Source organism: Bacteroidota bacterium (assembly GCA_039821555.1).
In the GTDB taxonomy this organism is placed as follows: Bacteria; Bacteroidota; Rhodothermia; order Rhodothermales; family Rubricoccaceae; genus JBCBEX01.
In genome coordinates this window covers 140,616-198,286 of record JBCBNX010000004.1, presented here as the reverse complement: position 1 = coordinate 198,286, position 57,671 = coordinate 140,616, and the positions used below count along the sequence as shown (strand labels likewise).

33 protein-coding genes and 1 tRNA gene (1 of these 34 only partly in view) are annotated in these 57,671 nt (G+C 68.7%); 17 read left to right on the top strand and 17 right to left on the bottom strand.

Features of this window, described 5'->3' with window-relative positions:
• On the top strand, window positions 1-199 hold the 3' end of the coding sequence (locus tag AAFU51_06790) for a prolyl oligopeptidase family serine peptidase (protein ID MEO1570959.1). 539 nt of this gene lie to the left of the window's left edge; only the last 199 of its 738 coding nucleotides appear in the window; its start codon lies beyond the left edge, outside the window; its stop codon occupies window positions 197-199.
• Between the two features lie 10 nt (window positions 200-209).
• On the opposite strand, the gene AAFU51_06785 is transcribed toward AAFU51_06790, so the two are convergent.
• Window positions 210-1,532, bottom strand: a complete 1,323-nt coding sequence (locus AAFU51_06785; protein MEO1570958.1) for a trehalase family glycosidase — start codon at window positions 1,530-1,532, stop codon at window positions 210-212.
• 364 nt (window positions 1,533-1,896) lie between these two features.
• Between AAFU51_06785 and AAFU51_06780 the strand changes: the two genes are divergently transcribed.
• From AAFU51_06780 to AAFU51_06730, 11 genes are all read left to right on the top strand, one after another.
• Window positions 1,897-2,577 carry an ABC transporter ATP-binding protein gene (locus AAFU51_06780; GenBank protein ID MEO1570957.1) on the top strand — a complete coding sequence of 227 codons (681 nt, stop codon included), beginning with the start codon at window positions 1,897-1,899 and terminating at the stop codon, window positions 2,575-2,577.
• A 78-nt stretch (window positions 2,578-2,655) separates the two neighbouring features.
• Window positions 2,656-5,052 carry an ABC transporter permease gene (locus AAFU51_06775; protein MEO1570956.1) on the top strand — a complete coding sequence of 799 codons (2,397 nt, stop codon included), beginning with the start codon at window positions 2,656-2,658 and terminating at the stop codon, window positions 5,050-5,052.
• Window positions 5,053-5,139: 87 nt separating this feature from the next.
• Window positions 5,140-7,542 carry an ABC transporter permease gene (locus AAFU51_06770; GenBank protein ID MEO1570955.1) on the top strand — a complete coding sequence of 801 codons (2,403 nt, stop codon included), beginning with the start codon at window positions 5,140-5,142 and terminating at the stop codon, window positions 7,540-7,542.
• Window positions 7,543-7,564: 22 nt separating this feature from the next.
• Window positions 7,565-9,970, top strand: a complete 2,406-nt coding sequence (locus AAFU51_06765; GenBank protein MEO1570954.1) for an FtsX-like permease family protein — start codon at window positions 7,565-7,567, stop codon at window positions 9,968-9,970.
• A 25-nt stretch (window positions 9,971-9,995) separates the two neighbouring features.
• Window positions 9,996-10,127 carry a hypothetical protein gene (locus tag AAFU51_06760; GenBank protein MEO1570953.1) on the top strand — a complete coding sequence of 44 codons (132 nt, stop codon included), beginning with the start codon at window positions 9,996-9,998 and terminating at the stop codon, window positions 10,125-10,127.
• A gap of 66 nt (window positions 10,128-10,193) precedes the next feature.
• Entirely contained in the window at window positions 10,194-10,634 is a 441-nt protein-coding gene (locus AAFU51_06755; GenBank protein ID MEO1570952.1) for a nuclear transport factor 2 family protein, read from the top strand.
• A gap of 62 nt (window positions 10,635-10,696) precedes the next feature.
• Window positions 10,697-13,156, top strand: coding sequence for an ABC transporter permease (locus tag AAFU51_06750; GenBank protein ID MEO1570951.1), 2,460 nt, complete (start codon window positions 10,697-10,699; stop codon window positions 13,154-13,156).
• Window positions 13,157-13,242: 86 nt separating this feature from the next.
• Window positions 13,243-15,012 carry a gamma-glutamyltransferase gene (ggt, locus tag AAFU51_06745; GenBank protein MEO1570950.1) on the top strand — a complete coding sequence of 590 codons (1,770 nt, stop codon included), beginning with the start codon at window positions 13,243-13,245 and terminating at the stop codon, window positions 15,010-15,012.
• 68 nt (window positions 15,013-15,080) lie between these two features.
• A complete protein-coding gene (locus AAFU51_06740) occupies window positions 15,081-15,929 on the top strand; it encodes a helix-turn-helix domain-containing protein (GenBank protein ID MEO1570949.1) in 849 nt (282 codons plus the stop codon).
• A 66-nt stretch (window positions 15,930-15,995) separates the two neighbouring features.
• Complete coding sequence (locus AAFU51_06735) at window positions 15,996-16,925, top strand: ABC transporter ATP-binding protein (protein MEO1570948.1); 930 nt, start codon at window positions 15,996-15,998, stop codon at window positions 16,923-16,925.
• A gap of 8 nt (window positions 16,926-16,933) precedes the next feature.
• Window positions 16,934-20,521 carry a M1 family aminopeptidase gene (locus tag AAFU51_06730; protein MEO1570947.1) on the top strand — a complete coding sequence of 1,196 codons (3,588 nt, stop codon included), beginning with the start codon at window positions 16,934-16,936 and terminating at the stop codon, window positions 20,519-20,521.
• Window positions 20,522-20,538: 17 nt separating this feature from the next.
• Here the strand turns inward: AAFU51_06730 and AAFU51_06725 are convergent, their stop codons facing one another.
• The 4 genes from AAFU51_06725 to AAFU51_06710 all read right to left on the bottom strand — a co-directional run bounded on the left by AAFU51_06725 (window position 20,539) and on the right by AAFU51_06710 (window position 27,003).
• Complete coding sequence (locus tag AAFU51_06725) at window positions 20,539-21,504, bottom strand: Pycsar system effector family protein (protein ID MEO1570946.1); 966 nt, start codon at window positions 21,502-21,504, stop codon at window positions 20,539-20,541.
• Window positions 21,505-21,566: 62 nt separating this feature from the next.
• Window positions 21,567-24,005, bottom strand: a complete 2,439-nt coding sequence (locus AAFU51_06720) for a DUF305 domain-containing protein (protein MEO1570945.1) — start codon at window positions 24,003-24,005, stop codon at window positions 21,567-21,569.
• Between the two features lie 147 nt (window positions 24,006-24,152).
• Window positions 24,153-26,135, bottom strand: a complete 1,983-nt coding sequence (locus AAFU51_06715; GenBank protein ID MEO1570944.1) for a serine hydrolase — start codon at window positions 26,133-26,135, stop codon at window positions 24,153-24,155.
• Window positions 26,136-26,226: 91 nt separating this feature from the next.
• Window positions 26,227-27,003, bottom strand: coding sequence for an outer membrane lipoprotein-sorting protein (locus AAFU51_06710; GenBank protein MEO1570943.1), 777 nt, complete (start codon window positions 27,001-27,003; stop codon window positions 26,227-26,229).
• Window positions 27,004-27,328: 325 nt separating this feature from the next.
• Between AAFU51_06710 and AAFU51_06705 the strand changes: the two genes are divergently transcribed.
• On the top strand, window positions 27,329-28,543 hold the full coding sequence (locus AAFU51_06705; protein MEO1570942.1) for a family 43 glycosylhydrolase: 1,215 nt from the start codon (window positions 27,329-27,331) through the stop codon (window positions 28,541-28,543).
• A 7-nt stretch (window positions 28,544-28,550) separates the two neighbouring features.
• Here AAFU51_06705 and AAFU51_06700 read toward each other — a convergent pair whose 3' ends face one another.
• From AAFU51_06700 to AAFU51_06690, 3 genes are all read right to left on the bottom strand, one after another.
• Window positions 28,551-29,546, bottom strand: a complete 996-nt coding sequence (locus tag AAFU51_06700) for a zinc-binding dehydrogenase (protein ID MEO1570941.1) — start codon at window positions 29,544-29,546, stop codon at window positions 28,551-28,553.
• Window positions 29,547-29,618: 72 nt separating this feature from the next.
• A complete protein-coding gene (locus tag AAFU51_06695; GenBank protein MEO1570940.1) occupies window positions 29,619-32,696 on the bottom strand; it encodes a serine/threonine-protein kinase in 3,078 nt (1,025 codons plus the stop codon).
• 129 nt (window positions 32,697-32,825) lie between these two features.
• Window positions 32,826-33,404: a sigma-70 family RNA polymerase sigma factor gene (locus AAFU51_06690; GenBank protein MEO1570939.1), complete on the bottom strand. Its 579-nt coding sequence runs from the start codon at window positions 33,402-33,404 to the stop codon at window positions 32,826-32,828.
• A gap of 193 nt (window positions 33,405-33,597) precedes the next feature.
• On the opposite strand from AAFU51_06690, the gene AAFU51_06685 reads away from it, so the two are divergent.
• The gene (locus tag AAFU51_06685) at window positions 33,598-34,812 is read left to right on the top strand and encodes a carboxypeptidase regulatory-like domain-containing protein (protein ID MEO1570938.1); all 1,215 of its coding nucleotides are present in this window, start codon (window positions 33,598-33,600) and stop codon (window positions 34,810-34,812) included.
• Between the two features lie 79 nt (window positions 34,813-34,891).
• Here the strand turns inward: AAFU51_06685 and AAFU51_06680 are convergent, their stop codons facing one another.
• From AAFU51_06680 to AAFU51_06665, 4 genes are all read right to left on the bottom strand, one after another.
• Window positions 34,892-35,260, bottom strand: a complete 369-nt coding sequence (locus tag AAFU51_06680) for a DUF2237 domain-containing protein (GenBank protein ID MEO1570937.1) — start codon at window positions 35,258-35,260, stop codon at window positions 34,892-34,894.
• A 154-nt stretch (window positions 35,261-35,414) separates the two neighbouring features.
• Window positions 35,415-37,880 carry an alpha-amylase family glycosyl hydrolase gene (locus AAFU51_06675; protein ID MEO1570936.1) on the bottom strand — a complete coding sequence of 822 codons (2,466 nt, stop codon included), beginning with the start codon at window positions 37,878-37,880 and terminating at the stop codon, window positions 35,415-35,417.
• Window positions 37,881-37,986: 106 nt separating this feature from the next.
• Window positions 37,987-41,589, bottom strand: coding sequence for a chromosome segregation protein SMC (smc, locus tag AAFU51_06670; GenBank protein MEO1570935.1), 3,603 nt, complete (start codon window positions 41,587-41,589; stop codon window positions 37,987-37,989).
• A 195-nt stretch (window positions 41,590-41,784) separates the two neighbouring features.
• Window positions 41,785-41,855, bottom strand: a tRNA-Cys gene (locus AAFU51_06665).
• Window positions 41,856-42,023: 168 nt separating this feature from the next.
• On the opposite strand from AAFU51_06665, the gene AAFU51_06660 reads away from it, so the two are divergent.
• Both AAFU51_06660 and AAFU51_06655 read left to right on the top strand, forming a co-directional pair.
• Complete coding sequence (locus AAFU51_06660; GenBank protein ID MEO1570934.1) at window positions 42,024-44,294, top strand: amino acid permease; 2,271 nt, start codon at window positions 42,024-42,026, stop codon at window positions 44,292-44,294.
• A gap of 184 nt (window positions 44,295-44,478) precedes the next feature.
• On the top strand, window positions 44,479-44,835 hold the full coding sequence (locus AAFU51_06655; protein MEO1570933.1) for a hypothetical protein: 357 nt from the start codon (window positions 44,479-44,481) through the stop codon (window positions 44,833-44,835).
• 313 nt (window positions 44,836-45,148) lie between these two features.
• On the opposite strand, the gene AAFU51_06650 is transcribed toward AAFU51_06655, so the two are convergent.
• The 5 genes from AAFU51_06650 to AAFU51_06630 form a co-directional block, all read right to left on the bottom strand.
• Window positions 45,149-45,385: a hypothetical protein gene (locus AAFU51_06650; GenBank protein ID MEO1570932.1), complete on the bottom strand. Its 237-nt coding sequence runs from the start codon at window positions 45,383-45,385 to the stop codon at window positions 45,149-45,151.
• An 82-nt stretch (window positions 45,386-45,467) separates the two neighbouring features.
• Entirely contained in the window at window positions 45,468-48,749 is a 3,282-nt protein-coding gene (locus tag AAFU51_06645; GenBank protein ID MEO1570931.1) for a PQQ-dependent sugar dehydrogenase, read from the bottom strand.
• Between the two features lie 336 nt (window positions 48,750-49,085).
• The gene (locus AAFU51_06640; GenBank protein MEO1570930.1) at window positions 49,086-51,059 is read right to left on the bottom strand and encodes an LruC domain-containing protein; all 1,974 of its coding nucleotides are present in this window, start codon (window positions 51,057-51,059) and stop codon (window positions 49,086-49,088) included.
• Window positions 51,060-51,403: 344 nt separating this feature from the next.
• A complete protein-coding gene (locus tag AAFU51_06635) occupies window positions 51,404-53,368 on the bottom strand; it encodes an LruC domain-containing protein (protein MEO1570929.1) in 1,965 nt (654 codons plus the stop codon).
• Between the two features lie 280 nt (window positions 53,369-53,648).
• The gene (locus AAFU51_06630; GenBank protein ID MEO1570928.1) at window positions 53,649-56,027 is read right to left on the bottom strand and encodes an acyl-CoA dehydrogenase; all 2,379 of its coding nucleotides are present in this window, start codon (window positions 56,025-56,027) and stop codon (window positions 53,649-53,651) included.
• A gap of 261 nt (window positions 56,028-56,288) precedes the next feature.
• Between AAFU51_06630 and AAFU51_06625 the strand changes: the two genes are divergently transcribed.
• Entirely contained in the window at window positions 56,289-57,590 is a 1,302-nt protein-coding gene (locus AAFU51_06625; GenBank protein ID MEO1570927.1) for an alpha/beta fold hydrolase, read from the top strand.
• Window positions 57,591-57,671: the final 81 nt, after the last annotated feature.

Sequence of the window (57,671 nt, the reverse complement as noted above, 5' to 3'; positions counted from 1 at the left end):
CGGCGCGCTTGACCCCATCGTACCGCTGGAGCGCTCCGCTGAAATGGCCCGGGCCGTCAACGCCATGGGCGGCGAGGTGAAGCTGACCGTCTACCCCGAGGCCACCCACGACGCCTGGACGGCGACGTACGCCGACCCCGCGTTCTACGCATGGATGCTAGACCACCGCCGCGAGGGTGCGACCTCTGAGAGCGAGTAGACGTCTCTGGCTAGCCCGCGCGCAACAGATCGAGCGTGCAGGCGGCCGTCCACGAAAAGTCGCCACCGCCGTAGCCCGTGCTCAGCGTCGCGGCGACGGACTTCTGCGGCTCGAAGTATTCGTAGAACCCCAGTGTGCTCACCAGGTCGATCAGGTCGTCCCGGACGAGCTGGGCCGTGTCGAGGAAGCCGTAGCGCTTCAGGCCGGCATGCACGAGCCAGTTCATCTGCGGCCAGATCGGACCGCGCCAGTAGCGCTTCGAGTCGAACAGCGGGCTATCCACGTCGAAGCTCGGGCAGAGATAGTGCCCTCGGTCGTGTAGGTCCAGCAGGTACGCGTTGAGGTGCTGCGCCTGCTCCGCCGAGGGAACGCCCGCGTAGAGCGCCGTCAGGCCGCCGATCTCGTTGTGGGCGATGGGGTGGCAGCCGCGCACGTCGTAGGAGGTGAACGTCTTTAGGGTCGGATTCCACAGCTTCTCTCGGAAGCGCGGCAGGGCCTGCTGCTGCCACTCCTCCACCTCGCCCACGTCCAGCCCCAGCCGCTTCCCGAGGGCGATGAGGCTCTGGTTCGACCGGATGAGCACCGCGTTCATCAGCGTGTCCTGCACCAGGAACGGGCTCTCCTTGAAGATGCCCGCCTCGTCGTAGCGGTGCCGCTTGCCGAGCAGCAAGAGGTAGACAAACCGGTCGTACTGGGCCGACGTGGGGCGCTCTTCAGAGGCGGCGTGGCTCGTGTCCCGCCGCTCGTACGTCGGCAGCATGCCCGCTTCGATCGTGATGCGGTCGAGGGAGGCGTCCCACAGGGGCGAGTTGTCGCGGCCCGACTCCCACGGGTGGAAAATGAAGGCGAGCCCCTCGCGCTCCGGGTCGCGGTGCGTGTAGAAGAAGCGGTGGCTGCGGACGATCTTCGGGACGAGCGCTTTCGCAAACGCGATCAGGTCCTCGTCGTTCGGGTGCTTCTCCAGCAGGTGCTCCAGGACGAAGCCGTGCACGGCGGGCTGCGTGATCCCCGACGTCTTCGGCCGCTGCGGCGCGCCTGCGTTTACGTGCGCGTCCCAGAAGTCGTGGTTGGGGAAGTAGGTGTCCTCGGTTTCGCTGTGGAAGAGGATGTGCGGCACCATACCGTTCTCCCACTGGCCGGAGAATAGCGACGCCAGCTCTCGGATCGCGTAGTCGAGCCGGACATGGCTGTGGCCGAGGCTCGTGAACCCGGAATCCCAGTTCCACTGGAAGGGATAGAGCCGGGCCGTGGGGATGGTGAATCCGTCTTTCCAGTTCCCCTGGAGAACGCGCTCGGCGTCGTTGGCGAGACGTTCGACTTCGGCGGGCGACATGGCACGGGTGGTGAAGGACGAGGCACAGCGATACGGCTCCGGCTCGGCGTCCTCTGATGTATGGATACAACCTCAGATGTGTGGACACAGCGAGGCCGTGGGCTCTTGCTGGGGCACGCAGCCAGAGCGGAGCTACTTGCAAGCTACTCGCGCCCTCGAAAACGATGGGGACGATACGGTGGAGCACGCGCGGGCGCGGGCGTGGGTCGAAACGATGCCCCCAGAAGCGCGCAGGCGGTGTGCGCTGGCGCACAGTCGAACGAGACGCTTCGGGCGAAACGGGGGGATTTGGCCCCCGCCGGGGGCTTGGTGTGCCGGTTGCGAAGCGGGACGTGAGTCCCAACAACCCACTGCAGCCCCAACCATGATCCAGCTTCGCGGCATCGAGCGCTACTACTCCTCCGGCTTCGTCAAGACCTACGTCCTCCGCCACGTCGACCTCGACATCGCCGAGGGCGAGTTCGTCACCATCATGGGGCCGTCCGGCTCCGGCAAGTCGACGCTCCTCTACATCCTCGGCATGCTCGACGGCGCCACAGACGGCACCTACGAGTTCACGGGCGAGCGCGTCGACAAGATGAACGAGCGCAAGCGCACCGACCTTCACAAGCGCCACATCGGCTTCGTCTTCCAGAACTACCAGCTCATCGACGAGCTCACGGTCTACGAAAACATCGAGACCCCGCTGCTCTACCAGGGCGTCAAGGGCGGCGAGCGCAAGGCGCGCGTGGCGGCCATGCTCGACAAGTTCGGTATCGTCGCCAAGCAGAAGCTCTTCCCGCACCAGCTCTCGGGCGGCCAGCAGCAGCTCGTCGGCATCGCGCGCGCCGTGGTGGCCCGCCCCTCGCTCATCCTCGCCGACGAGCCGACGGGCAACCTCAACTCGGCGCAGGGCGAACAGATCATGGAAACGTTTGCGCAGCTCAACGCCGAGGGCACGACGATCATCCAGGTGACCCACTCCGAGCGCAACGCGGAGTATGGCAACCGCACCATCCACCTGCTCGACGGCAAGGTGGTCCCCGAGACGCAAGCGCAGCTGTAGGGGTCGGGAGTCTAGGGTCATGTGTCGAGGATCTGCCTTGCACACGACCCCAGATCCACGACTCGTGACCCACGACCTATGATCCAGAACTACCTCCTCATCGCGCTGCGGACGTTGCGACGGCGGCGCGGGTATGCTTTCATCAACATCGCCGGGCTGGCGGTGGGGATGGCGTGCTGCGTGCTCATCCTGCTCTTCGTCCGCGACGAGCTCGGCTACGACCGCCACCTCCCCGACGCCGAGCGGCTGGTCCGCCTCCAGACCGCGTGGGGCGGCTTCTCTCTCCCGTCGACCAACCTGCCGATGCTGCGCGCGGTTGAGGACGCCTACCCCGACCTCCTCGTGGCGCCGCTTCTCAACTGGGGCGGACGCGTGGGCTATGAACCGGCCGACGGCACGCCCGTGCAGTTCCAGGAGGACGACCTCTTCATGGCCGAGCCCTCGTTCTTCGAGTTGTTCGGCTTTGAGATGGTTGAGGGCACCGCCGACGTGCTCGCCGAGCCCTACCAGGTCATTATGAGCGAGGGCGCCGCGCGGCGCTACTTCGGCGACGCCGACCCGCTGGGCAAAACCATCCGGCTCTACAACCAGATCGACGCGACTGTGGCGGGCATCGCCGCCGACACGCCCGCGCAGACGCACTTCAACGCCGAGGTCATCGCCTCGTGGTCGACGCTCCAAGCGGCAACGCAGTGGGAGGACGCGCCCACGACCAACAACAACGGCGTCTACGTGTACCTCCGGCTGCCCGATGGCACCGCGCCGGCCGACTTCGACGCGCAGCTCGCCACGCTGATCGACGAGCGCTTCCCCGGCGACGAGTGGAACGGGTCGACGCTGACGGCGCAGCCGGTCGTGGACATCCACCTCCACTCGACGCACAACATGGAGCTGGCGGCCAATAGCGACGCCGCCTACGTGACGCTCTTCCTCGTGATCGCGGGCTTCATCCTGCTCGTGGCGTGCGTCAACTTCATGAACCTGGCGACGGCGCGCAGCGCCGACCGGGCGCGGGAGGTCGGCGTGCGCAAGGCCATCGGCGCACGGCGCAGTCAACTGGTCGGGCAGTTCCTCGCCGAGTCGGTGGTGCTCACCGTGGTGGCGCTCGTGATCGCAGTGGCGCTCGTGGCGGCGGTGCTGCCCGCGTTCGAAGTCTTCGCCGGGCGACCGCTCGACGTGAGCTTGCTCGACCTCCCCGTGATCGGCGGCATCCTCGGCGTCGCGCTCGTGACGGGCGTGCTGGCAGGGAGTTACCCGGCTGTGTTCCTGGCTGGCTTCCGCCCTGCCCAGGTCCTGCGCGGGGCGTTCCGGTCGAGTCGCCAGGGCGCGACCCTGCGCAAGGGCCTCGTCGTCTTCCAGTTCGTCGTGTCGGCGGGGCTCATCCTCGCCACGCTCGTCGTCTACAACCAGCTTCAGTTCCTCCAGTCGACGAGCCTCGGCTTCGACCAGGAGCGCGTGGTGGTGGTGCCCGCGGGCACGCCGGGCGAGCTGTCGCTGACCTCGTTCATCGACGCGCTGGAGAGCCAGCCCGGCGTGGCGCACGCTGCGGCGTCCTCGGAGCCCTTCCCGAGCGAGCTGCTGGACGGCACCGGCACCTTCTTCGAGGTGGCCGACCCCGATGCCGTGGACCGCTGGGTGCCCACGCGCACGATCTCCGTCGGACATGGCTTCTTTGAGACGGTCGGCGTCGAGATGCTGCATGGGCGCGCGTTCGACCGGGCGCGGCCCGCAGACTCGTCGGGCTTCGTGCTCAACGAGACCGCAGCGCAGCAACTCGTCGAGCTTTCGGAAGGACGCGCCTCCACGATGGCCGACCTCATCGGCATGCGCATCGGGAGCAACGGCGTCGGGCCGCTGCTCGGCATCGTCAAGGACTTCAACATGTCGACGCTGCACGAGGCGATCGAGCCGATGGTGTTCTCCATCGACCCGAGCGACTACAACCACGTGGTCGTGCGCCTGGACGCGGGCGACCCGGACGCGGCGCTGGCGTCACTCCGGGAGACGTGGCCGCAGTTCTTCCCCGACCACCTCCTGGAGGTGACGTTTGCCGACCAGGGCTTCGCGGCGCAATACGCTGCCGAGGCGCGGCTGGGGCGGCTCTTTCTTGCCTTCTCGCTGCTGGCGGTGCTCGTAGCGTGCCTGGGCCTCTTCGGGCTCGCAAGCTTCACCGCAGAGCAGCGGCGCAAGGAGATCGGCGTGCGCAAGGTGCTCGGTGCACGCGTGCCTGGCCTCGTCGCGCTGCTCTCGCGCGAGACGGCGCTGCTCGTTGCCGTCGGCTTCGCGTTGGCCGTGCCGCTGGCCTGGCTTGGCATGAGCCGCTGGCTCGACGGCTTTGCCTACCGCACCGAGATCGGCGTGAGCACAGTCGCGCTCGCTGGCCTCGTCGCGGTCACGGTTGCCCTCGCCACCGTCAGCGTCCAGGCGCTGCGCGCCGCCACTGCCAACCCCGTCGATTCGCTGCGCTCCGAGTAGCCCGCTGGCGCAGCGTTGCAGGTCGTAGGTCCTGGGTCACAGGCCTGAGACGACCCGATACCCACGACTCTTGACACCCGACCCGAGATGATCAAGAACTACCTCCTCGTCGCTTTCCGCCGCCTGCGCCGCCGGCCCGGCACAACGGCGCTGCATGTCGGCGGCCTCGCGGTGGGACTGCTGTGCTGCCTCCTCGCGCTGCTCTATGTCCAGGACGAGCGTTCCTTCGACCGCCACCACGAGCATGCCGAGCGCATCGTGCAACTCGCGCAGGCGCGGCAACTCGGCGACATGACCATCAACTTGATGAGCATGGACGAGGACATGGTGGCCGCGCTGCGCAGTGAGGTGCCGACCGCCGAGGCCGTGACCGTGCTCGACGACGAGTCCGGTATCGCGCGGCGCCCCGGGGGCGAGGGCGTGACGGTGGAAGAGCTTGCCTTCGCCGACAGCGCCTACTTCGACGTGTTCACGCTCCCGCTCGTGCGCGGCGATGCGACGGAGGCCTTCCGCGCGCCCAACGAAGTCATTCTCACGGAGTCGATGGCGGTGCGGATCTTCGGCGACCCCGACGCTGGGGGGGCAGATCCGATGGGCCAGCCGCTGGAGGTGCTTCGCACGGGCTTCCGCATCAAGGACGACACCCCGCTGGCGCTCACGGTGGTTGGCGTCGCAGCAGACCCGCCTGCGACTTCAACGCTCGCTTACGACCTGCTCATCTCGGGCCTCACGCCGGTGACCTACCGCAGCGGCGGAAGCGGGGCCCGACTCGCCGGCGGTGGTCCCACCTTCGTGCGGATGCGCGCCGAGGCCGACTCCGCAGCGCTTCGGACGGGCGTTGCAGCGTTGCTCGACACCGACAAAGGTGGCTTCGGCACCTTCGCTGGGGCGCGGGCGATCGCGCTCCTCGACCTTCACCGCACGGGGCGCGCAGGCGGCGTGCGCTTCGTGGTCCTCTTCGCCACCATCGCGGCGCTGGTGCTGCTGCTGGCGTGCATCAACTACGCCAACCTCGCAACGGCACTCTCGCTGCGCCGCGCCACCGAGGTGGGCGTACGCAAGGTGCTTGGCGCAGGGCGTCGCCAACTCGCGGGGCAGTTCTTCGCCGAGGCGCTGCTGCTGGCTGGCGCGGCGGCCCTCGTTGCGCTCGCCGCGCTCTCGGTGGTGCTCCCTGGCTTCAACGCCTTTCTCGGCAAGGCCATCGGCCTGGGCGCCTTCCAGCCGTGGCTGCTGGCGACCTTTGCGGGGGTCGTGCTCGGCGCCGGGCTACTCGCTGGAGCCTACCCGGCCCTCACGCTCGCGCGCTTCCGCCCCGCCTCGGTGCTCAAGGGCGACACGGTCCGGGGGCGCGGTGGCCAGCGCATCCGCCAGGGCCTCGTGGTCGTGCAGTTTGCCACGACAGCGGTGCTTCTCGGCGGGACAGCCATTGTCGCAGAGCAACTGCGGTATGCGCAGACGCGCGACCTCGGCTTCGCGGGCGACCAGACGGTCCTCTTTGACCTCAACGCGCTCGGGCTCGCCGCCGACCGTGAGGCGCTGCGCACCCAGCTCGACGCGCTCAGCGCCACGACGGTGACGAGCCTCACCTCGGGCGTGCCGGGCCTCGTCAACACGATGACCACCTTCGCCCCGACCGGGCAGGAGCACGGCTCGCCGGACGACATCCAGACGTGGATGATCGAGGCCGACGAGGGGCTCGCCGACGCCTTGGACCTGCACCTCGTCGCCGGGCGCTGGCTGCGGCCCGACGAGGCGGAGGGCTCCGTGGTGCTCAACGAGACAGCCGCGCGCGACCTGGGGCTCATGACCGACGACCCCGAGGCTGCCCTCGGGCAGGCGCTGGACGGCCGTGCGTCCCACACCGTCGTGGGCGTGCTCTCCGACTTCCACTTTGCCGACCTGCGCGACGACATCGAGCCGCTGGCCGTCTTTGCCGAAGACGAAGTCGGCTACCACAACCTGCTCGCCGTGCGGTTGGCTTCCGACGACCTCCGCAGCCACCTGGACGCCCTCGAAGCCGCGTGGGCCGAGATCGCCCCTGGTACGCCGTTCGCCCCGCAGTTCCTCGACGACCGCTTCGCCGAGCAGCTCGCCGACGACCGCACGCTGGCCGGGCTCGTCGGCGGCGTGGCGAGCGTGGCCGTGCTGCTCGCGCTCTTCGGGCTGCTGGGCCTCTCCGCCTATGCCGCCGAGCAGCGCACGAAGGAGATCGGCGTGCGCAAAGTGCTCGGCGCGCGCGTCGGCCACCTCGTCGGCCTGCTCGCGAAGGACTTCGTGGCGCTCGTCGGCATCGCGCTCGTGGTGGCCGTGCCCGTCGTGGTCTTGCTCGCCCGCCGCTGGCTCGACGACTTCGCCTACCCGGCTCCGGTGCGCGCGGAGGTCTTCGTAGCCCTTGCCATCGCCATGCTCTTCATCGCTGCGGCGACGGTGAGCGTCCACGCGCTCCGCGCCGCCACCGCTGACCCGGTCCGCACACTCCGTCACGAGTGACCACTTCGGTCTCCGAAGGCCCATGCTCCAGAACTACTTCCTCGTAGCGCTCCGCCGTCTTCGCCGGCGTCCGGGCACCACGGCCCTCCACGTCGGCGGCCTGGCCATCGGGCTGCTCTGCTGCTTCCTGGCGTTGCTCTACGTACTCGACGAACGGGCCTATGACCGCCACCACGAGCACGCCGAGCAGGTGGTCCGCCTAGGCGAGCAGGTTCGCGTCGGCGACATGACGATCAACGCGACCAACACTGACACGGCAACCTTGGACGCCATCCGCCTGGACCTTCCCGGTGTCGAGGCCGCGACCGTGTGGGAATGGGACGGGACCGCCCTCGCCCGGCGCACCGGCGCAGAGGCTGTCGAGATCGAGCACCTTGTCTTCGCGGACGCGTCGCTCTTCGACGTGCTGACCGTCCCGGTTGCCCGAGGGGTTCCGGCCCTGGCTGAGCCGGGAGCGGCGCTCATCACCGAGTCGCTCGCGGCAACGCTTTTCGGCACGGCAGACCCGATCGGGCAAACGATCGACGTGACGCGGACAGGGTACATGACCCGACAGCTCGACGAGGTGACGCCCCTCTCCGTCACCATCTCGGGCCTCCTCGCCGATCCGCCTGCAACCTCGTCCCTCAGCTACGAGCTCATCGTGGCGGGGACAACGCCCATCGAGACGCACGACGGCGTGGTGGCAGCCCTGGGCGAGGGTGGCGAAACCTACCTGCGCCTGTCTGCCATGGCTGATACGACGGCCCTAGTCGCCCTCTTGGAGCAGCGCGCCGAGACGGAGCCGCGCCCGTTTGGAGAGTTCGTGGGCGTGTTTCTGACTCCGCTCCTCCAGCTGCACTACGGCAGCCAGCTCGGCGGCGTCGAGGCGCTTAGCCTCTTTGCGACGCTGGCGGCCCTTGTGGTCCTGCTGGCGTGCATCAATTACGCCAACCTCGCCACGGCCTTGGCCGTCCGACGAGCCACCGAGGTCGGCGTCCGCAAGGTGCTCGGCGCCGGACGACGGCAGCTTGCCGGGCACTTCTATGCCGAGTCGCTCCTCCTCGCCGCGACGGCCGGGGTGGTCGCGCTCGCCCTGGCAGCGGCGGTTCTTCCCCTCTTCAATGCCTTTACAGGCAAAGCCATCACCCTGGGCAGCCTCGGGCTAACGGGTGCTGGCATATTGGGCGGCGTCGTGGTCGGGACGGGCCTGATCGCGGGGGCCTACCCGGCGGCCACGCTGGCTCGCTTCCGCGCGGCGGCTGTGCTCAAGGGCGAGCGTCTGCACGGACGCGGGGGGCGCCGCCTCCGCCAGGCGCTCGTCGTGGTGCAGTTCGCCACGACGGCCGTGCTCCTCGCAGGGGCTGTGCTGGTCGCCGAGCAACTCCGCTACGCGCAGACGCGCGACCTCGGCTTCCGCGGCGACCAGACCGTCGTGTTTGACTTGGACGCGCTCGGGATAGCCAGGCAGCGCAACGTGCTGCGCGACGCGATGACCCCGTTGACCTCCGTCCAGGCCGTAAGCGTGGCCTCCGGCCTCCCCGGCGACGTGGCCGCGCTGGCACTCTTCTCGCCCCTCGACACCGCCGGGGATCGCTCGGACGACGCGCAAGCCTGGACCATCTCGACGGACGCGGCCTACCTCGACGCCACAGGCTTGAGCCTGAGCGCAGGCCGCTGGCTGCGCCCCGGCGAGGAGGGCAGCGTGACTATCCTCAACGAGCGGGCCGCGCGCGATCTCGGGCTGATGACCGACGACCCCGCCACCGCGATCGGCCAGCAGATCAGCCGCTCCCACGCCAAGGACACCGGCATCGAGGTGATCGGCGTAGTGTCGGACTTCCACTTCGCGAGCCTACGCCGCGAGATCTCGGCGCTCAGCTTCATTCCGCTCGGCGACGGCATTCCCTTCAAGTCGCTCCTCGCTGTGCGCCTCGACGCTGACGACCTTCCGGGCGGCCTCGCTGCCGTGGAGGCTGTCTGGGACGAAGCCTCGGGCGGAGTCCCCTTCGTGCCTCAGTTTCTCGACGCCGCGTTTGCCGAGGAATATGCCGAGGACCGCACGCTCGCTGGGCTCGTCGGGGGCATTGCTCTCGTGACGGTGCTGCTTGCGCTCTTCGGGCTGCTGGGGCTGAGCGCGTATGCCGCCGAGCAACGGCGCAAAGAGGTCGGGGTGCGCAAGGTGCTCGGCGCGCGCGTGAGCCACCTCGTCGGGCTGCTCGCGCGCGACTTCGTCGTGCTCGTTGGGCTTGCGCTCGTCGTGGCCGTGCCCGTTGTGGTCGTGCTGGCGCAGCGCTGGCTCGAAGACTTCGCCTATCCCGCCCCCATCCGCCCTGAGGTCTTCGCCAGCCTAGCCCTCGGGATGCTGGCGTTCACGGCGGCGCTGGTCAGTCTACACGCGCTGCGCGCGGCCGCCGCCGACCCCGTCCACACGCTGCGCCACGAGTAGGCGATCCGCGACACCCAGCGAACCCATGCCCACAAACCACCTCCCCGTCACGCTCGGTAGCCTCCGCCGCCAGCCTGCCTACACGGCCATCAACACACTGGGGCTGGCAACATACTGGGGCTGGCGATCGGTCGAGCGCGCCGACGATCCCGTCTAAGTGCGTTCGTTTCGCTATGATTCCTCCCGTGCCCTCCGTTTTTCTCCACTGCCCTTGATTTCTGCCATGCGCCCTTTCCTCCTACTCTCGCTGCTCCTCGCTCCGCTGGTGTTCGCTCCGCCGTCGTCCGCTCAGGACATGGTCGCCCAGGCCGACTTCGACGGGGTGCGCGCCGCGCTCGACCTCTACCTTCAAGGCCATGCCACGGGCAACGGCGACTTCATGCGCGAGGCGTTCCACGAGGATGCCAAGCTGTTCTGGATCGTCGACGGCGAGGTGCGCCAGCGCACCGCGACCGAGTTCGCCGCCGCCTTTCGAGGCGAGCCCGCCCCCGACGAGGCCGAGCGCGAGCGCCGCATTGTGAGCATCGAGGTCACCGGCAACGCGGCCATTGGCGTGATCGAGCTCGACTACCCGACCGTCAAGTTCGTCGACTACATGTCGCTGCTGCGCGTCGGCGACCGCTGGCTGATCGTGAACAAATCGTTTCAGCGGATTTCGAAGTGAGGTCGCACGTCGGAGGCGCTGCCTCCGCTGACCTTCAACCTCCGGCCTAGAACTCGTGACCCATGCTTAAGAACCTCCTGACCATCGCCCTGCGCGCCTTCGCCAAGGAGCGTACGACGTCGCTGCTCAACGCCGGAGGGCTTGCCCTCGGGCTGGGGTGCGTGTTCCTGATCGCGCTCTTCGTGCGGCACGAGCAGAGCTACGACCGCTTTCACGAGCAGGCCGATCAGATCTACCGCGTGACGGAGTTCTACGAGGAGAATGGGGTGATGCAGGAGCAGTCGGCTGCCGTGCAGTGGCCAGTCGGCCCGACCATGCAGGCCGACATCGCGGGTGTGACGGCAGTGCGGTTCTACCAGACGTGGCAGAAGACGCCGCTGCTGGCCTACGAGCCGGATGCGCCCGGCCAGCCGGATGCGCCCGGCCAGGCTCCACGCCGGTTCTACGAGGAGCAGCTCTTCTTCACCGACCCGACGGTCTTCGAGGTCTTCGACGGCTTCACCCTGCTGCGCGGCGATCCCGACCGGGCGCTCGCCGAGCCCCAGACCATCGTGCTCTCGGAGGCGACCGCGCGGAAATACTTCGACGAAGCGGACCCTCTCGGACGCACCCTCGTCTTCGAGGATACGCTCGCCTTTACCGTTACCGGCATTCTCGCGGACACGCCTGCGAACGCCCACTTCCAGATCGATGCGCTCGCCTCGGTTCTGCAGACTGGGGCTATCTTTGCTGCGACAGGCAACCAACTGAGCTTCGAGGGCTGGTACTGGAACCCCGTTCACACCTACGTCCGCTTCGACGAGGGCGTGGACGCTGCGGCGATCGAGCGCGATGTGCTCCCTGGGTTCGTGGACCAGTACTTCCCCGAGGTGCTGCTGGGTGGCCTCACGTTGAGCCTGCAGCCGCTCACCGACCTCCGGCTCCGCCGCGACCCGCGCTTCCGCGAGCTCTACCAGGAGATCGGCCCCGTCGGCAGTTCTGAGACCGTGCGGCTCTTCGGTTGGATCGCCGTGTTTGTGCTACTGCTCGCGGTGGTGAACTACACCAACCTCGCCACCGCCCGCTCGATGCTGCGGGCCAAGGAAGTGGGCGTGCGCCGCACGCTTGGGGCGGGCCGTAAGGCGCTCACGGGGCAGTTTCTCGCGGAGGCCCTCCTGGCAAGCGCGGTGGCTGGCGGCATTGGCCTCTTGCTCGCGACCATCGCGCGGCCCGGCTTCGAGCGGATCGTTGGCGCGCCCGTACCGCTGGTTGGCTTGCTTGATCCGGTGTTCCTGGCGTTCGCCGCCGCGCTGGTCATCGGGACTGGGTTGCTGGCGGGGCTGTATCCTGCGTTCGTGCTGAGCAGCTTCCGCCCTGCCGACGTGCTGCTCGGCAAGGGCAGCCGAGGCGCGGGGGGCGCGGCGTGGCTGCGGCGCGGGCTCGTCGTCGGGCAGTTTATCGTCACCATTGCGCTCCTCGCCGGAGCCGCCGTGGTCGTGCAGCAACTTCGGTTCCTGCAGACCAAAGACCTCGGCTTCGAGCAGGAGCAGATCGTGATGATTCCGATCCGGGGCACCACGGTCAAGGACGACTGGGGGCGGTTCAAGGACGCCCTCCGCGAGGTCCCGGGCGTGGTGAATGCCTCCGCGGTCTCCGATATGGTTGGCGCCGACGCGCCGATCCGCGGCTTCGGCACGCCCAACGGCTCCACGGACGACGCCGACGTCGTGCAGGTGCCCAGCCTCTTCGTCGATCCCGACTTCGCGGAGACGTTCGATGTCACCATCGTCGAGGGACGCGACCTCGCCTCGGACGACGAGGGGCGCCCCGACACCAACCGGCTGCTCATCAACGAGACGCTCGCTCGCGACCTGGGCTTCCTCGGCAACGTGGCGGCCGGGCACACCCTGGCCGACGACGAGATCGTGGGTGTGGTCGCCGACTTCCAGATGGAGGGGCTCCGGCGGGCGCAGCGGCCCCTCGTCGTGAAGGTGGAGCCATGGTGGTATGCGTTCGCTGCCGTGCGCCTCGCGCCGGGCGATGCCCGGGCCACGATAGCCTCCGTCGAGGAGCTGTGGCAGCGCTACGAGCCCGTCCGCCCCATGAGCTACACCTTCCTCGACGAGAACCTCGACGCGCTCTACAAGACCGAGGCGCGGCTAGCGACGGCCGTGGGGGCGTTCGCGGCGCTTGCGCTCGTGGTGGCCTGCCTCGGGCTCTTCGGCCTCGCGACGTTTACGATCCAGCGCCGGACGAGGGAAATCGGCGTGCGTAAGGTGCTCGGCGCGTCCGTACCAGGGCTCGTACGGCTGCTCGCGCGGGACTTCGTGGTGCTCGTAGCCGTGGCGTTCGTGGTCGCGGCGCCGGCGGCCTGGTTCGGGCTCCACGCCTGGCTCGACGGCTTCGCCTACCGCGTGCCCCTCTCGGCAGCACCGCTCGTCGCGGCGGGTGTGCTCGCGCTCACGATCGCGCTGGGAACGGTCGGCGTGCAGGCGTGGCGGGCAGCCGCGTCCGACCCGGTGAAGGCGCTTCGGGCAGAGTAGGACGTGGCGTGCGAGCACACGCGACCGGGCGCCCCAACGCGACGCGTATGTTGGCGGCGTCCTCACCTCATGCTGCCCGTCGCCTCATGCTCTCTCGTCTGCTGCTCGTTCTCGTCCTGCTCGTCTTCTCGTCGCCGAGGGTTGCCGCGCAGGTGTCGGCCACGCCGCCGCCGGTGCGGGCCGACAGCGGGATGGTCGTCGCCGCCGAACGCCATGCGGCCGAGGCGGGCTTGGAGGTGCTCCGCGCGGGCGGCAACGCCGTCGATGCGGCGGTCGCGACCGGCTTTGCGCTCGCAGTGACGTTCCCCGTGGCCGGCAACATCGGCGGGGGCGGCTTCATGGTCATCCGCCAGCCCGACGGCAGCGCGACGACCTTCGACTACCGCGAGACGGCCCCCGCCGCGGCCACGCGCGACATGTTTCTTGACTCGACGGGGGTGTTCGTGCCGGAGCGCTCGCAGCGCGGCTACCTCGCTTCGGGCGTACCGGGCAGCGTGGCCGGGCTGCTCCAGGCGCACGAGGCCTACGGTCGGCTCCCGCTCGCCGACGTGCTCGCGCCCGCGATCCGCCTCGCCGCCGAGGGCTTTCCGCTGAGCCGCCGCCAAGCCGCGCGCTTCACCTTCTACCGCCCCCGCTTCTCCGCTTTCGAGGGCACCGCACGCTACTTCGTCAACACGAGCGCACCCGACAGCAGCTACGCCGAGGCTCACCTCTTTGTGCAGACCGACCTCGCCAACGTGCTCCGCCGCATCCGCGACGACGGTCGCGACGGGTTCTACCGCGGCGAAACGGCCGACCTCATCGTGGAAGAGATGCAGCGGGGCGGTGGGCTCATCACGCACGGGGACCTCGCGAGCTACCGCGCCGTCGAGCGCGCGCCGGTCGTAGGGACCTACCGCGGCCACCGTGTGATTTCGATGCCGCCACCGTCGTCGGGTGGCGTGGCGCTGGTGCAGCTGCTCCGCGCCGTCGAACCGTTTAACGTGGGCGCGATGGGCTTCAATTCCAGCGCCACGATCCACCTCCAGGCCGAGGCCATGCGCCGGGTCTACGCCGACCGCGCCGAGTGGCTCGGCGACCCCGACTTCACGCCCGTACCCGTCACCGACCTGACCAGCGTCGACTACGTCCGCGGCCGGATGGCCGACTTCAATCCCCATCGCGCCGACACGAGCGAGACGGTGACCTACGGCGATCCCCTCGCGGGCGAGTCGAGCGAGACGACGCACTACTCCGTCGTGGACGCCGACGGCATGGCGGTGAGCACGACGACGACGCTCAACGGCGGCTACGGCTCGCTCGTCGTAGTGGACGGTGCGGGGTTCTTCCTCAACAACGAGATGGACGACTTCGCCGCGGCTCCGGGTGTGCCGAACATGTTTGGGCTTGTCGGCTCCGAGGCGAACGCGGTAGCGCCTGGCAAGCGGATGCTCTCGTCGATGACGCCGACCATCGTGGAGGACCCCGACGGGCGGCTGCAGATGGTGATCGGCTCGCCCGGCGGCGCGCGCATCATCACGACGGTCTTCCAGGTCATCCTCAACACCATCGACCACGGCATGAACATCCAGGCAGCCGTCGCGGCGCCGCGCATCCACCACCAGTGGCTCCCCGACGTGCTCTTCGCCGAGGACCGCGCCCTCGCGGCAGACGTAGCCATGGCACTTCAGCAGCGCGGCTGGACGCTCGACGAGGGTCGCCGCTGGAGCCGTGCCGACGGCATCGTGGTCGCCTACGAAGAGACGGAAGCGGTCGTGGATCCGTCCGGGCTCACCGACGGCGAGGCGCAGCAGACGCGCCGCGTGCTCTTGGGCGGAGCCGACCCGCGCGGCGAGGACGTGGCGATGGGCTACTGAGTGCTGGGGTACAAAGGGCCGTAACTCTGCCGGAAGCGGGGGCGTAGGGCACCGAGGCCCTTCTCCCCATGCCCCGCTTTTCTCCCCAGGATACCGACCTCCGCCGCTTCATCGAAGCCTACTGGGTGCTCGACGCACGGCATGGGCTCGTACTCAGCCCGGAACCGGTGCACACGTTCCCATCGCTGGCTGCGGAGTTTGTGCTGGGACTACGCGGCACGCTGGTGCTGCACTACCACGGGCGCCGGATCAAGGTCAACGAGAGCGTAGCGTTCGGCTATATCGATGGAGGCCTCACGGTGGACGCGCGCGGCGTCGAACGGGCCATCGTGGTGACGCTGCAGGCGCGGGGACTGGCAGCGCTCGCGCCCTTCGCGGCCGTGCCGCTGCCAGCGTTCGCGGACGAAACCATCGTCGCGGCCCACGATCTCTTTGGGGAGGCTCTCGCTCCGCTTGAACGCCACCTCGACGCGTGTCCGCCCGACCGGATCGCGCCCGTCCTGGACGCGTGGCTCCGGTCTCGCCTCGACGCGCGGCGAGCAGGTGTGGTCGCGGAGGTCGCGCCGCTGCTGCGCCCGGACACGACGGTCGCCGACCTGACGCGGCTCACGGGGCTCTCGTACAGCACCCTCGCGCGGCACTTCCGGGCCGCGTGCGGGCTGCCGCCGAAGCGCTACCTCCGGCGCCACCGCTTCCGCCACGTCCTCGATGCGCTGCCGTCCCGCGCCGACCTTCCACCCGACTGGCTCGACTTCGTGGCCCACTTCGGCTACCACGATCAATCACACCTCATCCGCGACGTGCGGCACTTCACGGGCCTCACGCCGACCGCGCTGCACGCCCTCGCCACCGCACCCGTTGTCGGCGAAGCGGCCCACGGCGAGCACGCACCCGTGACGAAAATCTACAAGGCATAGCGCCCCCTGTCACCCGATGTTGCTGCGGGCACTGCGCCGCGCCTGAGCCCCTCACCCGTGTCTCTCATGCTCCACCTCGAAGGCCTTACCAAGGTCTACCCCGGCCCCGTCTGCGCGCTCAGCGATGTCACCCTCACCATCCCGCGCGGGATGTTTGGGCTGCTCGGCCCCAACGGCGCGGGCAAGTCGACGCTGATGAAGATCCTCGCCGGGCTGCTGGAGCCGACGGCGGGCCGCGTGACGTTCGACGGCATCGACGTGACGGCGCACCCGGAGCAGGTGTGGCCGCGCCTCGGCTACCTCCCGCAGGCGTTCGGCTTCTACCCGAACCTCACCGGGGAGGCGATGCTTCGGCACGTCTTGCGCCTCAAAGGTGTGCACGCCCAGGCCAGCGAGAAACAACTCGCGGCGGCGCTGCTGGCGCGCGTCAACCTCACGGCCGCGGCGAAGCGCAAAGTGAAGACCTACTCGGGCGGCATGCGGCAGCGCCTCGGCATCGCGCAGGCGCTCGCGGGCGACCCGGACTTGCTGATCGTCGACGAGCCGACGGCGGGCCTCGACCCGGAGGAGCGGCTCCGGCTCTACCGCCTCCTCGCCGACCTCGCCGCCGACCGCGTGGTGCTCCTCTCGACGCACCTCGTGGACGACGTGGCGATGCTGTGCCCGCGCTTCGCGGTGATGCGCCAGGGCCGCCTCATCGCCGAGACAACGCCCACCGACGCCCTCGCCCGCCTCGACGGCGCGCTCTTCGAAGGCACCGCGCGCCCGGACGACCTCCCGCGCTACACCGGGCAGATCGCCCGCGCCTACCTCGTCGCCGGGGAGCATCGCCTCCGCCTCCACCTCCCCGACGGCAGCGCGCCGGAGGGCTTCCGCCCCGTCACGCCGACGCTGGAGGACGCCTACCTCGTGCTGATGAACGAGGCGGCCCGTGCCGACACCCTTTCTCGTGAGGCCACTTCTCGTGAGGCCACTTCTCGTGAGGCCACCGCGTGAGTGTTTCTTTGAACCGCACCCTGGCCGTCGCGCGCCTCGACCTGCGCGCGCACCTCGCCAACCCGCTGCTGTGGGTGATGGTCGCGCTCGCCGTGCTCGCCACGATGAGCCTCAACGGGACGACCGCGCTCGGCGGCGATGCGGACGAGATCGGGTCCGATGGGCTGCGGCCGTTCGTGAACTCGCCCTACGCGGTTGCCTGGCTCTTCAGTCTGGGCGGCTTCCTGGCGTATCCGTTCTTCGCGGGCCTGCTCGGCGGTCTGACCGTCCTCCGCGACGACGAGGCGCGCGTGGGGCCGCTGCTCTTCAGCACGCCGCTCGCGCCGGGCGAATACCTCGCAGGCAAACTCGCGGGCGTTGTGGCGGCACTCGGGGTCGGGTTGCTGGTCCACCTCGTCGCGCTGATGGTCCACGTCCAGTTCCTCGTCGAGCCGGGCGCGACGGACATTCGCGGGCCGTTCCGGCTGGGCAGCTACCTCGTCCCGTTCCTCGTCTTCGCCGTGCCGACGATGTGGACAAGCGCGGTGCTGGCGTTCGTCGTGGGTACTGCGTCGCGGCGTCCGCTGGCGGTCTATGCGGTTCCGATCACGATGGTGTTGGGCGTGCTGTTCTTCCTCTGGACGTGGCGTCCCCCTGGCCTCGATCCGGCCATTGATCAACTGCTGATGGTGCTCGATCCGTCAGGGCTGCGATGGGTCTACCAGGTACTCGTCGCCGGGGACCCTGGCGTGACATACTACAACACCGCGCCGCTGGCTTTCGACGGGACGTTCTGGCTCAACCGGCTCGTGTGGGTCGTCGGGCCGCTGCTCGGGCTCGTGTTCGCGCTCCGTCAACAGCGCGCCATCGCCACGGGCGCGCGAGCCGCGACGAAACCGAAGCGGCGGTGGCTCCGCCGTGCATCTGCAGTCGACGACGGCGAGCGAGGCGAGATCGGGCTATTTGCGCCGCTGCGGGACCTTGGCATGACGCAGCGTCGGCCCGGCTTCTGGGCGAGCGTCGGGCACGTCCTCCGCGCGGAACTTCGGGAGATGGCGAACCAGCCACTCGTCTACGTCGCGCTGCTGTTCGTGGTGCTGCTCGTCGGCGAGTTCGCGACCGAGCAGGACGCGTTGGGTGCCCCAGCGCTGCTCACGGCAGGCACAATGGCCGTTGGCTCCATCGAGGTGCTCACCGTGCTCGGGAGCCTGCTGCTGCTCTTCACGCTCGTCGAGTCGGTGCGGCGCGAGGCGCGGACGCGCTTCGACGGCATCCTCTACGCGATGCCTGTGCGGACGGGCGCGCTGCTCCTGGCGAAGGGCCTCGCGAACGGACTCCTGATCGCGCTTCTGATCGCGGTGTGCGGCGTGGCGAGCCTGATGTTCCTCGCAGGCCAGGGCATCGCCCCGCTCGACCTTGGCCCGTTCGTGAGCGTATGGGGACTCGTCCTCACGCCGACGTTCCTCGTCTGGGGCGCGTTCGTGGCAGCGGTGCTCTCGCTGACGGGCAACCGCTTTGCGACGTACGGCATTGGGCTGGCCGTGCTCGCGCTCACAGCGTACGCGTTCGCGTCGGGACGGATGACGTGGGTGGCGAACTGGCCGCTCTGGGCGACGCTACGCTGGAGCGACCTCGGCTGGATGCCGCTCAACGACGGCGCGCTGCTCTTCAACCGTGCGCTGATGCTGGCGCTCACCGTCGCATTCGCCGCTGCCGCGTGGCGCTGGTTTCCGCGCCGCGACTACGACGGCGCGTGGTGGGCGCATTCTGCCGGGATCCTGAAACGCAACGCCGTCGGCGCGCTCGGGCTGATCGCGCTGCCGCTGGCGCTGGGCGGGACGCTCGCCTACCAGGTCCGCACCGGCTTCCAGGGCCAGGCCGCGGAGGACTGGGCGACGGCCTACTGGAAGGCGAACTACGATGTGTGGAGCGACATCCCGCCGCCGACCGTCGCGCATGTGGACCTGCGCATCGACCTCCAGCCCGCCGACCGCCGCCTCGACGCGACGGGCACCTACACCGTCGTCAATGGCTCCAATGCGCCGATGGCGCAGGTGCCGTTCACGAACGGCTACGGCTTCAGCGAGGTCGCCTGGTCGCTGGACGCCGGGGCGTCGCCGCCTGTGGAACGTCGTCCTGGCCTCGACGTCGTCACGCTCCCAGCGCCGCTCGTACCAGGCGACAGCATCGCCCTGAACTTCGCCTACGCGCTCACCTACCCGCGCGGGATCACGCGCAACGGCGGCGGCACGGCGCACTTCCTGCTGCCTGAGGGCGTGCTGCTCTCAACCTACCGCGGCGAGTTCGTCCCGATTCCTGGCCTCATCGAAGGGCTTGGCGCTCCAGAACCCGCAGAGCCACGTGTCTATCCCGACGGCTGGTGGCAAGACTCCCTCGCCACGCTCGACGCGCTCGCGCCGCCCTTCACGGCAAGCCTCGAAGTCCGCGCCCCGCGCGCCTACACCGTCACGTCGGCAGGCGTCCGCACCGACTCGACCGCCGACGCCACGCACACCACGGTCGTGTGGGAGACGGACCACCCCGTCCGCGCTCTCAACCTGATGGCAGGGAAATGGGACGAGGCCGCACGTCCCTACGACGGCGGCACGAACGCGGTCTACCACCACCCGAGCCATAGGTACAACATCGAGGCGATGCTGGACGCGATGGCGCTCGCGCGGACGCACTACAGCGACTGGTTCGGCCCCTACCCGTGGCGCGACCTGCGTATCAACGAGTTCCCCGACCTGCAGACCAACGCGACGGCGTTCCCGGTCAACATCAGCATGAGCGAGAGCGCGGGCTTCCTCACGCGCCCGCCGGGAAACGCGGACCAGGCCGCTGCAAACCTCGCGTTCATCGTCACCGTGCACGAGATCGCGCACATGTGGTGGGGGCATATCGTTGCGGCGGCGCAGGGACCGGGAACGGGCGTGATCGTGGAGGGGATCGCGGACTACGCGACGTTGCTGCTGATCGAGGAAGCCTTTGGCGAGGCTGCGCGGATCGCGTTCGCCGAACGCCTCGAAGCCCGCTTCCTGCGCGGGCGTCGCGCCGCCACCGCCGTCCCGCTCGTGGACACGCGCGAGGGGCGTGACGAGGTCGCGATCTACAACCAGGGCGCGTGGGCGCTATGGATGCTCCACAACCACCTCGGCCGCGACGCGATGTTCGATGGGCTCCGTGCATTCGTCGCCGAGCGCCGCGACAGCCGCGACGCACCCGCACTGCAAGACCTCCTCGCCGACCTGCGCCCGTATGCGGCCGACTCGACGGCCTACGACGAGGGGGTAGCGGCCTGGTTCGAGAGCATGGCGCTCCCCGCGTTCGCCTGGACCGAGGTCGAGATCGAACAGACGTTTCGAGGCCGCTACCAGCTGACGGCCACGCTCGAAAACACCGGCGATGGGTCTGCCACGGTCGTAGTCGCTGCCACGTCCGGCAACCGCTCTGCCGACGACGGCGACTATGCCGAGGCTCGCCAGACGGTCACGCTCGCTCCGGGGGCCTCGCAGCGGCTATCGTGGACGCTCCGCACGCTGCCGGAGCACCTCGTCGTGGACCCGGACGCCCGGGTGCTGATGCGCGACCGCGACCAAGCAAAAGCCGACGTGTGAACCCCAGCCAGCATGGGCTAAGGAAGGAGCTCGTACGGGACGGCTAGCGTGTCGCCCGGCACGGAAATCACGCCCATCGCGATCAGGAAGAACGTGGCGATGAAGAGCAGCACGCCGACCGTGATGGCAATCATGAACACGGTGTAGGACGTGCGGAGCAGGGCGTACTTCTCGTTCAGCACGCTTCCGAGCCCGTGCAAATCCCGGATCATGTTCCGGTAGATGTCCTCGTTGCTCGACATCAACTGCGCCATACCCTCCTCGTAGTCGTCGCGCCTCATGTTGGCGAAGTGACCGAAGAACAGGATGTTATAGCCCTTCTGATTGATCTGGTCGAGCGACACCGGCTCCCTGCTCACGCGCGGCCGCGCCGACCGGATCGCGAAGATCATCGAGATCAGACACCCCACCATGAGCACCGAGGTGGGGATCAGCAGCCACGGGTTGGAGTCGATCTTGGGTGAGATCGCACCCAGCAGGATGGGCAGGATGAGGCCGTTGATCGAGATCATGATGTTGGCCTTGGTGTCGGCGATCGCCGAGAGGTCCATGTGGACGCGGTAGTTGCTGCGGAACATCGTCTCGATGCCACGGCTCGTCCCGAATTTGGCCGCGGGGTCCTTCTTGGCGCCTGCTTTGGTCTTGTCGAGGGAGGCGTCCTTGCTGCCCTTCGCTTTCGCCTTCTTCTTTTTCTTGGTCTTCTTCTTCGCTGCGGGCGGGTCTGCGTCCGGCGAGCCCACCGGCTCGGGCGACGCCGCGGCTACGGCTTCCACGTTGTCCGAGCCTGCAGCTTTGCCGGTCTGGGCGTCCGACTCAGGCATCACGTCTCCCTCCTGTTCCTTCAACGAGTGGGAAGCCGCTTCGTCTGCATCCGACCCATCTGGACCGTGCACACTGTCACCGCTCGACGCTGCGGGGAGGCGCGCGCCTTTGCCTTGGGTAGCGTCTGGTTCAGCGGGGGTATGGTCGGCTACGGGTTCCATGCGTGGGTACAGCAGTGCAGGGGTGGTGGTGCACGGTGCAGGCTACGAGGACATCACGGCCCTCAACGCAGCCGTTCGGCGATGCCTTCGAGCGTGTCTGAGAGCGACGCCAGCCGGCTCGCCGTCCCGGCATCGCTGGCCGCACCGTTGAGACGACGGGCGAGGCTGGTCAGCGCGTCCGACGTGTCGGCATCGCGCCCGTCGTCGTCGAGCGCCGAGGCTGCGGCACCGAGCGCCGCATCGAGCTCGCCCGCAACCTCCGCGTCGAGCGCTTCGTCGCGGTTCAGTTGGTCGAGGTAGGCTCGCGCGACGACGGGGTCAGCGGGCCACGTCACGGGGAACTGCTGCTGCGGGTTGAACGCGCCGCCCTGGTCGGCGAGCGCCGCTGCCGCGATCTCGTTCTCGCTGAGGAATTCGCTCGGCTGCAGCGCGAACACGTCGAGGCCGCGGACGATCTCGGTGCCGTAGATGCGGCCTTCGTAGAAGTACGTCGACCAGTAGCCGCCCAGCACGAGGATCTCCTCGTGGATCGGGCCACGGTCGAAGTAGGCAATCTCGAAGGGGTTTGTGGAGTCGGTGAAGTCGAGGACGGACACGCCGCCCTGGTACCACGCCTGCACGAAGATGTCGCGGCCCGGCACGGGGACGACGGAACCGTTGTGCGCCACGCAGTTCTCCTGATCGAGTTGCGGGGCGGGGATCTTGTAGTAGCCGCTGAACTCCATCGTGCCGTCGACGATGTCGTAGATCGCGTTGGCGCCCCAGTCGAGCGGGTCGTAGGTGCGGCAGCGCGGGCGGCTGCCCCCGCCCCACTCGTCGGTGAAGAGCACCTTCGTGCCGTCGTTGTTGAACGTCGCCGAGTGCCAGTAGGCGAAGCCCGTGTCCGTGACCTCGTCGATGCGGACGGGGTTCATCGGGTCGCTGATGTCGAGGAGGATGCCGTTGCCCGAGCACGCGCCCGCGGCGATGCCCGCCGAGGGGAAGACCGTGATGTCGTGACACTCGTCCGTCGGCCGCGTGCGCTGCGTGCCGTCGCCGTGGTCGCCGCCTTGCCAGAGGCCCGCGATCTGGCCGGACTTCGGGTCGGCAAACACGGTCGGACTGTGGACGATGCGCGCGCGGCCAGGGTCGGCGACCGGGATCTCGACGACGTCGATGCGGAAGAGCGCCGTGCGGTCGTCGCCGGGCGACTCCCCGAAGCAGCCGTCGAGCTCCTCGGTGTCTCGCACGGACGAGGTGCCGGAGTTGTAGACGACGACGCGCTCGTCGTCGGCGTCGACGATGGAATGGGTGTGCGAGCCGCGGCACGTCTGCACCTGGCCGACCTGCACCGGGCGGGCGAGGTCGCTGATGTCGAAGATGCGCAGGCCGCGGAAGCGCTCGGCGCTGATGTCCTCCGCAATGCCCTGCCGCCCGCAGTCGACGCGCCCGCGCGTCTGCTCGACAGACATGATCAGCAGGTCGCCCACGATCGACACGTCGCCCTGGCCGCCCGGGCACACGATGGAGCTGAACAGTTCGGGCGCGCCGTCCTCGGCGAGCTTGTAGACGTTGAAGCCGTGGTAGTTGCCCACGATCAGGACGTCGTCGGAGAACGCCATGTCCGTGTTCGAGAAGCTCAGCAGCGGCGAGCGCTCGCCCCACTCGGTGCCCTCGTTGTCCTGCTCGTCACCGCTGCGCCCCTCACTATCGTCGTCGGCGCTGTCGTCGTCGTCCTGGGGCACCACGGGCGGCAGGTTCGCCGGATTCGCGGGGTCGAAGAAGCCGGGCGGCTTGGGCAGCGTGGCAACGTGGCGCAGGTTGCTGATCGCCTCGCCGGCGTCGTCGAAGCCTGCTGCGAGGCCCGAGCGCGGGTCGGCGGAGAGATCGACGAGCATCGCGTTCATCCGCTCGATCTCGGCGGTCTGGTCGTTGACGATGTCGGTCGTGAAGTCGAGCAGGATCGGGTCGTAGGCCGAGCCGGGCTGGGCCAGCAGGTCCTCGACCATCGTCAGCGCGCCCTCATGGTGGGTGATCATGAGCGTGAGGAACAGCCGGTCGAACGCGGCCCCGTCGAGCGTGGCGAGCTCGGCCATCTGCTCCGGCGTGGCCATCCCCGCCATCTGGTGCCCCATGTGCATGTGATGGTGCGCCATCGGGTCGGGCACGTCCTCACCGCGCTCGGCCAGCCAGCCCTGCATGAACGCGATCTCGTCGGCCTGCGTCGCATCGATCTTGGCCGCGATGGCGGTGACTGCGGGGTTGTTCGTGCGCGCGCCGACCAGCGCCACCATCTGGACGGCCTGGTTGTGGTGCGGGATCATGTCCTGCATGAAGCGCACGTCGTCCGGCGAGTAGCTGTTCTTGGCGATCTCGATGGCCTCGTCCGCGCTCAGGTCGCGGGCGGTCTCGCCGGGAGCCCCGGGCTGGACGATGGGCACTTGCGCCCATGCAGCGGCGAATAGCGCGGGTACGAGCAAAAGAGTAGCAGCGAGGAAGACACCGAGACGGACTGGATACATCGTGATCATGGGCTATGTGATCCTGGGCTATGTGATCCTGGGCTATGGGCGGCGAATAGCGCGGTAGCCCATGATAGCACCGGCGCCTCCCTCGGCGCGCCGTGCTCTGCCCCATGCCGATGCGCGTCCGCCTCGGACCCGTTCGCCCTACTCGACGCGCTCGAAGCGTATCCCGAAGCTGCGCCCGTCGGCGGCGGTGAACCCGACGACCTCGCCCCCAGCGTCGCGCTCGAAGTCGATCTCGCTGAGCGGCCAGGTCCCCGAGAACACGTCGGCGGCGACCGGGCGCAGCGGACGGGTCAGACGACGGTGCTGGATCGTGAGCATGTCCTCTTGCATCACCACATCGTAGAACGTCTCCAACTCCTCGCTGAAGTAGCGCCCCGTGTAGGCCTCCAGATTCAGGTCGTCGGGGGCGGGAGCCGCCGCGTTGAGCACGACCGTGCCGCGACCGGCCATCAGCAGCGCGGCGTACGGCTCAGCGGTGTCGGAGCCAGTTCCAGTGCCGGGCCGCAGGCGGAACGAGAAGTCGTTGTTGAGCCGGAAGGTCGAGTCGTTGAGCGCGACGAGCGGGCCCGCGCGGCCGGAGCTCGAGGTCATCGTCAGCGCGTCGCCGTTGCGAGCGAACGTGACGAGGCCGATGCCCGGCGCGAGGTAGGTGCCCGCCACGCCGTCCAGAATGGCCGCATCGACCGTCACCGACTCCGCTACCTCGTCGAGCGCCTCGGCCGCGGAGGCTGCGGGCAGGTCGTCAGCGAAAAACGCTGGGGGAGCTTCGTTGGCAATGGGACCGAGCGGCACCGCCCCGATGTTGCCCATCATGACGAGCCCAGCGTCGATCTCGGGGTAGTAGGCGAGAAACGCGCGGTAGCCGCCGGTCGCGCCGCCGTGCGAGTAGCGCGTCAGGCCGAGGTGCTCGCTCACGGTGAGGCCGAGCGTGTAGTCGAGCGTGTCTCCGTTGGTGAGCAGGCTCTTTTCCGTCATGCGCGCGATCACGCCGGGACCGCCGCGTCCATTACCCAGGTCGCCCGTCTTGAGAAACTGCATCCACTTCGCGAGGTCGTCCACGGTCGTGTAGACGTCGGTCGCGCCGTAGTAGGCGTACGCCTCGAAGTCCTCGCGGAAGGTGCCGCGGTCGGTCGTGGTGTAGCTCCGCGCCATGTTCGGGATCACGTCGCCCGGCTCGCGCTCGATGGTCGTCTGCGTCATGCCGAGCGGCCCGAAGACGTTGTCGTCCATCCAATCGGGATAGGGCTGCTCGACGATGCGCTCGGCGATGGTGGTGAGGAGCACATAGGCGGTGCTGTTGTAGAGGTGCCGCGAGCCGGGCGCAAACTGGAGGTCGGGCTGGCGCATCACCACGTCGATGGCGTCCTGGCGGTCGAGGATGTCGCCGCCGACGGTGCGGCCGGTCATGGCGAGCGGGCCGTAGACCTCGCGGTAGCCGCTCGTGTGGTTGAGCAGGTGACGCAGCGTAACCGTCGTGCCGAAGTCAGGAAGCTCGGGGAGATAGGTCCGCACGTCGTCGTCGAGCGAGAGCCGGCCTTCCTCAGCCATGAGGGCGAAGAAGACGCCCGCGAACTGCTTCGAGACGGAGCCGATGTTGAAGCGCGTCGTGCGCGTGATCGGGAGCCCGTGCGCGAGGTTGGCCTGCCCGTAGGTCCGCGCCACGTCTACCTCCCCATCGCGGATCACAGCGACGATGGCCCCGGGCCGATCGTCGGTGTCGAACGCCGCCATGCTTTGGTCGAGCCGCCCCTCGGGCGTGGTAGCCTCGGGCTCAGCGCGTAGGATGGCGAGGGCAAAGTCGCCACTCTCGCGCTCAAACGGCGTCACGGTGAGCGTGTACGTCCCGGCGTCGCTTGTCGTGAAGGTGAACGGCTCCGGCCCGCGCCCGCTCTGGTCGATCCGGACAACGTCCATACCGTCTGGCCCGGCCACGTTGATCACCACATCCACGGTACGCTGGTCGGCCTCGCCGTAGACGAACTGTCCCGCCTCTAGCTCGATGGAGAACGGGACCGCGCCGTCCGAGGTGAGCGTACCCTCAGCCTCGATACCGATGGTCAGCGGCGTCTGAGCGAAAGCGGGAGCAGCGAGGACGGCGAGAGCGAGCAGGACGAGGCGCATGAGACGAAGCCAGGGGTGGAGAGAGCGATCTGCGTCGCTACGGACCTCCCCCCGGAAAGGTGCGCCCATACTTGCTGCCGAATTCCGCGCGCTACCGCAGCCCGCGCTGGAGCGTCCGCTCGGAGAACACGCGGTCCGGGATCGACGCGCCCGCCTCGCGCTCGACATAGGTGAGCACCGTGCGGCGGTCGTCCTGTACGTCCTCCATCGTGAGCGTACCCGCGCGGAACGTGTCGGGGCCGACCTCCTCGAAGTCCTCCGCGACGAGCACCTTGGCGAGCGTGTCATCCTCGGTGAAGTACTCCGCGCGCAGGATCACGTAGCGCGCGCGGTCGATGGTCAGGCGCAGCTTCGGGTGCGTCGTGGACGACGGGTCCTTGGCGAGGGCTTCGAGCACGAAGGCGGCGTCGGTGGTTTCGGCAAGCGTGGCGGTCCAGTCGTCGGGGTCGCGGGTGCCGAGGTCCTCGTAGGTGAAGTCCGAGCCCGCGAAGCGCTCGCCGCGCTCACCACCGGCGACGCGCTGCACGCGACCGAGCGCCGGGAGGTAGAGCCGCTGGTCGTCCCCGCCGTCCGTCTCGACGGTGAGCAGCCCGAGGCCGCGGATGTCGGCAGGCTCGGTGAAGACCACGATCGACTTCGTCAGGTCGTCGCTGCCGACCTTGGTGCGCAGTTGCATCGTCCGCGTCCGCGTCCGCCCGCGCGGGTCAACGATCTCCATGCGAACCGTCGAGGATTCCGAATCGAGCGGCCGCTGGCGGCGGTCGACCTCCTCAAAGATGGCGTCGGCGTCGTCCGTGGGCTGGGCGACCATCGGGGCGGCGAATGAGAGCAGAAGAAGGGCAACGAGCAGCGGTAGAAGCAGGCGCATGGCGATGTGAGCGGTCTGAGTAGAGGAGGTTGCTACAACGGCAGCGGCGGTCTCCTGTTTGTCCGTCCGCTGCATCTTCACGCGATGTCGGTAGCCCCTACAGGCAGGCGAACGCCCTGGTCCAGCTATCGCCGCTGTGCAGGTGCTCGCAGGCGTCTGTCGTGGCGCGGCGATTCTCGCGCACGTCGACTCGGTGGAGGATGAGCGGCTGCCTGTCGTGACGCTGCGACCGGAATGGGTGCAGACCGGCGTGTCTCTGCGGAAACTGGCACAGCGTGTGGGCGTGTCCGGAGCGACCGTACCGTGCTCGCCGCCCCGGATCGTTATGAACCCGCTCGCTTCGTTTCTGCTGCTTCTGACTCTAGGCCTGTCGCTCGGTTGCGACCAGGCTACCGAGCCGCCTGAGGCACCGGCACCCGGCTCGGCGCAGGCGATCCCGCTCGTGGACGCCTCCGCGCACGATCCGTCGAGCCTCCGAGAGATCGCGCCGGGCGTCTACAGCCTGTTCGCATCCTCAAACCCCGACTTCGGTGGGCGGCTCCGCCAGTTCGTCCTCGACACGAACGAGCAGGAGCCAGCGTGGGCGCTCGTGGAGCACTGGCCGACGCTTACACCGCGCGCCGACATGGCGTGGCACGTCGCCTGGATGGAGGCGTACGGCTACGACGCCGCCACGCAGATCGAGCACACCGAGTTGGCTGCCGTCGCACCGACACTCTACGACGCGAGCACGGTCTACTTCCACCTCTACAACCCGCCTGGTCGAGCGTGGGCCGCTACTCAGGGCGAGGAGCCCGCGATGTTCGCCGCGCTCTACCGTGCCACGGCGACAGGCACCTACCCTACCCAGACCTGGGCGATGGACCCCGTGCCCGTCTACTACTCGGATGACACCACGTGGGCACGAGGCGGTCCGCGCGCCGTCGATGCGCAGGTCTGGGACGGCACTGAAGGCCAGCGCTACCTCACCTTCGGCTCGTGGGACCCCGCGCAGCAGCACGTCATTGCCATAGCCGACTTAGACGCAGCGACGGGCCGCATCGTGGGCTTCGATGCAGACACGCCTGGCTACTACCCCGAAGGCGGGCACCCGTCCATCCACCCCATCGCCACGTTCGGCGAGGGCGCGTACAGCTTCCACCGCGACGGCTTCTACTACCTCTTCCTCAACCTCGGCGGGTGTTGCAGCGGCCTCGACAGCACCTACGAGATTGTTGTCGGTCGCTCTCGTTCGTTGTACGGCCCCTACCTGGACGACCGAGGCCGCAGCTTTACGGACCGCTACGAGAACCGCGACGGCCCCAATACTGAGATTTTCCCGGGCAAATCTGTACTTGCCGGGCTACGCGGACAGACGCGCTTCATCGGGCCTGGCCACACGGGGCTGTTCCAGCCGGACGACGACACGCTGTGCCTCTCGTTCCACTTCTATGATGGCGAGGACGACGGACGACCGAAGGCCGCCACTCGCCCACTCGCATTCGACGCCGAGAACTGGCCCTACGTTGTCGCCGACGCGCCCTGCACGCTTGGCCGGTAGCAGGTAGTCACAGCCACACGACCACCTTCCCCTGGCTCTGGCCGCTGTGCAGGTGCTCCACGGCATCTGGTACTGCGTCGAGCCCATCGAAGCGCACGGGGTCGATGGCGACCTGGAGGTCGCCTGCCTGTACGAGCCCGACCAGCCGCTCCATGTGCGGCCGGAAGTGGCGCGCGAAGTGCGGGAGGAAGAAGCCCCGCACCGACGCCGACTTCGCGAGCAGACGGTGATAGACGCGCACGTCGGTCACGCGCTCGGGGCCGTCCACGTACTCCCCGATGAAGCCAATCGATATCAGCCGCCCGTGCACCGCGAGCGCCCGCAGCGCCGTGTCGAACATGCGTCCGCCGACGCTCTCGTAAACAACATCGAGGCCCTTTGGGGCTTCCTTCTTCAGGACGGCCTTCAGATTCTCGGTTTTGTAGTTGATCGGCCGGTCACAGCCAAGCGTGCGCAGCAGGTCAACTTTGGCGTCGGTGCTGCACGTGCCGAGGACGCGGCAGCCGGCACGCTTGGCGAGTTGGACGGCGTACTGCCCCGTGCCGCCCGCCGCGGCGGTGACGAGGACCGTCTCCCCCGGTTTCAGGGCGCCCTGCGTCTCCAGTGCGATGCTCGCTGTGAGGCCGCTCACCAGGATCGAGAGCACTTCGGGCGTCGCCGCAGGCACCGGGATTGCTAGCTTCGCCTTGGCGAGTTGATGCGTGCGAAAGCCGCCGCCCAGCAGCGAGGTTGCGGCGCAGTCACCGACGGCCAAGTGCTCGACGCCTTCGCCCACCGCGATCACTTCGCCCGCCGCCTCGAAGCCGAGATCGACGGGCGGCACCGCGCCGGGCGTGTAGCGGCCCGCCGCCACGTTGACGTCGCTCGCGTTGACGCCCGCGACGCTGTTGCGGATCAGTACCTCGCCGGGTCCAGGCTCCGGCAGCGGCTCCTCGACGAGCACGGCGGCCTCGCGGAACTGCGGCGTGAGCGTGGCGGCGACGAGCTTGCGGAGGGCGGGCATCGGGGCAAGGGGGACGGTGTTGAGCGGGGGCTGGTGCAAGATCGCGCCGCCGTGCCTCAAGGGGAGTCAGTGTCAGAGCGCGGCGAGCGTGGCCTCAGCCTCGGCAGCGCGGGGGTCCTGGCGGTTGCGGAGGCCACGTACGAAGCGTTCGAGGTGATCGCGGGCTTGGGCGGTTTGCCCGGCAGCGGCGAGGGCTTCGCCCAGTGCGCCGTGCGCTTCCACGACGGCCGGGTGCGCCTCCTCGCGGAGGGCCTGCTGCGCGGCTAGCCCCTGCTCGGCCAGCGCTATAGCTTCGGCCGGCTCGTCGCGAGCGAGCGCGAGGCGGCTGGCCTCGGTGCGCCGGTTGGCCTCGAACAGGTTGCCCTCGACATAGGCCTCGGCGTAGACCACCGCGGCGCTGTCGAGAAGCGCGGCGGCCTCGTCCAATCGGTCTTGCTTGCGCAGCACCGCTGCGAGCACCACCTGGCCGCTGGCAACGGGCGAGCCGCTGGAGCCGTAGCGTGCCCGGTAGATCTCGACCGCCGTGCGATACGCCTGCTCGGCGTCGGCCCAACGCTCAGTGGCCGCATGCGTGTCTCCGAACTCGACGTGCGCCCGCGCGAAGGCGGGGTGGCCTTCGGGGTAACGCTGGGTGTAGGCGTCGAGCATCTGCTCGTGGGTGGCCAGCGCCTCATCGTAGCGGCCCTGCCCGCGCAACGCCGCCCCGAGTGCCCGCAGCGACACCCGTGCCGTGTTGGAGCGCATCGCGTTCATGGCCTGGAGGCGAGCCAAGAGCTCGCGAGCCCCCGCCTCCCCGTCGGCCCACCGCGCGGCTTGGTTGAGAGCGAGCACCTGGATACGCTGGCGGTAGAGCGTGTTGGGGTGGTCCGCGCCGTGGACCCGCGCCATCATCGCCACGGCCGAGTCTTGCAGCGCCAGGCCCTCCGCGTAGCGGCCTCGCTCCTTGAGCGTCAGCCCGAGGTTCGAGAGCGACGCCGCGAGGTTTGGATGGTCGCCGGGGTAGAGCCGTCGCTCCTGCGCCACCATCGTTCGGAAGAGGTCCTCCGACTCGTCGAGGATCAGCAGGTCTCGGTAGAGGGCTGCCAGGTTGTGCCGCATGGTGGCGACGTAGGGGTGCGCCTCGCCCTCGGCGTCGACCATCATCTCGACAGCCTCGCGGTAGAGCGGGGTCGCGTCGAGGCGTCGGCCCTGCTGGTGGTACGAGAGCGCAAGGTTGTTGTAGTAGATCGCGAGGTCGAGGCTTGGGTCCAGGCCGACGCGCTGCGCCATCGCGATGGCGAGTCGTTCGAGCGAGTCGGCTTCCGTGTAGCGCTCGCGCTCGCGGAGGATGCCCGCGCGGAGGTCGAGCAGTTCCGCGATGCGCTGGTGGTCGCCGCGGTAGGCCTGTTGCGCAGACGCCAGGGCGGCTTGCGCCAACGAGTCCGCTGTCACGAGCGAGCCTGCGTTGAAAAACCAGCGCGCGGTGCGGTCCTGCGCCTCGGCGAGCGCGAGCGCATCGTCGGTGAAGACGGAGTCGGCGAGCGAGAGGCCGCGCTCCAGCAGGTCGCGGGCACGGTCCATGTCGCCAAGGGAGCGGTAGACCTCGCCGGTGGTGAGGTAGAGCCGTGCCTGCACGCCGGGCTGGTCGGCGAGATCGGTGGCGATGCGCTCGACGCCCGCATCGAGCACCTGCCGGACGGTCACCGTGTCGCCCTGTGCCGAGCGTGGGTCCTCGGCTTCGAGGAGGCGCACGAAGAAGTCGGTGACCTGCTGCGACGTCTCGGCTTCGAGCTGCGCCCGGTCGCGCTCGGCCGCCGCGATGCGCGCTTGCCACAGCGCCGCGCCTAGGCCGACCAGCAGGGCCAGCACCACCGCCGCCAGGGCCCCGACGCCAACCCGGTTGCGGCGAACGAACTTCCGGGCCCGATAGCCGAGGGTGTCGGGTTGGGCTGCGACGGGCAGCCCGTCGAGGTGGCGGCGTACGTCCTCGGCGAGGTCGGTCGCCGAGCCGTAGCGGCGGTCGGGCTCCTTGCGGAGCGCCATCAGGCAGATGCGGTCAAGGTCGCCCACGAGGCGGCGGCGCAGCCGGCCCGCCTCGGTCGAGCGCGCCTCGCTGACCGTGGCAGGGCTGCGTGTTTCGGTGCCTGCCCGCGTGGGTCGCGTCTCGACCTCCGTGATGGCTGTGCTTGGGCGAACGGGGTCGTCTTCCAGGATGACCCGCTCGATTTCGTGGGGCAGCCGCTCGGCGAGGCGGTACGGGCGGTGGCCCGTGAGCAGTTCGTAGAGCAACACGCCGAGCGCATAGACATCGGCCGCCGTCGTGATAGCGTCGCCACGCACCTGCTCAGGGGCGGCATACTCCGGCGTCATCAGCCGCAGGCCCGTCTGCGTTTCCAGCACCGACACGTCCGGCCCAACGTCGAGGAGCTTGGCGATGCCGAAGTCGAGCAGCTTCACGATGGGCTCGCCCGCCTCGGTCTCGGCGACGAGGATGTTGGACGGCTTGAGGTCGCGGTGGACGACGAGGCGGCGGTGGGCATGCTGGACGGCGTCGCAGACGGTGCGGAAGAGCCGCAGCCGCGCGTCGATGCCGAGGCGGTGGCGGTCGCAGTAGGTCGTGATCGGGAGGCCGCGCACGAACTCCATCGCGAAGTAGGGCCGCCCTTCGCCCGAGAGCCCGCCGTCGAGCAGCCGTGCGATGTGCGGGTGGTCGAGGCCCGCGAGGATCTGGCGCTCGGCCTCGAAGCGGCGCAGCACCGCGGCGCTGCCCGAGCGTGGCACCAGCTTCAGCGCGACGGTCTGCTCGTAGGTGCCGTCGCCGCGGCGCGCCTCGTAGACCTCGCCCATGCCGCCGCGCCCGACGAGCTGCACGATCTCGTAGGGCCCGACGAACGTGCCCGCGGGGAGCCCGCCAGCCTCCTGGAAGGCCGGCTGCACCACCTCGTCGGCGAGCCGGCCGAAGTAGCCGGTGGCCTTGTCGTGCGCGGCGAGCAAGCTCTCGACCTCCTGCCGTAGCGCTGCGTCTTCCTCGCACGCGGTATCGAGGTAGGCCTCGCGTTCGTCTGAGGGGCGCTCCAGCGCCTGCTCGAAGACCGCCTCGATCTGGTGCCAGCGCTGGTCTGCGGCGGCCCCGTCGGACGCGGGGTCTTCGTGGCGGGGATCGTCAGGCATGAGCGGTCTGGGTTGGTCGGGTCTGTGGTGTTATTCATGCTCACGCAAACGCCTGGGGGAAGTGGATCAGTCCGACCCCGTAGCCTCGCCGCTTTGCCTAGCCCCCCACCTCGTCCGTCCCGTTGCCGGTCACCCCTGCATTTCGCGGTAGAGCCAGGCCTGCGCCATGCGCCAGCTTCGCTTCACCGTCGGCGTCGAGACCCCGACCGCGGCTGCCGTCTCCTCGATGGTCATGTCGGCGAAGAAGCGGCACTCCACGATCTGTGCGGCTCGGGCGTCGTTCTCGGCAAGCTTGTCGAGGGCTGTGTCGAGCGCCAGCAGATCGGTGAGCGCGGGGCCGCCCGGGTTGGCGATGGAGAGGCCCGGCGCGTCGAGGTCCACGCGGTGCTGATCGCCGCCCCGCTTCTGCGCGCCTTGGCGGCGAGCATAGTCCACGAGGATATGCCGCATCGCCTTGGCGGCCACGCCGAGGAAGTGCGCGCGGCTCTCGAAGCCCGTCTCTCCGTCTTGGAGGCGGAGGTAGGCCTCGTGGACGAGCGCCGTCGTGTTCAGCGTGCGCTGGCCGCTCCAGCCGCCTCGCTGCCGGTGGGCGAGGGCGCGGAGTTCGTCATAGACGAGCGGGAAGAGGCGGTCGAGGGCCTGCGGGTCGCCGGCCTGCGCGGCGTGCAGCAGGCGCGTGACTTCAGCCGCCGACATCGGATCCGACATGGCGGGTCCTCACGAATCGTGGTGGGGCGTGCGCGCGAAAATAGCATGTCGCGCGCCCGGTTTCCACCTTCCGCCCTCTGGCCAAGACACCAACACCGGCACGATGATCCGTTTCCTCGGCGGACAGCGTATTAGAGCACGGAGGCAGCACCGTCTCCACCCCGTTTTCCTTATCCGCGAAATCCAGCGATCCATGCCACGCCCTCCAGCCCTCTGGCACCGCCGAAGCCTGTTCTCAACGCTCACGCTGCTCGCCGCCCTCGTCCTCGTCGGCTGCGACTCGTCCGACCCTGCCGAGGAGCCTGACACGGTGACGTTCACCGGCACCGTCGGCAACGCCGCAGCCCTCGGCAGCCGCCCCATCGCCAACGCCCAGGTCACGTTCACCCCAACCAACGGCGCTGCTCCGGCCGGTGCCGCGCAGGCCAGCGCGGTCTTCACCGCTACCACGGACGCCGAGGGAGCCTACTCGATCGACCTCGAACCCGGCTCCTACACCGTTTCGATCGAGCGCACCGGCTACGCCCCGACCACCCGCACCGTGACGGTCGGCTCCACGACGTCGCTCTCAGAAACCCTGACCGGCTCGGTCACCATCACCGGCTCGCTCGCCAACTCGCAGGACGGGCAGGCCACGGACCTCGGCGGCGCTCGCATTGTGTTCCTCTTCGAGGACACGCTCTCCGACGACCCCATCGGCACCGACGCCGACCTGGAAACGACGGCCGCGCCCGACGGCACGTTTACGTTCCCGAACGCGCCCTATGGCACGTTCACCTGCGTGGTCTACGCGACGGGCTTCGTCCCCGCCGTGATTCGCAACGTGGACGTACCGGAAGACGGCGGGGAGGTCGACCTCAACCCCGCCGTGGTCACCGAGCGCCCCCCCGAAGGCGCCTACCGCATCGTGCTCTCGTGGGGGCAGAACCCGAGCGACCTCGACAGCCACCTCACGGGCCCCAACGGACAAGGCAGCCGTTTCCACATCTACTACGTCAGCACCAGCTTCGGCGACTCCAACCTAGACGTGGACGACACCTCCAGCTTCGGCCCGGAAACGATCACGCTCTTCCCCACCATAGACGGCGTCTACCGCTACAGCGTCCACAACTACTCGGACCGCTTCAATCCCACCGGCGCACTCGGCATCGCGGGCGATCTCGACAACGGGCAGCCCGCCCGCGTGGAGGTCTACGCCGGTGACCGCCTGCTGCGCAGCTACCGCGCCCCGAACGCCACCGACACCGACGGCGACACCTGGCAGGTCTTCGAGATGACCGTCGACGGCGACGACGTGTCGTTCTCCGGCAATGAGCCCGGAGGCCTAGGCTATGTCTTGGTCACCGACGAAGACGACGCGGGGCAGTTCATCACGAGCCCGTTCCCGGACAAAGCTGGCGCACGATAGCGCCTCGTTCTGGTTTGTCCTGCACCTACACAAACGCCGCCGCTCGTCCCTCGTGCGGCGGCGTTTGTGTAGGTGCAGGCTAGGCAGGCCGCGCGTATGCCTGCAGCGTGTCGAGGTCCACGACCGAAAGCGTCCGGGCATGGGTGGCGTCCAGCACGACGGGCGGCGCCATGCCCGCGTCCAGCGCCTCCTTCCAGCGAAGCACGCAGAGGCACCACCGATCGCCCGGCTTCAAGCCGGGAAAGCCATAGGCCGGGATCGGCGTCGAGAGGTCGTTGCCCCGGCTCCGGGTGAAGCGCAGGAACGCCTCCGTCATCTCCGCGCAGACGACGTGCGTGCCCCGGTCCTGCGGCCCCGTGCGGCAGTCGCCCGTGCGGAAGAACCCGGTCAGCGGGTCCACGCTACACGGTTGAAGCGGCGTGCCGAGCACATTCCGGGGCGCGTCCACATCGAGGGGCGTGTCGTGGTGGTGGTTGGCGCGATCAGGCATGGCACAGGGAGAGCATACGGCGAGGGGAAGCCGTTCGACGCGTCTTCGCCGGTTGCGTTCGCTGCACCGCTAGCAGAAGCTTCCAACGGTCTAGCGGCGTCACTACAACGGGCTAGCGCGTCACTACGAAGCGTTGCGTGGCCTGCTGCGCCCCGTGCCGCAACCGAACCACGTAGGCGCCCGCGGCGAGCGCGTGCGTGTCGAGCACGACCGAATGTGAACCAGGCCGGAGCGGGCTGTCCACGAGCGTCTGCACGCGACGGCCGAGCACATCGTAGACCTCGACCTGAGCTATAGTCTCGCGGGAGCCTTCCAGGTAAAAATCGAAGCGCGTCTGGCCGGTGGCTGGGTTCGGGTAGGGTGCCGCGAGGGCGAAGCGAGGCTGCATCGCCTCGTCCTCCGCGTTGACCGGGTTGAGGAAGCGCAGCACCCGCGCCTCGTGCCCAGCGAGGTCGAGGTCGGCAACGTCGTTTTCGGCCAGCACGGTCACGAACGACTGCGCGGCGTCAGGCGCCAGCAGATCCGTCACGACCCACTCGCCTGGGGCGAAGGTGCCGGGCGGGAGCGAAACGGTCACGTTGGACTGCGCCGATTCGCTCGCGTTGATGAGCACGAGCACGGCGTCATCGTCGGTCTCACGCACGAACGCCATCACGCTACCCGAGGAAGCGGGTGCGGCGAAGTAGGCTCCGCGGCGGAGCGCTGGGCTGGCGTTGCGCGCGTGCACGAGGCGGCGGTAGTGGCTCAGCAGCGAGGCTTCGTCGTCCGTCTGGCCGTCGACGTTCCACGCGCGGTAGTTGCTGTTGAGCGGGTGCCACGGCGTCCGCGTCGAGAAGCTCGCGTGCGTGTCGGCGCTCCACTGCATCGGGCGGCGGATGTCGGGGTCAGGCTTGTGGCCGAGCATGCCGATCTCTTCGCCGTAGTAGACGAACGGCACGCCCGGCAGCGTGAGGTAGAACGACGCGGCCACGCGCGCCTTCGAGGGGTCGCGGCTGACCTGTTCCATGACGCGCTCCTGGTCGTGGTTGGTCAGGAACGTGGCGACCTGGAGGTGCGGATACGCATCGTAGACGGTCTGCATCTGGCGGATCGCGCCCGTGGCATCGCCGGTGCGGGCGGCGTGCAGGATCTGCCCGGCGAGGTCGAAGTCGAAGCACGTCGAAAGGCGCCCTTCGGTGAGGTAGGGCACGACGTAGGGCGTGCCGGACCAGGCCTCGCAGACGGTGAACGCCTCCGGGTTCGTCTCGGCGATGTGCGTGCTGAACTCGTTCCAGACGGCGAACGTCGCGGGCGCGTCCTCGGCGATGCCGTCTTCTTCGACGAGGTACTTCACGGCATCGAGCCGGAAGCCGTCCACGCCGATGTCGTCCAGCCAGAAGTCGGCGGCGGCGTAGATGCTGTCGCGCACGGCCTGCGACTCGTAGTTGAGGTCGGGCATGCCGCTCCAGAAGACGCCGTAGTAGAAGCCGCGCGCGGCGCGGTGCCACGGGTCGCCGAGGGGGCCGTTCGAGCCGGGGTCGGTGGCGGACCAGCGGTAGAAGTCGGCGTAGGTCGGATCGTTTTGCGCGGAGGCGCGGAACCACGGGTGCTGCGTCGAGGAATGGTTCATCACGTAGTCGATCACGACGCGGATGCCGCGCGCGTGGGCAGCGTCGAGGAAGGCGCGGAAGTCCTCCATCGTGCCGTAGTCGGGGTGGACGGAGCGGTAGTCGACGACATCGTAGCCGTGGTAGCTCGGCGAGTCGTGGATGGGCATGAGCCAGAGGCCCGTAACGCCGAGGTCGTCGGTGGTCGTCGGGTCGCCGTCATTCAGATAGTCGAGCTTCTCCGTGAGCCCGCGGAAGTCACCGATGCCATCGCCGTCGCTGTCGTAGAAGGAGCGGACGAACACCTCATAGAAGACCGTGTCGTTCCACCAGCGGAGTTGGCTCACGTCGCGGGCGCGCACCTCGACGTAGTCCTCGATCACGAGCGTGTCCTCGCCCTCGGGGCCCGTGACGGTGAGCGCGACGTCGTAGAGGCCCGGCTCCGTGTAGCGGACGACGGGCTCGGCGTCGGTCGAGGTGGCAGGGGTCCCGCCTTCGAACGTCCAGGACCGTCTGCTGACCGCGCCGGACGAGCGGTCCCGGAAGGCCGCCAGCCCCCCCTCCGAGAGCACGCGCGGGCCTGTGAACGCGGCCGTCGGCGGCCCCGTGGCAGGCACCTCATCGTTGTACCACACCGTGATCACGTTGTCGGCCGGCAGCACCGTGTAGCGCCGGTTGTTGCCGGGCCCGGGGAATTCCTCGGTGCCGTCCCACGTGCCGTTGTAGCGGAATTTGTACTCGATGCTTTGGCCGGGCGTAAAGCCGGTGAGGGTGACCTCGTAGGTGAGGTCGCCGTCGGGATCGGCGAGCGGCGTGACCGGGCTGCCCCAGTCGTTGAAGCTCCCGGCGAGGTCCACGCTATCGGACGCCGGGTCGAAGGCCCCGCGATCCACCTGTACGTCCATCTGCACGCGGAAGGTGATCGGCACCTGCGCGGCAGCATCGAAGGGAGCGGCGACGAACAGGACGAGCAGGGCAAACAGCAGACGCATGGCAGCGGCGCAAGTTGGAGGGGGTTGCAGCCCGCAACATACTCGCCGACGCGTTGAACCGTAAGGGTGGGCCGTCCTCTTCCCGCCTTTGTCACCGGACGGGTGCCTAGGCCGCAAGCGCCTCTTCCTCCAACACTTCGTCGAAGCGCACGCCGACGAGCTTGCTCACGCCCGCCTCCTGCATCGTGATGCCGTACATCCGGTCGGCGGCCTCCATCGTCAGCTTGTTGTGCGTGACGAGGATGAACTGCGTCGACTCGGCGAACGACCGGAGCAGGTTCATGAACCGCCCGATGTTGGCGTCGTCCAGCGGGGCGTCGACCTCGTCGAGGATGCAGAAGGGCGACGGCTTGACGAGGTAGATCGCGAACAGGAGCGCGATGGCGGTGAGGGTCTTCTCGCCACCGGAGAGTTGGGTGAGCACGCTCGGCTTCTTGCCGCGCGGGCGCGCCGTGATCTCGATGGCCGCTTCGAGCGGGTCGTCGCCGACGAGCGAGAGCGCGGCGTTGGCGTCGCCGCCGAAGAGGTCGTTGAAGAGGCGCTGGAACTGTGCCTGCACGGCGTCGAACGTCTCGGAGAAGCGCGCCGACGCCGTGGCGTTGATCTCCTCAATGGTCGAGAGCAGCGTGGCTTCTGCGGCTTCGAGGTCGTCGCGCTGCTGCACCATGCGTTCGAGACGCGCCTCTTCCTCCTCGTACTCTTCCAGCGCGAGCGCGTTGACAGCGCCGAGCCCGCGGATCTTCTCGCGCAGCGTGGGCACCTCGGTGCGGGCCGCGTCAGCGTCGAAGCCCGCTGGCTGTCCGTCGGCGTCCGTCAACAAGTCAGCGGGGATTGGGCGGTCTACGAGGTCGGCGGCGTCGAGGCCGTAGTCGGCGGTGGCGCGCTCGGCGAGGGTCGCCTGCCGCGTCTGGATCTCGGCGAGGCGGAGGTCCCGCTGGTTGAGCGCGTGGAGCGCCTCCTCGCGGGCGCGGCGGATCGACCGCAGCGCGTCCTCGCGTTCGTTGGCGTCGCTGCGTGCGCGAAGCACCGTGAGGTCGGCTTCGGCGACGGCCTGCGTCAGCCCGCTGCTGTCCCCCCGGAGCGCCTCGATCTGCTGGGCGAGGTTTCCGTACCGGTGCTGGGCATCGGCCCTCCGCGAGGCGGCGTCGCGTTCCTGGCTGGTGCGGCGCTCGGCACGGGCAGCGAGGTCGGTGAGCGCCTGAAACGCCCGCTGCGCCTCCCGGCGGAGCGTGGCGACGGCGTTCTGCGCTTGGGCGGCGGCGAGCCGCGCATCGGACAGGGTTTGCTGAGCCTCGCGCTGGTGGTCGTCGGCCTCCTGCGCGGTCATTTCGGCCGTCGCGAGCGTGGCGCGTGCCGCCTCGGCCAGGGCCTCGGCCTGGGCGCGGGTCGCGGCAAGGCTTGCTTCATCGTCCTCGGCGTCCAGCTCGCTGGCGAGCGCGTCGCGGCGGGCCGTGAGCCGCTGCAGCCGCTGGTCGAGGCTCTGCTGCGCGGCTTCGTGGCGGGCGTGCTGCTGCTCGGCCCGAGCGAGCGTCTGGCGGGCCTCGCGCTGGGCCGCCTGGCGCTCGCCCAGCGACAGCGCCGCTCGCTCGCCCTCCACACGCGCTACGGCCGCGACGAGCTTCTCGATCCGCGCCTCGGCCTCGGCGAGCGTGTACGTGATCTGATCGAGCCGTTCGCGACGCCCGAGCCGGAGCGCAGCGGCTCGCGGCTTCTCCTCTCCCCCAGCATACGTGCCGCGTACACTCGTCCAGGCCCCGTCGCGCGTCACGAGCGTGGCAACGGGATACGTCTCGCGCAGATCCTCGGCCACGTCGAGGCTGTCGGCGATGAATACGTTGTCGAGAAGCAGCCGCACGAGCGCGCGCAGCGACTCGTCGGGGACACGGACCGCATCGCGGGCGGGCGTGGTGCCGGGCGGCGTGGGCGAGCGGTCGCGGCTGCCGCGCGAGGGCAAGCGGTCGAGTACGACGAAGGTGGCGCGGCCACGGTCGGCTTCGCTCAGGCGGGTGATGGCAGCGGCGGCCTGCGCCTCGGTCTGCACGACGAGCGCGTCGGCCCACGCGCCGAGCGCGGCGTCGAGGGCCCGGCGGTCGCCCTCGTCGCAGGCGAGCAGGTCGGCGACCGTCTGCGGCGCGAACGTGCTCTCGCCACTCCACGCCGTGTCGTCGAGCAGAAAGGCGGCTGGGGCGTCGAGGTCCTCGCGCGTGTCCAGCAGGCTCTGGAGCAGGTCGGCTTCGGTGTGTAGCGCGGCGACGTCCTGCCGAGCCTCCCGCAGCGTGTCTTTGGCCTGCCCGATGTTCGCGTCGAGGCGCTCGCGCTCGGCCTCAGCGCCGTCGAGGGCCGCCTGGGCCGTGTTGAACGTCGCCCAAGCCTCGGCAACTCGGTCGTTCGCCGCGTCCAGGTCAGCCGCGAGGGCCTGGCGTTGCTGCCCGGCGTCGGTGAGTTCGCTGTCTAGGCGGTCGGCCTCGGCTTGGCGGAGGGTACGCCGGTCTTGGAGGCGCGCGAGGGCGGCGGCGGCGGCCTGGGCCTGACTCGCGGCGTCGTTGGCGGTGCGGCGGGCCTCGTTCAGCGCTGTCCGCTGCTCGATGGCGGTGCGGCGGGCCGTCTCTGCTGCCGACTGCGCAGCCTGTAGTGCCGCTTGGCTCTCTGCGTGGCGTGCCTCGGCGGCCTCCTGCTGTGCGGCCAGGGTGGTCTGCTCCTGCTCCAGGCTGGCCTGCCGCGTGGCGTCCCGCTCGGCCTCGCTGGCGAGTTGGGCGAGGGTTGCGCTGGCGTTCTGGGCGCGCTCGGTTGCAAGGCGCTGCTCGGCCTCTGCGGCACGGAGCCGCTCCGCGTGGGCGTACTGCACCTGTTGTTGCTCCGACAGCGCCTGCTCAGCCGTGATGAGGGCCGCGCGGGCCTGCTCCACGGCGGCCTCGCCCTTCGCCAGCGCAGCGTTCTGCTGGCCCACCTCGGCGCGGAGCTGCATCGCCTGCTTCGTGACGACGGCCCGCTCCTCGGCGAGGCGGGCATAGTCGTGGGCGATGAGCGCCGTCTCCAGCGCTTCGAGGCGCGTGGCGAGCCGCTGGTAGCGCTCGGCTTTCTTGGCCTGCCGCGCGAGCCGACGGACCGTCTTCTCGATCTCGTCCGTGAGGTCGCGCAGGCGCGTGAGGTCGGCCTGGGTGCCGTCGAGCTTGCGGAGAGCCTGGGCGCGGCGGCGCTTGTACTTCGTCACGCCGGCCGCTTCCTCAAAGAGCCGCCGCCGGTCGGCCGCGTTCTCGCTCAGGATGTCCTCGATCATCTTCAGCTCGATCACGGAATAGGCTCCCGCGCCGAGGCCCGTGTCCATGAACAGGTCGAGGATGTCCTTGAGACGGCAGACGGTCCCGTTGAGGAGGTATTCCGAGTCGCCTGAGCGGTAGAGGCGCCGCGCGACGGTCACCTCGCTGTAGGCCGTCGGCAGCACGCCGCGGTTGTTCTCGATGGTGAGGCTCACCTCGGCGAGCCCGAGCGCCCGCCGGCTCGACGTGCCGTTAAAGATGACGCTCTCCATCTTGTCCGAGCGCAGCAGCCGCGCCCGCTGCTCGCCAAGCACCCACCGCACCGCGTCGATCACGTTCGACTTCCCGCAGCCATTCGGCCCGACGATGGCCGTGACGCCGGGGTCGAACTGAAGCGTGGTCTTCTCGGCAAACGACTTAAAGCCGTGAAGCTGGAGGGTGCGTAGATACATAGACGCAGGCCTGGCGGGTGGCGGACCGAGGCGATGGAGTCCAGACGAGGGGCCGGGCGGGAAGCCGCGAGCGGCGATAGGTGGGGATCCGGCGAAGATACACGCGCCGTCGGCGTCGATGGGGCCACGGGTGCCGGTTCCGCCATACACCAACGCCCCACTGTCGGAAAGACAGCAGGGCGCGTTGATGATTCGAGGTGACGGGCGGATTCGAACCGCCGTACTGGGTTTTGCAGACCCATGCCTAACCCCTCGGCCACGTCACCAGGGCAGGACCCAATATACGCTGCTCTTGTGGTGGGTTCTCCCGCGCGCTGCGAAGCCTCGGTGGATCCACGCAGCCCCACCGCCGCAAAGGATCGCCCGGCCCGTTCATCGTGCGGGCGCGTTTTGGGGGTGCGGGCTATACTGTCGCACGTCTCCCTCGTGGCCCCATGCAGTCCCATCAAACCCAGGATCTCGGCACCCTCGCCCCGGAAGAAACCGGGCACGTACCGGGCGCGCGCAAGTTTGGCACCTTCGCCGGGGTGTTCACGCCCACGCTGCTGACGATCCTGGGCGTGATTATGTACCTCCGCACCGGCTGGGTGGTCGGCAACGCGGGCGTGCTGGGGACCGTGGGCATCCTCCTGCTCTCGTTCGGCATCACCATCGCGACGGGGCTCTCGATGTCGTCGATCACGACGAACATCCGCATCGGCGCGGGCGGGGCGTACTCGATCATCTCGCAGTCGCTGGGGCTGGAGGTTGGCGGCAGCGTGTGCATTCCGCTCTACCTCTCGCAGGCGCTCGCGGTGGCGATGTACGTCTTTGGCTTCCGCGAGGGCTGGGCCTACGTCTTCCCCGACCACCCGGCGATCCTCGTCGACCTCGGCACGTTCGCGGTGCTCTTCGGCATCGCGGTCGTGAGCGCGTCATTCGCGTTCCGGGTGCAGTACGTCATCATGGCGGTGATCGCGGGCTCGCTCGTGTCCGTCGCGCTGGCGGCGGTGAACGGCTCGATGCAGTACGACCTCGCCAACGTCGGGCTGACGGGGCCCTACTCTGGTGCCCCCGAGGACGGCTTCAGCGGAACGACGTTCTGGATCGTCTTCGCTGTCTTCTTCCCTGCCGCGACGGGCATCATGGCAGGCGCGAACATGTCGGGCGACCTCCGCGACCCACGTCGGAGCATCCCGCGCGGAACGATGGCAGCGATCGCCGTCTCGCTGGCGATCTACGCGCTCTTGGCCTACTGGCTGGCGCGCTCGGCGACGCCCGAGGAACTGCTGAGCAACTACACCATCATGATCGACCGCGCCTACTGGGGGCCTGCCGTGCTGGCGGGTCTGCTCGGTGCGACGTTCTCATCAGCGCTGGCCTCGCTCGTGGGCGCACCGCGCATCCTCCAGGCGCTTGGTGACCACGCAGTGCTCCCACGCGGGCCGTGGCTGGCCGCGCGCACCGCGAAAGGCGAGCCCCGCAACGCGCTCGTTATCACCGCCGCGATCGTGCTGGTGGCGCTGCTGCTGCGCGACCTCAACGTGATCGCGCCGCTCATCACGATGTTTTTCCTCATCACCTACGGCATGATCAACTTCGTGGTGTTTGTGGAAGGGCAACTGGGCCTGGTGAGCTTCCGGCCGCAACTTCGCGTACCGCAGTCGGTGCCGCTGCTCGGGCTGGCGGGCTGCCTCCTGGCGATGTTCGTCGTCAACCCGACGTTTGCGCTCGCGGCGGTGGTGGTGGTAGTCGGCGTCTATGCGTTTTTGCTGCGCCGCCACCTCGAAGCCCCCTATGGCGACGTGCGCAGCGGCCTCTTCGTGGCCCTCGCGGAGTGGGCGGCGAAGCGGGTCGGTGATCTTCCCACGCGGCAGGAGCGCGCGTGGAAGCCCAACGTGCTCGTGCCCGTGCAGGACCTCAGCGCGCTGCGCGGCTCGTTCGAGCTGCTCCGCTCGCTCGTCTTTCCGAAAGGCTCCGTCAAGCTGCTTGGGCTCTCCACCGGCACGGCGGACACCACCGATACCGCCATCGCCGAGCCTGACTTGGAGCGACTCCCGACGCTCAGCGCAGCCTTTCGCCGCCAGGGCGTCTACGCGACGTGGACCACGCTGGAGACGGACGACTTCGCGACGGGCGTCTCGGCAAGCCTCCAGGCGCTGCGCGGCACGTTCTTCCGCCCCAACATCCTGTTTCTGCGCCTCCCCGATCTCGCCCTTCCCGACCATGCCGCCCGTGAGCAGGCCTACGCCCGCCTCACCGTTGAGGCCCGTCGGCAGCGCGTCGGGACGGTACTCTACGCGCCGCACCTGCGTGCCGGGCTCGGCCAGCGGCAGCATGTCAATGTCTGGATCCACGACCGCTCGCCCGACTGGCGCCTCTCGATGGACATCGGCAACCTCGACCTCTCGCTGCTGCTGGCCTACAAGCTCAAGCGCAACTGGGACGGCCTCATCCGGCTCATCACCGTCGTGGACGAGGCCGAGGCCGAGCGCGCACGCCACTTCCTCGACCGGCTCATCGACCTCGCGCGCCTGCCCGACGCCACGCCCGTCGTAGGCACCGGCACCTTCCGCGACTTCGTCCCGACCGCGCCCCATGCGGATCTCAATCTGCTCGGCCTCATGCCGGACCCGGACTTCGATGTGATGCGCGGCATGGTCACCACCCTCGGCGCCTCCTGCCTGTTCGTGCGCGACTCCGGCGATGAGAATGCGCTGGCCTAGCGCGTGGTGCACACACTGCGCGAAAGCGGCCAGACGGGGAAAAGTACGCGGGCGTACCCTGCTGATTCTCAAGAGGCTGAACCACACCTCTCAATAATTGCCTCCACTTAGGGCTTAAGGCATTTGGATACGGATCGATACCGGGCCTAACCGTTCGCTCTGCGTACTCCCAACCCCCTGTATCGTGAAAAAACTCCTCTCCATCGTCCTGGTCATCGCGTTTGTGCTTGGGATGAAGTTCTTCAAACAGCACGAAGCCGATGGCGACATCCACGATGAAGCCTATTTGTTCGTGGAGGCGCTGCCTGACTTCGACCAACACCAAGCGTTCTACGCCACCGCCTTCGAGGTTGCTCACGACAAGGCCTTTCAAGAGGCCTACCACCCGGGCCGCCGCCGCCGGGCCGCCACGTTCGATGAGGATCGCTATTTCGAGGTGCTCTTCGACTCCATGGCCTCGCAGGCGCAAGCCGGTGGCGACGCCGACCATGCTGACATGATTCGGACCTACGCGACCCTCCTGCTGACATCGAGCGGTTGATCTGCTCCAGTAGACCGAGTTTGGCGACGGCAGCCTGTTCCAGCGGGTTGCCGTCGCTGTTCTTACCCCGCCCGTTCGTGAGGCCGCGCAGGCAGTGGAAGAGCGGGAGGTCCGCGAACTGCCCAACGAGGTAGGCCACCAGGTTGCCCACGATGACCCAGGTCGTCGTCCCGAACATCGCATCGAACGCTTCGCCTGGGACTGCTGAGACCGGATCTGTGGGCACGGCCAAGGCGACCTTGAGCAGGACGAACCTGAATGCCACCATCGCCACGCCGAGGAGCGTCAGGAACCGGATGCCGGGCTTGCCGAATTACTCGTTGACGAGGTCCGTGACGAGGTCCGTGATCGGGAAGGCGATCACCCCCGCCGTCATCACCACGCGATCGAAGGGCGTGCCGAAAAGCGTGACGGTGCCCGGTAAGTCAATTTCCGCAAAAAGCTTATCCGCTGTCGCCTCGGCGATCACAAGCGCAGTCAGGAAGACGGCCGCGCAGATGACCTGGAGCTTCTGCGAGCGCGTGGGCGACTGAACAAGAGGAGGCGACACAGCGGCACCGGCGAGGACGAGAACACGCGACGGGCGCAGTCTGCGAAGACCGCGCCCGCTGCTTGGCCGCTGCCCGCGCTGCCTACTTGAGCAGCACGACCTTCTCGCGCACGGAGTAGCCCGTCGCCTCGTGGAGCACGCGCACGACGTAGGTGCCGCTCGCGTGACCGCTCAGGCTGACGCGCACCTCGCGGGTGGTCGACGACTCCTCGCGGAAGCGGTCGCTGTAGACCCGCTGGCCGAGTAGGTTGAACACCTCGACGCTGTACATCCCGGCTTCGCCGATGCCGAAGCGCACGGTAGTCGCTGGGTTGAACGGGTTCGGGTAGATGCCTTCGAGTTGGAAGACCTCGCCGCTGCGCGCCTGCGGGGTGTCGGCGTCCTCGGCGGCCGTCGTGCCCGTGACCTCGATGTCATCCACGTAGTAGAACTCCGACGTGACGGTGTTGTAGCCGCGGACGATGAGTTCGAGCGTCTCGCCGCTGAGGCCGTCGAGGGTGACCGTCTCGGCGGGGCTGTCCCGGAACTCGTCGGTGCGGCGCGCCCACGTCGTCTCGGGGCCGCCGTCAAGGCGGTAGGCGAGGACGAGGTAGTCTTCAGGGTCCAGGCCACCGTCGCCGTCGATGAGGGCGGAGAGGTCGATGCTGGCGTAGCCGGTGATGTCGATGACCTCCGAGCGCCACACGCCGACGCCTTCCGCGCCGCCGTTGGTCTGGTCGGGGTCGCTGATGAGCAGCCGCCCGCCGCTGACTTCGATGCGGCCGGTCGCGCTGACGTCGCCGCCTTCGAGCGCCGCCGTCCAGGCGGTGTCGCCGTCGTCGCGGGTCGTACCGTTGGCCTGGCCGAAGGTCTCCACCCAGGGGAGGTCGCCCGACACCTGCGCCGTGCCCGTGACCGCGACCTGCTCGAAGGTGCCGATGCTCACCACGCCCACACGGTCGACGTCCGTCGCCGCCGAGGCGAGGCCCACGAATGCATCGGCGCCCATCTGCACGGTCACGCTGCCCTGTGGCGTCCACGTCTGGCCGTCGTCGGAGGTGTAGGCTGTGAACGTATTGCCGGCGCGGTCGAGGCGAATCCAGACGGGCGCCTCGCCGTCGGTGAGGAACTGCGAGTCCATGAACGCGCTCGTCTCGGGACGGCTCTGGAGGTGCAGCCCACGCGTCGGCGTGACGACGAGGAAGGCATGCGCCGAGCCCTGCGCAAGCGACTCGCGAATCATCAGGCCAGCCTTCGACCAGTCGAATGGCGCGGCGATGCGCGAGAAGCGGGCCTGGACGGAGCCGTCGCCCGAGAGCGGCTGGTAGGCCCAGTAGAAGTTGTCCGCGTCGCCCCAGATGTCGCCGGAGGACGTGACGGAGAAGGCCGTGCCGTTGAACGTCGCCTCCTCATCGCCGATGCCGGTGCCCACCTGCGCCTGCTGCCACGGGTTCGGGAGGCCGCCGGGGTCGCTCGGGCCGTCGCCGAGGGTGACCTCGGAGAAGGTCGAGGTGGCCGTGACGCCCGCGCGGCCGACATCGTCGCCCGTGAGCGCGAGGCCGACGTCGAGGGCTTGCGCGAAGCTCAGGTCGATGGTGCCGAGCGAGGACCAGACGCCGCCGTCAGGCGAGGTGAACGCCTCGAAGCGGTTGCCGATGCGGGTGAGGCGAATCCACTTCGGGGCGCCCTCGCCGTCGAGGAAGCGGTAGGCGTAGGCGCCGTCGTCGGCGCGCCATTCGAAGTAGGTGCCGTCCTGCTTCGTGACGGTGAGGTGGAGGTAGGGCGCGTCGGTGGCCGTGCCCTGGCGGGCCATGAGGCCGCCGCGCGCGTACTGCGTGCCGCCCGAGAAGTCGTCCATGCGCGCGGTGAGCGTGAAGTCGCCGGAGCGCGGCTGGCGGACAAACTGGAAGGCGTCATTGCCCGCCGGGCCGAGCTCGCCGCTGGCCGTGAGCGTGAACGCCGCGCCGTCGAACGTCGTCTCGCCCGCCTCGACGGGCGTGCCGATGTCGCCCGCGACCCACGGCTCGGGCACCTCGCCCGCGAAGTCGTCCTCGTTTTGGTGGCGGACGCGCAGCACCTGCCCCGTGCCGATGTTGATGTAGTGCATCAGCTTCGAGGTCGGGTCGTAGGCGAAGCCGACCACGGAGCCGGTGTTGGTGCTGAACACCGTCTGGCTCTCGAAGCGGTCTTCGCTGTCGAAGCGGCCCGTCGCCATCCAGCCGTTGGGGTAGTCGGCGTAGAAGAGCACGCCCTGGTAGGCGGGCGGGTAGCGGTTGCCCTGGTAGAAGTCGCCGACGATGATCGCGTCGCCGCGGAGCCCGGCGGGGAAGGAGTTCGACGGCTGGTTGGTCCAGTAGAGCGCCGGATTCACCGTCTCGGCCTGCGTGTAGGTGTCGCAGCCGTTGGAGGCGGGATTGGCGCGCTGGTATTCGTTCTGCTCGAACGGCCCCTCATAGCACGGCCAGCCGAAGTTCTCGCCGCCGGTGCGCGCGATGTCGATCTCTTCCCAGTTGCGCCAGCCCACATCGCCGATGAAGATGGAGCCAGGGCGGCCGTCGGCCACGTTCGCGGAGCCGGTGCCGGGGCGGATGGTGATGCTAAACGGGTTGCGCAGGCCGAAGGACCACACCTTCGAGATGTTGGCGTCCGGGTCGCCGTTGTAGAACGGGTTCGAGGGGTAGCCCTGCCCGTTCGACGGGTTGATGCGGAGGATCTTGCCCGCGAGGCTTTCGAGCTGCTGCGAGCGGAATGCCCCGATGTCCTCGACCTCGGGGAGGGGGTTGCCGGGGCCGAAGCACTCGTCGTAGAGGCCGCCCGCGTCCATCTGCTGGAAGCTTGCCGCGTCGCCCGTGGAGACGATCAGCGAGCCGTCCGGCGCGAAGCGGATGGCGTCGTTGACATGCGAGGTGAAGCACGCCGGGATGTCGTCGATGATGATGGTGCGCGTGGCCGTGTCGGCGCGGTCGCCGTTGGCGGTGTAGCGCACGACGCGCCCGAAGCTGTCGCGGATGCCGTTGTCGTCCGCGCCGCCGCCGGGGTTGACCGAGTAGAAGACGTAGACGTACTGGTTCTGCGCGAAGTTGGGGTCAAAGGCGATGCTCGTCATGCCGCGGTCGCCCGCGTTGAGCGTCTCGTCGACGAGGTTGAGGAACGGTGGGCCGAGCTTCTGACCGTTCTTGACGACCATCACGCGGCCCTGCTTCTCCGTCACGAACATGCGCCCGTCCGGCGCGAAGGCTAGGCTGGTCGGGCTCGCGAAGGTAGCCGTCCCTGCGGCGTTCTCGACAAAGAAACCGGAAGGCACACTCTGTGCCTGGGCAGGATGGTGAGCGAAGAGCAGGCCGACGGCTAGGGTCAGCGTGGCCAGGGCGTAACGGAGCAGCATCGAGGGGGAGGGCGTGCCGAGAGAAGAGCGAGTGCCTCCGACTTAACAAGGGGCACGCCAAGGGTCTATGGCCCGCCTTCCTTGTCACGTTTGGGTTCCCGCACGCCCCAGCATTGCCGGCTCCGCTCTGGCGCGGGCGCCCTCTGCACGCCGTCGCACGGCTCGCACGCCATGAACGCGCCCGATCCGTCGCACGCACGAGTCTCGATCCGTCGCGCACACGAGCCTCGCGGCTGGGCTCTGCTATCGGTTCTGCTGCGGTTGCCAACGACGAAGCGCCGGGGTCGTCATAAGACGCTCCCGGCGCTTCTCGTCCAAGTCACACTCGTCGGTACCCTACTCTATCCCGAAGAGGTGACTCGGAGTTCGTTGCGACGCGCCGTACCAGTCCGGGAAGCTGGCGCCGTTCGACTGCACCCAGTCCACGAAGCGCGGGTAGCCCTGCGTGAGGTCGCGCTGCTCGATGGGGTGCACGAAGCCCTCGGGCAGGTGGAGCGCCCAGGGCAGGCCAGCCTCGGTGCGGTAGGTTGTGCCGGTGCCGACGTTGGTACGGTCGTGGAAGGTGCCGAAGACCGTGTCGTCGGCCAGCGCCGTCGGAGCAGCGTCGGGCAGGTGCACCTCCACGCCGCGGTCGTTCTTGCGGAAGAGGAACGGGTTGTAGGGCGCGTCCATCAGCAGCGAGCCTTGGAGCGGCGTGGTGAACTGCAGAAGCACGTTGACCGTGTCGCTGGCGAGGACAGGCGAACCCGCCTCGGTGTTCACGAAGCCGACGGCGCCGGGGATCATAGCCTTGGCGTCGTCGAACGGGATGACGACGGCGTTGGTGTGCCCGGCCTCGACGCCGTTGGCGGCCAACGTGACCGTGCCGGGCTGGCGGCTGTAGGTCACCGACTCGACGTTGGACGCCGCGACGGGCAGCTCGACGCCAAAGCCGTTCACGAAGCCTGCCCCGACTGCCTGGACGGCGTAGTCCGCCTCGAAGCGCACCACTTCACTCGCCGAGTTGGTGATCTCGCGGTAGCGGTAGCGCACGACGAGGTCGTTGAAGTCATAGTCGCCCGTGCCAGGCCAGAGGTCTTCGAAGGCCACGGCGCCGAAGACATACTCGCTCGGGCTGTAACGCTCGAAGGCGAAGTTAGCCTCCGTCGGGAAGTCGTCGAAGACGTCGGGGACGCCGTCGTTGTCCTGGTCCTGGTTGTAGCTCGGCCCGGTGGCGCACGGCAGGAAGTCGAGGTCGTTGACGCCGATGCTCATCTCGTGCACCTGCTGGAACTGGCCCGAGAGGCGGTCCACGCGGTAGAGCGTCGTGCCCGCGTTGAGATAGATCTGGCCCTCGCCGTCCACAGTGCCTCCGTTGATACTCTTCGGGAACGTGTCGATCAGGAGCACGGCCGTCTTCGACGTGGCGTCGTTGTCGTCGATGCGCCACATCTTCTTCTTGGCGGCGTAGTAGATCGAGCCGTCGACGGTGATCATGAGGTCGCCGGAGTTGGTGTTGTCCACGCCGGGCACGCTCCATTGCTGGACTTCGGCGCCCGTCGAGACGCTGATGCTGCGCAGCACGCGGTTGTGCAGCGTGTAGAGGGTGCCGCTCCGGGGCTCGAAGGCGATGGCGTTGGACTTCGGCGAGTCGCCGACCACGGCGAAGACCTGGGTGCTCAGATCATAGCTGTAGAGCTTCTGGGCGTCGTTGCTGTCCTTGACGGTGAAGTACATCATCTGCCCAATCGGGTCCACGGCCATGCCGGCCGTGCCGTAGGGCAGCGTGGGGAGCGTCGTCTCGGAGAACGCCTCGTAGTCCACGAGGAAATGGTCGCGGTTGCCGTTGACGGCCACGAGCGACTCCGTGCACTGCTTGGCGCCGCCCGACGCCTTGCCCGCGAAGGCGTGGCTCGCCTGGCCACCGGCCACCGTCACCTCCGTCTCCGACACGTCGCCCGACGCGTTGCGCTTGACAATGAGGCGCTCGGTCGCCGTCGGCACCGCGAAGGGCAGCGTCGTCTGGCCGCTCGCGTCCGCCAACGCCGCGCCGAGGTAGTAGCGCTCGCCATCAGTGCCCACGCGCCACACGTCGTAGCGGGTCGGCACGTCGGTGTCGGCCTCGGTGAGCGTTAGGCCGATGGCCTGGCTGGTGGCGAAGTCGAACGACGGCGCAGCGGTGATGCCGCCGAGCGGCCCGTCGGACACGGGATCGACGGAGGTGGGGCCGTCTATGGTTGGGCCGGCCGTATCGCAGGCAGCAAGGACGAAAGCAGCGCCGCAGACGAGCGCGAAGCCGCGCAGAGCGCGCGGCACCAGGGAGTGGTACATGAGTCAAGAGGTAGGTGGTGGACCCGGGGTGGTAGTCCAGGCGTGCGGTTGGTGCCTCTCCTCCGTCCAATTCTGTTCCACGGGCAGGCCGAATCGCTCTCCCGGGGGCGTCACGTCACACACTGTCGGTCAATCCTCTGCGATGCAACACGACCGTGGCAGGCCCTCGATGTGAACGAGCGAGGCTAACGCTCTGATCGGTGTCCATCTGTACTACAGTCGTTACGCCAGGCACTTTTTCACCCACGTACCTCCCGGCCGTTTGGAACACGCCTCCACAGCGAGGCGCCGAGGTCGTCGTTCGACAACCTCGGCGCCTCTCGTCCAAGTCACTCTGCGGGACCCTACTCCTGCCCGAAGAGGTGACTCGAAACCCGGTGCGGCGACGCGTACCAGTCTTGATACCGTGTGCCGCCGGACAGCACCCACGGTGCAAAGCGCGGGTAGCCCAAGGTGAGGTCGCGTAGCTCGATCGGGTGCGCGAACTCGTCCGCGATGTGGAGCGCCCAGGGTAGCCCCTCCGCCGTGCGGTAGGCCAAGCCGATGGCAGCGTTCGTGCGGTCGTGGCCGGAGCCGAGGCGCTCGGTGTCAGCGAGCGCGGTCGGTGCCGCGTCCGGAAGGTGCACCTCCAGCCCGCGGTCGTCGCGGCGGAAGAGGAACGGGTTGTACGGCGCGCCGAGAACCATCGACCCTGGTACGGGCGTGGCGAAGGTGATCGCCACGTTGACCGTGTCGCTCGGGAGTACGGACGTCCCGACCTCGGTGTTGACGAAGCCCGCAGCGCCGGGGATCATAGCCTTGGCGTCGTCGAACGGGATGATGACGGCGTTGGTGTGGCCCGCCTCGACGCCGTTGGCAGCCAGCGCGATGGTTCCCGGGCGACGGCTGTAGGCGACCGAGCGCACATCGGCCGCGGCGACGGGCAGCTCGACGCCGAAGCCATTCACGTGACCTGCGCCAGCGGCCTGGACGAAGTAATCGGCATCCAGGCGCACGACATCCCCGTTGGCGTTGGCCATCTCGCGGTAGCGGTAGCGGACGACGAGGTCGTTGAAGTCGTAGTCCCCGACGGATGGCCAGAGGTCTTCGAAGGCCAGCGTCCCGAAGCCGTCCTCGCTCGGGCTGAACCGCTCAAAGGCGAGGGCCGGGTCGGTCGGGAAGTCGTCGAAGACATCCGGGACGCCGTCGTTGTCCTGGTCGCCGTTGTAGTTCGGACCCGTGGCGCATGGCAGGAAGTCGAGGTCGTTGGCCTTGGTCGACAGCGTGTGGATCCGGTCAGCCTCGCCCGTGACCGGGTCGACGCGATAGAGGTTCTTGTTGGCGACGAGGTAGAGGTAGCCATCCGTACCAACCGTGCCGCCGGTCGGGTCCTCGGGGAGCGTGTTGATCAGCACGCCTTGCTTGGTCGACGCGTCCACGTCGTCGATGCGCCAGACTTTGCGGCTGCGCGAGTAGTAGATCTCGCCGTTCACCGTGATCATGACGTCGCCGCCGGTCACCCGGTCGATGTCGCGTACGGTCCATGTCCGCAGCGTTGCGCCCGTGGTGGGGTCCGTCTGCGTCATCGTGCCGCGCATGATCGTGAAGAGCGTCTCGCTCTGCGGCTCAAACGCCATCGCGTGCGACTCGGCCGTCGGGCCGACCACGCTGAACGCCTGGGTGTCGAGGTCGTAGCTGACGAGCTGGTACTGACCACTGACTTTCTTGCTGGTGGCGTAGTACATCTTCCGGTTGATCGGGTCGATGGCCATACCGTACGAGCCGGTGGGCAGCGTGGGCATGGTCGTCTCGGAGAACGCCTCGTAGTCCACGATGAAGTGGTCGCGATTGCCGTTGATGGCCACGATTGCGTCGGTGCACTGCTGGGCATCGCCTGAGGCCTCGCCCGAGAACGAGTGCCCCGCCAGCCCGCCAGCCACGGCCACTATCGTTTCCGACACATCGCCCGACGCGTTGCGCTTGACGATGAGGCGGTCGGTCGCTGTCGGCACCGCGAAAGGCAGTGTCGTCTGGCCGCTCGCGTCTGCTAATGCTGCGCCGAGGTAGTGGCGCTCGCCATCGGCGCCCATGCGCCACACGTCGTAGCGCGTCGTGATGCCCGCATTCGCCTCGGTGAGGACCACGTCAACGGGCTGGCTGGTGGCGAAGTCGAAGGACGGGGCGGCGGTGATGCCGCCGAGTGGGCCATCGGCGGCGGGGTCTAGCGGATTCACCGCGTCGAGACCCGGGTCGACCGTGTCACAGGCTGCGAGCGTCAGCAGGGCTCCGAGGGCAAGTATCCAGGAGCGGGAATAGTGGAAGCGTGGCATGGGAGGAGGGTGTGATCGTGCCCGGCCGGCGCCGAGCGTGGGGTAGGTGTTCGGGCCTCGCAACCGAACACCGTTCCGCCCTGGACCAGCCCGTACCAAGTCGCCCGAAATGGACGATTTGGGCGACTTGGCGGCTGTAAATGGCACGCTACGTTGGCGCGCCCGCCATGTAAAAACGCGCGATCTCACCCGAAATCACTGTCGTCAAACGCTACGCCGCGGCCTCGAAAAGCCGAAATGCGTCACCGCCAGAATCATTATCAAACAGTCGATCAATTCGTCATGTTCGCTCGGCGACCTCGCGCGTGCCGATCGGGGCGGCGACGATCGCGTCGGGGAGGCCGAACGCGTCCACGAGGCCGACGGCGTGGGGCCGCAGCTCGCCGAGGAGCGCGTTGACCTCGGCGCGGATGGCCTTGGCCTTGCCGCCGTCCATGTAGCCCTGTTCGAGGAACCAGCCGCGGTCCTCCTCTAGATCGTGCAGCGCATAGAGCGTGCACAGCTTCCCGAGCAATGCCTTCAGTGTGGGGTCCGAGGTGGCCTCGACGGCACCGTGGAAGGCGTCGAGCGTCTCGCGCTTGGCGTAGGCCCACGCAGCGGTGAGCAGGTGGTCCTGCACCTCCACGAACGCGTCGAACGAGTCCATGCCGTTGTCGAGGCGGCGCTTGATGCGGCCAGCCGCGCCCACCTGAAGGTCGCGCTCGCGCTGCCGGAAGGCGTCGAGGTGGAAGGCCGGGTCGCGGAGGTGGTCGCGGTCCTTCTTGACGGTCAGCAGCGGGTTGAGGTGGACGATCTGCTCGACGCGGTCGGCGAGCGCGTGGCGCACCTTGCCAAAGGTCGAGAGGTTCTTGAACTCCTTGGCGTAGTCGGAGAGCAGCCCCTTCGCGACCTGGAGGAGCAGCACCGTGTTGTCGCCCTCGAACGTGGTGAAGATGTCGGAGTCCCGCTTGTGAGCGGCGAGGCGGTTTTCCCAGAGGTAGCCCTGGCCGCCGCAGGCTTCGCGGGCCTCCTGGAGCGTCTCGGTGCAGTTCCAGGTCGCGAACGCCTTGAGCGCGTTGGCGCGCGCCTCGATCTCCTGGAGGTCGTCGCCGGGGCGAGCCGCCGCGAAGTCCTCGCGCAGCTTGGCGAGGGCGAAGTGCAGGCCGTAGGCCTTGGCAAGGAGCGGGAAGAGCCGCCGCTGGTGCGAGAGGTAGTCGAGGATGGGCACCTCGGCGCGGTCCTTCGGGCCGAACTGCCGCCGCCGCGCCCCGTAGCGCAGCGCGATGGTCAGGCCGACCTTCGCCGCGCTGTTGCCGCCCGACCCGACCGCGATGCGTCCGCCGACGAGCGTCGAGAGCATCGTGAAGAAGCGGCGGCCCTCGCTCGGGATCGGGCTTTCGTAGACGCCGTCCTCGGACACGCTCGCGAAGCGGTCGAGGAGGTTGTCGCGCGGGATGCGGACCTGGTCGAACCACAACCGCCCATTGTCGACACCGTTGAGCCCCATCTTCTCACCGCCATCCTGGATGCGTACGCGCGGCATCGGGCAGCCGTCTGCGCTGCGGATCGGGACGAGGAACGCGTGCACGCCGTACGACTCCATCTCGGCCGCGCCGCTCGCGTCGGTGTGCGGGATCTGGAGCTGCGCGAAGACCGTCGCCACCTGGCCGTGGTTGGCGGCGTTGCCGATCCACTCCTTGCGCGCCAGGTTGCGCGGCGTGTCGATGACGAACTCGCCGGTGGCCGCGTCGTAGGTCGCGGTCGTCTCTAGGTCGCGGACGTTCGAGCCGTGGCCAAGCTCGCTCATCGCGAAGCAGCCAGGCAGCTCCATCGTGCCGATTTTCGGGAGGTACTGCCGCCGGTGCCGCGCCGTGCCGAGTTGGTTGACCGAGCCGCCCCACAGGCCAAACTGCACGCCGAACTTGACGACGAGCCCGAGATCGTGCGCCGCGATCGTCTCGAAGGCCACGATGAACTTGGCGATGCTGTTCTCGCCGCCCGCGTAGTCGGGGAAGGCGAGCGCGCCGAAGCCCTGCGCGGCGAGGTGCCTGCACCAGCGCAGCGCCCGCTCGCGCGCCGCCGCCGTGTCGAGCACCGGCATCGGGTCGAAGAGCGGGTCGGAGAGCACCGTCTTGACGCGCTCGCGGAGGTCCTCGTAGTCGCCGTCGAGGATCGCCTGCAACGCGACGACGTCGAACTGCGGCTCGGGGATCGCGGCCAGCGGCGCGGCGTCAGGCCGCTCGGCGAGGAGCTCGGTGAGGGCCTCCTCGGCCGCCGGGCCGAGCACGCCTTCGAGGTCGTGCAGCGCGCCGATAACTTCGGACGAGACGCCGTCGCCGGACGAGATGCCCGCGACCTCGGCCATGCCGAGCCCGAGCATGGCGAGCGAATTGCAGCGCTCCTCGGGGAGGTGCTGCGCCGCCGTGCGGATGGCGCGCATCCAGCGGCGGTACTGCGTCGCGGTCGGTGGATTGAGCGGGTCGAGCCACGCGGCAAGTTGCTGCTTGTCGGCGTCGGCAAGCCACGCCTGCGCCTCAACACGCTGCCGGATCTCGGCGACCTCGGACGGGGTGAGCACGCCGTCGGCCCAGGCGAGGTAGAGCAGCGGCAACAGCGCGATGGTCTGTTCGGAGGCCGAGCCGAGGGCATCGGGCGGGACGGGAGCGAGCGGGGCAGCCATAGCGGGGGAGCGTGGCGAGTGTGAAGCGACGGTGGACGCTGCTGCTACGTTACGAACGCCCGCGGGTTTGCACGAGCCTGCACCTGTGGAAGCGTGAGCGCCAGGCGCGCGCCTACCTTTTATCACGCTCTTCTTTCTTGTGACCGCGGGCACGACGACCACCGGCGCCGCCGTGCACACGTGTACCGCGCACGGTGCCCCGTGTCTGCACCTCGCGTCTGCTGTGGCGCAGCGGTCCACTCAGCCGCTCTCCGATCTCGTATGCGTCTGCTCTTCTCGCTGCTCTGCGTCCTCGTGGTTTCGCCCCTCGTTCCCACCATGCTCGGGCAGGCCGACACGCTCGTTGGTCCCTGGGATGGTGCAATCTCCATCGGTGCCGTGACGCTCGACATCACCGTCACGTTCAGCGAGGACGGAAGCGCCACCATCGATATCCCGCAACAAGGAGCGATGGGCCTACCGCTTCAGAACGTGAGCATCGCTCTTCCTGCGGTGCGCTTCGAGTTGCCGTCCGGCCTCGGCCTCGCCGTCTTCGAAGGCACGCGCGACGCCAATACGATTGTAGGCGCGTTCACGCAGGCATCGGCGTCTGGGACGTTTTCGATCACGTGGCAGGACCCAGGCCTGGCCGATGCTGACGCTTCCAAAGCGCAGGTCCTGCCGCCGGGCGTCCTCGCCGAAGACGTAGCCATCGAGACGGCCACGGGCACGCTGCGCGGCACGCTCACCTGGCCCGATGGTACCGAGCAGCCCGCACCGGGCGTCGTGCTCATCGCAGGCTCAGGCCCAACGGATCGCGACGGCAACAGCATCATGCTGCCGGGCAAGAACAACAGCTTGCGGATGCTCGCCGAGGCCCTCACCGCCGAAGGCTACGCCGTACTGCGCTTCGACAAGCGCGGGATCGCGGGCAGCGCCGGGAGCACCCTCGCCGAGGTAGACCTACGCGTGGAGACATTCGCGGACGATGTGACCGCGTGGGGCCGGTGGCTCCGCGTCGACCCGCGCACCACGGACGCACTCACGCTTATCGGTCACAGCGAGGGGACACTTGTCGGCGCCCTCGCCGCCCCGGCGCTCAACGCCAACGGGTTCGTAGCCCTCGCTGGCCTAGGTCGCCCCATTCAGGTCGTACTCCGCCGCCAACTGGCTGCCCAACTCCCGCCCGACGTGATGACGGAAGCCGACTCCGTGTTCGCCACTCTCGAACGCGGCGGGACTGTCGACGGCCTCTCGCCCATGCTGCTGACCATGTTCCGGCCCAGCATCCAGCCCTACCTCACCTCCGTGATGGCCTATGACCCGACCACCCTGCTCGCCGCCCTCGACGCGCCGGTGCTCGTGGTCAACGGCACCACGGACGTGCAAGTCACGGTGGACGACGGCGAACGCCTGGCCGAGGCCGACAACGCCACGCTGATCGTGATCGACGGGATGAACCACATCCTCAAGGCCGTCGACGGGCCGCTCCAGATGCAGCTGCCGAGCTACGGCGACCCGTCGCTCCCGCTCCATCTGGACCTGCTCCCGGCTCTGGTCGGCTTCCTCGCGGAGATCGAATAGCGAGGGAGATCGAATAGCGAGGGAGATCGAATAGCGAGGGAGATCGAATAGCGAGGGAGATCGAATAGCGAGGGAGATCGA

Coding starts and splice junctions, on each gene's coding strand:
- AAFU51_06785 (MEO1570958.1), bottom strand. CDS start 1,532: ATGTCGCCCGCCGAAGTCGAACGTCTCGCCAACGACGCCGAGCGCGTT.
- AAFU51_06780 (MEO1570957.1), top strand. CDS start 1,897: ATGATCCAGCTTCGCGGCATCGAGCGCTACTACTCCTCCGGCTTCGTC.
- AAFU51_06775 (MEO1570956.1), top strand. CDS start 2,656: ATGATCCAGAACTACCTCCTCATCGCGCTGCGGACGTTGCGACGGCGG.
- AAFU51_06770 (MEO1570955.1), top strand. CDS start 5,140: ATGATCAAGAACTACCTCCTCGTCGCTTTCCGCCGCCTGCGCCGCCGG.
- AAFU51_06765 (MEO1570954.1), top strand. CDS start 7,565: ATGCTCCAGAACTACTTCCTCGTAGCGCTCCGCCGTCTTCGCCGGCGT.
- AAFU51_06760 (MEO1570953.1), top strand. CDS start 9,996: ATGCCCACAAACCACCTCCCCGTCACGCTCGGTAGCCTCCGCCGCCAG.
- AAFU51_06755 (MEO1570952.1), top strand. CDS start 10,194: ATGCGCCCTTTCCTCCTACTCTCGCTGCTCCTCGCTCCGCTGGTGTTC.
- AAFU51_06750 (MEO1570951.1), top strand. CDS start 10,697: ATGCTTAAGAACCTCCTGACCATCGCCCTGCGCGCCTTCGCCAAGGAG.
- ggt (MEO1570950.1), top strand. CDS start 13,243: ATGCTCTCTCGTCTGCTGCTCGTTCTCGTCCTGCTCGTCTTCTCGTCG.
- AAFU51_06740 (MEO1570949.1), top strand. CDS start 15,081: ATGCCCCGCTTTTCTCCCCAGGATACCGACCTCCGCCGCTTCATCGAA.
- AAFU51_06735 (MEO1570948.1), top strand. CDS start 15,996: ATGCTCCACCTCGAAGGCCTTACCAAGGTCTACCCCGGCCCCGTCTGC.
- AAFU51_06725 (MEO1570946.1), bottom strand. CDS start 21,504: ATGGAACCCGTAGCCGACCATACCCCCGCTGAACCAGACGCTACCCAA.
- AAFU51_06720 (MEO1570945.1), bottom strand. CDS start 24,005: ATGTATCCAGTCCGTCTCGGTGTCTTCCTCGCTGCTACTCTTTTGCTC.
- AAFU51_06715 (MEO1570944.1), bottom strand. CDS start 26,135: ATGCGCCTCGTCCTGCTCGCTCTCGCCGTCCTCGCTGCTCCCGCTTTC.
- AAFU51_06710 (MEO1570943.1), bottom strand. CDS start 27,003: ATGCGCCTGCTTCTACCGCTGCTCGTTGCCCTTCTTCTGCTCTCATTC.
- AAFU51_06705 (MEO1570942.1), top strand. CDS start 27,329: ATGAACCCGCTCGCTTCGTTTCTGCTGCTTCTGACTCTAGGCCTGTCG.
- AAFU51_06700 (MEO1570941.1), bottom strand. CDS start 29,546: ATGCCCGCCCTCCGCAAGCTCGTCGCCGCCACGCTCACGCCGCAGTTC.
- AAFU51_06695 (MEO1570940.1), bottom strand. CDS start 32,696: ATGCCTGACGATCCCCGCCACGAAGACCCCGCGTCCGACGGGGCCGCC.
- AAFU51_06690 (MEO1570939.1), bottom strand. CDS start 33,404: ATGTCGGATCCGATGTCGGCGGCTGAAGTCACGCGCCTGCTGCACGCC.
- AAFU51_06685 (MEO1570938.1), top strand. CDS start 33,598: ATGCCACGCCCTCCAGCCCTCTGGCACCGCCGAAGCCTGTTCTCAACG.
- AAFU51_06675 (MEO1570936.1), bottom strand. CDS start 37,880: ATGCGTCTGCTGTTTGCCCTGCTCGTCCTGTTCGTCGCCGCTCCCTTC.
- smc (MEO1570935.1), bottom strand. CDS start 41,589: ATGTATCTACGCACCCTCCAGCTTCACGGCTTTAAGTCGTTTGCCGAG.
- AAFU51_06660 (MEO1570934.1), top strand. CDS start 42,024: ATGCAGTCCCATCAAACCCAGGATCTCGGCACCCTCGCCCCGGAAGAA.
- AAFU51_06645 (MEO1570931.1), bottom strand. CDS start 48,749: ATGCTGCTCCGTTACGCCCTGGCCACGCTGACCCTAGCCGTCGGCCTG.
- AAFU51_06640 (MEO1570930.1), bottom strand. CDS start 51,059: ATGTACCACTCCCTGGTGCCGCGCGCTCTGCGCGGCTTCGCGCTCGTC.
- AAFU51_06635 (MEO1570929.1), bottom strand. CDS start 53,368: ATGCCACGCTTCCACTATTCCCGCTCCTGGATACTTGCCCTCGGAGCC.
- AAFU51_06630 (MEO1570928.1), bottom strand. CDS start 56,027: ATGGCTGCCCCGCTCGCTCCCGTCCCGCCCGATGCCCTCGGCTCGGCC.
- AAFU51_06625 (MEO1570927.1), top strand. CDS start 56,289: ATGCGTCTGCTCTTCTCGCTGCTCTGCGTCCTCGTGGTTTCGCCCCTC.